This window comes from Bacteroidales bacterium (assembly GCA_021648725.1).
Classification (GTDB): Bacteria; Bacteroidota; Bacteroidia; order Bacteroidales; family JAADGE01; genus JAADGE01.
The window spans coordinates 1-57,671 of the sequence record JAKISF010000022.1; the positions used below are offsets into that span (position 1 = coordinate 1).

Below are 57,671 nucleotides of genomic sequence, written 5' to 3' on the forward strand. Positions count from 1 at the left end.
TGATCGTAAATTTCTTTTGTTATATCACTTTTTCTGTTGTTTTTGGCAATCAGCTGATATGCCATTGTTTCCTTTCTTTTTGTTCCGACAAATTGCGTACTGCTGAAATTCTTTAACTTTGTCCTTGTAACTAGCACTTTCCCGTCTCTTCCGAGAGATAAGTCAAGTGTATCTTTTACGTTTCTGGTGTTAATAAATGACTGCCCGAGATATGTTCCCGAATAATATACATTTGCAGGACCGTCAATTAAGTTTAATTCTTCCCAGCCCGTTATTTGTGCTAACAAAAATACATCTTTATCCAGTTTTGTTACAGCAAAGTGCCGGTAGTTTGCCGGTAGTTTATGTTCACTTATATCTACTAAATATGGCTTGTCATCAGATGGAATCGTATATGTCTTTTTTATATCAAATTCTGCACTTAATTCCGGAACAGAAGTTTCGGAAAATTCGCCCGAAATAATAACAGTTTGAATTTCGTCATCAAAACCACCTCCGAATTCTTTTCTTTTTTCTTCTAACACCGGTATATTATTTTGAATAATTGAGTTTTGTACATACCCTTCGCCTTTACTTATTACCCTGTTGTAGTTATTATATGTTTGGTATCTTAAGTACCACGGATTAAGTGTCGGTTTTGTAACACTTCGATTCGGGTCGGCGGTAGAAAGTTTTATTTTGAGATTTTCCCAGTTTATGTCAGTATTATTATAAACTTTTGCTCTGTATTCTAAGCTTACCGGTTTGTCTGTATCAACGGCTTTTATATCATATGAAGGGGACCAGCCTGCACCGGTTACTAAATATTTTAATTCTATGTTTGTAGTAACAGAAGCATCAACTGAAACTAAAATTGCTATTTCCGAACGAGAATATGTTGAATTTACATTTAATTCGTTCAGCTGATTTTGAATTCGTTGGTGAGCTTTATTTAGTTTTGTCTTCTTTCTGTTTAGTTTTGTAATTTTTGTGTTTATTTCTGTAATTCGAGCTCTGTAAAAATCAGATGCTTGTTTTAATTCTGTAATGCTTACACCTTTATCTTTTCCTCCGATTGATGTGTTTGCCAATAACATACTTTTCTCAACTGTAAAAGCCCCGGTTTTATCCGCAATATCTTGAATTTGGTAATTTACAAGCCTAAGAGAATCTTTTAATCTTTTAATTTGCGGTAATTTTTCTTCTTTTGCCAAATAGTCAATTTTGCTTGTTATTCCGAGAAGGTCAACATTTTCATTTGTTGTTACTCTTATACTTTTTTGATTAATTTTTGAAGAAATCCCCGTAAATATTAATTTCGTTTTTCCTTTTTGCAAGAATATGCTTTTTTTCCTGATTATTTCGGCTCCGGATAAATAAATTGTGGCAGAGCTTATTGTTGTCTTGATTTTTTTCTCTGTAATATTTTGGGCTTTTGTTCCCGCAAGAATCAGAAGAATTAAACAGATAGTTGTGATAAGCTTTTTCATAGTATAAAAAATTTAAGAAATAAGTTAAAACACTAAGATACAACGAACATCTTAATTTCACAAAATATTCGTTGTATTTTATTTTATTCCGGTGTTCATAATTGATATATTTGTTTCCGTAAATTCAAAATATGATTGTTTCAACAAAAGGAATTATTTTGCACAGGCTTAAATTTTCTGATTCTAAGATTATTGCAAAAATATATACAGAAAAGTTCGGCTTACAATCATATCTGATTTTTGGTTCAGACTCTAAAAAAGGGAAACAGGTAAAATCTTTGCTTCAACCTTTCTTTTTAGTTGATATTCAAGTTTATCATAACGAAAAAAAAACTTTGCAAAAAATAAAGGAGATTTCTAATAGTTTTCCTTTTATTTCAATTCCTTTCGAAATACAAAAAAGTACAGTCTCATTGTTTATTTCCGAACTAATAATGAGGGTTTTAAAGGAAAATGAACCGGATAATGATTTATTTAATTTTTTTATAACCGCAATTAAGGCTTTTGATTCTCAAGCCGGAGGGTTTCAAAATTTTCATGTTTTTTTTCTTGCCGAATTTTGTAAATACTTAGGAATTAAACCCGAAAACAATTACTCAACTGAAAAATCAACATTTGATTTAGATGCAGGGCGATTTATTACCGGCAGACCTAACCACAAATATTATGTTAATCAAAAGTTGAGCCGATTGTTAGGTGAAGTTCTGAAAATAAGACCGGGGAAAGCGGAAACACTAATAATTTCAAATGAAGAGCGAAAACATCTTTTAGATCTTCTTATTGACTATTATAAAATACACTTAGGGGAGCCCACGCAAATGAAAACACTTTCAGTGCTAAAGCAAATATTTTAATCTTTTATAGATCCTTGTGTATGCGAACATTTTTTACCGATTCCGAAATGTTTATGATATAATCTCCGAGTTTTTCAGAGGTTGAAAATAATTCGTTGTAAATTACTCCGGCTTTATATTTATATTTTTTACTCTTTACGTTTAAAATATGCTCCTCTCTTAATCGGTTTCTGTATTTGTTAATTAAATTTTCAATTTCTTTTGCTTTATCAATATTTGTATTTGAGAATTCAGAATTTAAAGTGTTGTTCATTTCATAATAAGCACTGTCCACAAGATCAAACATTTTATTGATATTTTCAGTAATATCATCAGGAAATACAATTTTTCCGTCTTTTTTTCTGCGAATTGCTTTTGCTAAATTATAGCACGAATCTCCGACACTTTCAATGTCATCAATAACTTCAAACATTGCCTTTATTCTTCTTGACCCTGAAACACTTAGTTCGGATTCCGAGACCTTTGCTAAATATTCTGCAATTTCAACTTCCATTCTGTCACTGATTTCTTCATATTTTAAAATTTTAGCATAAAGCTTTTCAAACTTTTTCTCTTTTACTGTTGAAAACAATTCTTTAACATAGCCGAACATTTTGGTCACACGTTCAGCATATACAAAAATTTCTTCTCTTGCTTGTAATATGGAAAGTTCCGGAGTTGCTAACATTCCTGTGTTAATGTGTTTCAGTCTGAACTCTTCGTCATCTTCTTTATCCTTAACCATTTTTGTTACAAGCTTAACAATAAGCGGAATAAACCAAACCATAATTAAAACATTCAGTATATTAAATACTGTGTGAAAAATTGAAAGAGCAATGGGTATTGATGCTTTTTCTGCAAGAGGAGAGCCGGCTCCGTCAAACACCATAAACAAATCAATAAATTTAATAAACGGATAAAAAACAATTAAAATCCAAATAACACCGAATGAATTAAAAATCAGATGGGCTCTTGCTGCACGCTTTGCAGATGTATTTGCAACTATTGCAGCCATATTTGCCGTGATAGTTGTCCCTATATTTTCACCGAGAACCATTGCCGCAGCCATTTCAAAAGTAATTGTTCCGTTGGCTGCCAAAACAAGCGTTAATGCCATTGTCGCACTTGAAGATTGAATAACAACCGTTAACAAGGTTCCTATTAATAAAAAGAATAATAATGAAATGAAACCTAAGCCTGCCCCACTACCCAAAAAACCTAAACTTTCAACACTAATATCCGGTACATTTTCTTTCAAGAAACCAAGCCCGATAAAAAGTAAAGCAAAACCGATTATTAATTCTCCGATGTTTTTCCGTTTTGTTCTTTTTGAGAACAATAAAGGAAAGCCCACTCCTATTATCGGGATTGCTATTTTAGCCATACTAACTTTAAATCCGAGAATAGAAATAAGCCATGCTGTGATTGTTGTGCCGATATTAGCACCCATAATTACACCGATGGATTCTGTTAAAGAAATTAACCCGGCATTAACAAAACTGACAACCATAACTGTTGTTGCAGAGGATGATTGAATAATTGCGGTTATCAGAACGCCGGTAAATATGCCTTTTACCCTGTTTGATGTCATTGCGGCAAGAATATTTCTCAATTTTTCTCCTGCAGCTTTTTGGAGAGATTCGCTCATTAACTTCATTCCGAAAAGAAATATTCCGAGAGAACCGAGAAGTGTTAATGTTTCAACAATTCCGAATTTCATTGTTTTTTATTTTTTTATAATTCGGCTCAAAAATATAATATTCAACTTAATAATTCTATTTTAAATATAATATCTTTAAAACCATTGTTTTCTTATAATGTTTACAATTTGACTGAGGGTTGTTAGGCTTGGAGAAGTCATGCCTGACACCCGGGAGACTTAGATTTGCAAAAATAAAGACTTATTGAATAACTCTTTTCGAAATTTCAAAAGACTGTTTTATCCTGTCAGCAATACCGACACCGCCGACAACGCTTCCGCCGACAAGCAAACCGGGAAATTTTTTTTCAATATTATGAATTGCTTCGATTCGTTTTCCCGAACTTTCTCCATATTGAGCAATAGCTTGCTCGTAATAAGACAATTTAAAGAGGTCGGGGTTAAAAGTCTCTAAACCCAACATTTCCTGAATATCTTTTGCAATAACTTCTTTTAACTCTGTTTCTTTTAACAGAGCAAGATCTTCTCTTCTTGTTCCTCCGACAAATACTGTTAAAAGAGCTCCGAGTTCCGGGGCTCTGCCGGAAAATAGTGTAGATAAATAAAGGACTCCTAAAATGTTTTTCTTTTCTTTCATAGGAACCAAGCCTCCGAAAGCCTTTAAGTTTCCCCCTGTCCAGTTCTTAAACCCGATGGACGCTCCTACGACTTTTGCATACTTTAAGTTTAATATATTCTCTAAATCATTATCAGAGATAAAAGGGAGTATTGTTTTTATGTTTGGTGCATTTACCGTACTTATAACATCTGTGAAGATTTCATTTTTTAAAAAAAATCTGCCGTCTCTGTAATCAAATTTAACATCTGTGCACTTTGTTTTAATATTTTCTTTACCTATATTTTTGACAAGGGCATTTATCAGTTCTTTTAGCCCCCCTTTAAATGAAAATATTTGTTTGCTGATTTTTTTCTCATCCTCAGTTTTTGTTTCCTTCTTTTTTTTAATTGCCCCTTTTATGAAACTTCCGTATGTTTGTTCCAAGTTGTATAACTTTGGCAAAGCATATTTTGTAACTAAATATTCCGGGTCTCCGGCATAAATTCCGGAAATAAAGGGGTCAATTGCATACGTTAAAAAACTTTTACCTAAACGTCTTTTTACTAAGCTTGCCAAACTTTCATTTTGATTAGTCCCCTTTTTTCTAAACGGCTCTGCTAAAACACGAATTTTGTCATTAAAGGTAAACAAGGGCGTTTTTATTGCAGAAATCATACCCCCCGGAATTGCGTGCCACTTGTTTCCTTTCCAAATTAACCTCTTTTTTGATGTTTGGTCAGCAATTTCCAACTCGCAATCTTTTTTTAGTTCTTCAAATAAATTCACAACTTCAATATTTGAAATAACTCCGCTGTTTGGACCTCTTTCAAATAAAAATCCATTTTCCTCATCTGTTCTGATAACACCTCCGATATGATTTGTTCTCTCAAAAATCGTAAAATCCAAACCTTTCTTTTTAAGGTAATGTGCGGTTACCAATCCTGTGATTCCGGCCCCTATTACAGCAATTTTTTTATCCATTTCTTATTCTTATCAATATTAATCTGTATGTAAAATCTTTAAACTCCTAAGTTTTAGTTTTGCGAAATTAAGAAATTATTGTACTATTCATTATAGGTATGTTCAAAAACAGAAACTTTCCGTCAGCCATCCGGGATGTGGAAATCTTGTACAGAGTTAATTCGGTTATTTGTCTATAACAGAGGAGAGGTCAATGGTAAAGGAATGTAGTCTGTTTGCATAGCCATACCGGACAATCATATTATAATAATCACAAATCTTTTTTACAATTTCTAATCCCAGCCCGCTGCTTGTTAAGCTGTCAGGTCTTTTCACAAAACGTTTAAATATTTCCTCCGGGGGTATTTCCAGTGGTTTCCCGGAATTGTAAACACCTATTAAGTTATTTTTCAACAAAACCTTTATCTCTCCGCCCTTTTCTCCATGTAATACTGCATTTTTCAGTAAGTTTGAAACTAACACATCAAGTAATAATGGATTCATATTTACATTTATATCGGACATCTCTGCACTTAATTTAAAATTGCCGGTTTTAAAAAGTATATCAAAATTGTTTATATATTTTTCTGTAATGTTCTTAACATTGATTAATGAGCTTAGCTCAAATTGATTGTTCTCAATTTTAGATATGATTAACAGCGATTGATTTAATTTTGACAACCGCTCAGAAGTGTCTAATATGGAGTGTGTTAACATGATGTCGCTTTCGGAAATATTATCCGATTGCAACAATAACTCGGCTTTGCTTTTAATAATTGCCAACGGGGTTTGTATTTCATGAGAGGTATTTTCTGTCAGCTCTTTTAGGTTGGTAAAATCTTTTTGTATTCTTCCGACCATTTGCTTAAGAACTGAATTTAATTTATTAAACTCATCAATTTCAGACTCTTCAAGTAATAATTTTTTTCTGCTGTTAATATTATATTGATGTGCTCTTTTTAGATTTTCAAAGAAATTTGACCATACATTTACAAATATGAATCGATTAAGAGTATATATTGCAAACAAAAAGCTCAGAACCAAAAAAATAGAGGCGATTGTAATACGCTCAATTAATTTATTTGATGAAAGCAAGGACTTATATATTGTTACTTTGTGTGTTTCGTTTTGTGAAGAATGGTAGAACCGAAGAAATTTATACGGAGTATACTTTTTTTGAATGTCATTATATAAGACAGTATCACTAACAACCGGCTCAATATTCTTGTGTTTATTGACTTCTTGGATTGAAATTTCTTTGCTAAAACGTATTGTTTCACTATTTATGCCATTATCATTTACTTCATTAATTATCTTATGCATTTGAAAAAACAAATCATTTGTAACATGATTATTAATCATATGCTTTAAGACATAGAAAAATACAATATTTCCTGTCAAGAAAATAAAAATGCTGACGGTAATGATTAAAAGACTGGTTTTTGATAATAATCTCATTCTACAAGAAATTTATATCCGACACCATACACTGTTTTAATATAGTCTTTACATTTTGCATCAAGTAACTTCTTTCTTAGATTTTTAACGTGAAGATAAACAAAGTCTAAAGAATTCATTACATCTACATACTCGCCTATTAAATGTTCTGCTATTGATGATTTTGATAAAACTTGGTTTTTATTTGTCATTAAATAGTATAACAAATCAAATTCGCTCTTCGTCAGACTAACCTTATTATTTAAAACTTTTACTTCTCTAAACGGAAGATTAAGAGATATTTCATTAATAATGAGTTCGTTTTCGCCATCTACCTTAAGACGTCTCATTAAGGAGTGTATTCTTGCATTTAGTTCTGATAGGTGGAATGGTTTAACCAAATAATCATCTGCTCCTAAATTTAATCCGTTAATTTTGTCTTCCAATGAATCTTTTGCAGATATTACAACAATTCCTGCCTTACATTTGTCGGATTTAACTTGGCTGATAATATCTAACCCGCTACCATCCGGCAAACCAATGTCAACAATAATACAATCATATTCATATAAACTACATAAATCTATTGCTTTGTGATAATTATTTGCAATATCACAATTAAATTTCTTGTTTTTTATAAGATAATCAGCAATTGATTGTGCCAACTCTCTTTCATCCTCTACTAATAACACTTTCATAAAAAGAACATATAAACTATTTAATTTATTCAAACATAATTAAACTTGATTACCTAAACAATTAATACTGCAATGGAAACACCTATAAAAGTACCTATGATATAGCCTAAAATTCCGACTAAAATAGCAGGAGTAATCAATTTCTTTTGTCCCATAGATGCAGCCATCGGTGCAGCAACTGACGGCCCCATAATATTTGCAGCGGAAGAAATCACGACCTCATATACATCAAGTTTGAATAATTTCGCCAGTGCCGTCATAAATACAAAATGGAATAGTAAAATAACTGTATAAAATAATAATACTGACGGACCTATATGAAATATTTCCTTTAAATTAGTTGATGCTCCAATTACAGCCAAAAACATATACATAATCCACAAACCAATTGAAAAAGAGGTGTTTGACAAGGCTTTAAAGCTTCTTGGAAAAATATTGGACACGGCAACAGAAAAGATTGTAATCAACAAAATACTTAGATTAAGCTCTGTATTTATAAGCCCCTCAATAAGTGGCGCCACCAAGCCCCCGAGTCCGGCAATTAGTGAAGCAATGAAAACCGAAACTGCAATTCGTTCTATGCTTATAGGGTAATTATCCTTTTTGTCCTCCTTAACAGCAACTTTGTTTTCTTTCTTTTTCTTCATAAAAAATCGTGACAAAAAAGCTAAAGAAGGTACTAAAAAAAGAAACAATGTAAACAAATTTGAAATTAAATTATCCACAGCAATGGTTGCGGTAAATAATGGATTCGTACTGAAATTTAAAATTTCGGCTGATGCAATAAAATTAACACTGCCCCCAATTAAAGTAGCAGCAATAACGCCTGCGGTATCTCCGGATTCTGGCCCGAGGTCAATCAAACTAAAAGCTAAGATACTCCCTAAAACAACTCCTATTGCTCCTAATATGTAGGCAATTAATAACTTCCCGCTTTCCTTGATGATTTTTACAATATTTGAGCTAAAAAGCAAAAGAGGGATAGCAATCGGTATAAAATAGTCAAACACCATGTCATAAACATCAACTTTCACAATAGGGTTTGATGCAACAGGAACAAAACCAATCATTGAAAGAATCGACATAGAAATCATCGTTACCAATATTCCCGAAAGTTTCCCAAACCATTTCTTATGTTCAGAGTATATTCCGAAAGCTGCCGCTCCGGCTACAATAAAAAACAAAACTAAATGATTTGAAGGTAATATTATTGATTCCATCCTTTCCTTTTAAGATTTTGAATTGCCAAAAGTAATAGGAATTAGTATTAATACCAAATCGTTGGTTTTTAAAGCATATTTAACGGTAAGTAGTCTGCTCTGCAACAATAATGTTTGTGTTTAGAAACATTAACGATTAATATATCAACGCACATGACAGCCCCTGGCAACACACACAACAAGCTTATTGTCTGCTCATTACGCGGATAGAAAATCTGAACAGTCGGTTTTTCAAATATGTAAAAGTCCGAAAATCTCTTATTTATAATTAGAATGATTATAAATAAAAGATTTCCTACAAGATTGAACTCTATTTTTGTACCATAATTAAATTAAAGATATGATAGGTTTAATCGGAATAAATTACAAATCATCTACTTTGGATATCAGAGAAAAATTTTCACTGGACGAGAGTGCAATAAAAAATTTCGGTTTATACATTAAAAACAAACAGGGTCTTTCCGGTTTAATAGTTCTTTCAACATGCAACCGTTCAGAATACTATTTCCGCATGCAAGATTGTTGCGATTCCGGTGCTTTTAGCTTTATGTTAAAATCCCTGAAAGAATTTTGTAATGTTACTGAAAATGTTCGTGATTATTTTTATTTCAAATCCGGCGAAAACGCTTATAAGCACCTTTTTCATGTTATATCAGGAGCAAATTCAATGATAATAGGAGAAGACCAAATTGTAGGACAAGTAAAACAAGCACTTAAAATAAGTATTGATAATAATCTGTCCGACACAGAACTAACACGCCTTTTTACAAAATCTTTTGAAGTAAGTAAAAAAATCAGAACTCAAACAAAAATCAACAAAGGTGCATTTTCTGTGTCATATGCAGGTGTTGAAAAATGCATATCGGTTTTCAATAACATTGTTGATTGCAACGTTTTGCTGATAGGAGCGGGCGAAACAGGTGCATTAACTTTAAAATCGTTATTAAAGAAAGGGTGTAAAAACATTGTTATTACTAACCGCACAGAAGAAAGGGCTGTTCGCCTAGCAAATAAATACAAAGTTAAGTCAGTACCTTTTTCATCTCTTGTTTCTGAATTAGAAAACAGCGACATTATAATAGTATCTACAGCATCACAAAAAGCTTTAATTACTAAAGAAATTGCAGAAAACACAATTGCAAAAACAAAAAAGAAAAAACAATTATACATCGACCTCTCTGTTCCTAGAAATGTTGAACACTCCGTTTCATCAACAGAAAATATTATTGTTTTTGATGTCGATGATTTACAAGAAGTTGTTAATGCAAACCAAGAAAAAAGAATAAAATTGATTAGCGAAATCGACAATTTGGTTAATACTTATGTTGATGAATATTGTGATTGGTTATCAACCCGCAACCTAAGTTCCGTAATCTCAAAAATTAAAACCAATTTCAGCTTAATAAACCAAAAAGAATTATCCGGATTTAAAAAGAATAATAAATCTGCCGAAACAAACTTGCTTGATAATTACGGGTCTTTCATTGCAGAAAAATACTCCAGACACTTCATTAAGAACCTAAGAGAAGTTACCCAAAACGGCAGAAAAACGGAATACATTAAAGTGTTGAGTGAGCTCTTTGAAATAAACTAAACTTTCTGTTATTTTATAAAATACTGATCTTATATTATTAAATTTATGGGGAAACAAAAAATCAGAATCGGTACTCGCGGAAGTCAACTTGCCCTTTATCAGGCAGAAGAAGTAAAAAAGACAATCGAAGAAAAATTTGCCGATAAGAAAGTTGAGATAACAATCATCCACTCTAAAGGAGATAAAATTTTGGATGTTGCTTTATCCAAAATAGGAGATAAAGGTCTGTTTACAAAAGAACTGGAAGAGGCATTGTTTAGAAATGAAATTGATATTGCTGTTCACAGTTTAAAAGATCTGCCCACAACCTTACCAGAAGGATTAAAAATCGGAGGTGTTTTAAAACGAGGAGAAGTTAGAGATGCGATTGTAAGTGTTAAAAATATAAAGTTGAACGATATTACTGAAGACATGACTATCGCAACTTCAAGTTTGCGCAGAGTTGCACAGTTGCTGAGAATAAACCCCAAATTTAAAATTATTGACATAAGAGGAAATGTAAATACTCGCCTAAGAAAAATGGAGGAGGGTTACTGTGATGTTATGTTAATGGCAGCAACTGGTTTACAACGCTTAAACTTAGACAGGTACATTTCGGAAGTCGTTGATTATAACACGATTATTCCTCCCGTTTCTCAGGGTGCAATAGCAATAGAAACTCGAATTGAAGACAAAGGTGTTGATGAAGTAATCAATGCAGTAAATCATAAATTAACATATGAAATTACTAATGCAGAAAGAATATTTTTACGAAAACTTGAAGGCGGATGCCAAATTCCGATTGCATGTTGTTCTGAAATAAAAGAAGAGACCCTTGCTATGACCGGCTATATGTCATATATAGACGGAACCGATGTTATAGAACATAAAATTGAAGGCAAATTATCAGATGCAGACAAAACAGCAAACCAATTAGCAGATTATTTCATTACAAAGGGGTCTGCATCATTACTCGAAAGAATTCGAAAACAAAACAAGAAATAGAATGTCAGCCTTAAACGGAAAAATTATAATATCTACATGTACAGAAGATAAGGCGCAAAAGCTTAGCAAGCTGCTAAACCCAAAAGGAGCAAGTGTATATAATTTCCCGATGATTGAAATAAAAGAAGCTGAGAACAATTTTTTACAGATAAAAGAAACTCTCAACAATATCGAATCATATAATTGGGTAATCTTTACAAGCAGTAATGGTGTCAAATACTTTTTTTATTGGTTGAAGAAATTTAATATCCCTTTAATTTTTAATAATACTCGATTTGCAGTTATCGGAAAATCCACCGCAAATTCTTTAAAATCATTCGGGATTAATCCGAATTATATCTCTCACAGCAAAAACTCAAAAGAATTTGCAAAGGAATTAGTTGAAATTACAAACAGCAGCACTAAACAAATTTTAATTCCGACAGGGAACTTAGCCTCAGATAACCTTAAAAACATTTTGTGCAAAACCCGTAAGTGCCATTATTTAACAGTATATAACACACACGAAACCAAGCAACAGTGGGATACCCTAATATCTGTTATTGAGAAAGACAGCTATGATATAATTCTCTTTTTTAGCCCGTCCGCAGTAAGAGGAATGATAAATAAATTACCGAACAATATTAACATAAGTAATTTAAAATGTGTTGCCATGGGCAGCACAACAGAAAGGTCATTGTCACAAAAAAAAATTAAGTCGCTCTTCATACCGTCCATACCCAATATTGAAACAATGGTAAGAGAACTGGAAGAGTATTATGAAATAAGTCAATTAAAAAATATTAATATAAATAAAACTAAATAAATTATGAACTTCCCGATAACACGATTAAGAAGATTACGACAAAATGAAACATTAAGAAATATGGTTGAAGAAACCATATTAAGACCGTCAGATTTAGTTATGCCTTTATTTGTTTGCCCCGGTTCCGGAATAAAAAACCCGATTAAATCAATGCCCGGCAATTTTCAGCTTTCTGTAGATATGATGGTTGAAAACTGTAAAGAACTATACGGAAGAGGCGTAAAATCAATTTTGCTTTTTGGAATCCCGGAAGAAAAAGATGAGTGCGGGCTTGTTGCAACAAACGATGATGCTATTGTTCAACGAGCTATAATTGCAATAAAAAAAGAACTCCCCGAGATGTTCATAATTGCAGATATTTGCAACTGCGAATATACAACACATGGTCATTGCGGAACTATTGTAGATGGAGATGTACACAATGATTTAACCTTAGAAACGCTCTCTAAACAGGCGGTTTCATTTGCAAGAGTAGGAGCAAATATGGTAGCACCAAGCGATATGATGGATGGCAGAGTTGGTCATATGAGAGCAGAACTCGATAAAAACGGGTTTTATAAAATGCCGATTATGTCTTATTCCGCAAAATATGCCTCTGCTTTTTACGGACCGTTTAGAGATGCGGCGGATAGTGCTCCTCAATTTGGAAATCGAGCCACATATCAAATGAGTCCGTCAAATTCCGATGAGGCTCTCAGAGAAATAGAACAAGACATTGTAGAGGGAGCTGATATTGTAATGGTTAAGCCTGCATTAAGCTACTTAGATGTTATTCGCAGAACTAAAGACACATTTAATATGCCTATCGCAGCATACAACGTAAGCGGTGAGTTTTCTATGGTAAAAGCTGCTGCTGCAAATGGGTGGATAGACGAAGAGAGAATAGTTAAGGAGATTCTGACATCAATAAAAAGAGCCGGTGCCGATATCATACTATCTTACCACACACAAGAAATTATTGATAAATTATAAAATAAAATAAAATGCAATTTAGTAAATCGATAAAGGAATTTAAAAATGCAAATAATTATATTCCGGGAGGCGTGAACTCTCCGGTAAGAGCATTTAAAAGCGTAAATGCCGACCCTGTATATATCAGTCACGGAAAGGGTTCAAAAATTTATGATATAGACGGAAATGAATATATTGACTATGTGTCATCGTGGGGCCCGTTAATACTAGGGCATGCTTTCCCGAAAGTTGTTAATGCAATAAAAGAAGCTGCAGAAAAAGGAACTAGTTACGGAGCACCGACAATTATTGAGAGTAAAGTTGCTGAGTTGATAACACAAATGGTTCCGTCCGTTGATATTGTAAGGATGGTTAATTCCGGGACTGAGGCAACTATGAGTGCATTACGTTTAGCTCGAGGTTACACAAAAAGAGAAAAAATAATAAAATTTGAAGGAAACTACCACGGTCATGCTGACAGCTTTCTTATAAAAGCCGGCTCCGGAGCTATTACACTTGGTTTGCCGGACAGCCCCGGTGTTACAAAGGGAACGGCAAAAGACACATTATTAGCAAAATACAATGACTTAGCATCTGTAGAAAACTTATTTAAACAAAATGACAAAGAAATTGCCGCAGTTATTGTAGAGCCTGTTGCCGGTAATATGGGCGTAGTTCCTCCAAGCAAATCTTTCTTAAAGGGGTTAAGAGACATAACAGAAAAGCACGGGGCATTATTAATCTTTGACGAAGTTATTACAGGATTCAGATTAGCAAAAGGCGGAGCACAGGAATATTATAATGTAATGCCGGACCTTACAACACTCGGAAAAATTATCGGAGGAGGGTTGCCGGTAGGTGCATACGGCGGGAAAAAAGAAATCATGAAAAACTTAGCTCCGGAAGGGTCTGTTTACCAAGCAGGAACATTATCAGGAAATCCGTTAGCAATGCATGCCGGTTATGCAATGCTTAATGAACTTAATACAATCCCGAACATTTACCCTGAATTAGAACGTAAAGCAAAAATATTAGCTTCCGGAATCGAAAACAATTTAAAAGAAACAGGAGTTAACGGTTTGGTAAATCGTGTCGGCTCAATGATGACATTATTCTTTACAAATGAAGATAAAGTAAATTCGTTTGATTCTGCTGTGAAATCAAATACAAAACAATATTCACATTATTTTCGTTTGGCATTAGAAACCGGAATTTATTTAGCGCCTTCACAGTTTGAGTGTGCTTTTGTTTCATACGCTCAAACAGATGAAGAGATCAACAGAACAATTGAGGCAAACCTTAATGCTTTAAAACAACTATAAACATTAAAAAATGAATTCAATATTTACAGATACAATAAACGGAAAACCTCACAACAGGCCCCCGGTATGGTTCATGCGTCAAGCCGGCAGGGTTTTACCGTCATACTTGTCCCTAAAAGAAAAGTACTCTTTTCGAGAAATGATGCATGACCCGAATTTGGCAGCAGAAGTTACTTTACTCCCTGTTCATGATTTAGGAGTAGATGCTGCCATCCTGTTTTCGGATATACTTGTAATTCCCGATGCAATGGGTATGGGTTTGGAATTTACGGATGCCGGACCGATTTTTGAAAATCCGCTGAAAGATGTAAGTTCGCCTTTCTCAAAATTAAACCCTGACCCCGAAAAACTGAATTATATATATGATGCAATTGATGCAATCATCAATAAACGTCCCAAAAACATTCCTTTAATCGGATTTTGCGGCGGTCCGCTTACGGTTCTTGTATATATGATTCAAGGGTTAAGTACTAATCATTCTTTTCCTGATGCAATAAACTTCTTTTATAAAAATAAAAAAGAAACAAAAAAAATTATTGCTGCCGTAACAGAGCTGTCTGTTGAATACTTAAACAAACAAGCCGATCACAAAATTGATGTTTTTCAATTATTTGAAACTCATGCCGGCTTAGTTCCGGTAGATTTATATGAAGAATTGTTCATGCCTTCGGTTAAAAAAATAGCAAATGCTGCAAAAAAGAAGAATTTACCGTTTATTTTCTTTCCGAAAGGTTTAAGCACCGGTTTAAATTTGTTGACACCGGAGCACTGTGATTTTGTGGGTATTGACTGGCAAATAGGAATAAATGAAGCTCGAAAGCTGGTACATCCCGAAATTGGAATTCAAGGAAATTTAGATCCGAGATTACTTTATGCCGAACAAGAAGTTATTGAAGAAACGCTTAAGAGGTATATTGATTTCGGCAGTGAAAATAAAGACTGGATTTTTAACTTAGGACACGGGTTTATACCCGGCATTCCTTATGAAAATGCTAAATTTCTAACTAACTGGGTCAAAAACACCAACTGGAAAAGAAACTAAAATGATAAAAGATTTATTAATAAAATATAATCAGCCGGGGCCAAGATATACCAGTTATCCTCCGGCTAATTTTTTCACACAAGAATTCACAGAAAACGATTACAAAAGGGCGTTAAAAAATTCTAATGGCGAAAAACCGGAAAGCATTTCTTTATACTTTCATGTTCCGTTTTGCTCGAAAATGTGTCATTTTTGTGGTTGTAACACAGAATTGCTGGACAATAAAAGCGTGTTAGAAAAGTATTTTGACGCTTTGGTGAAAGAAATTGATACAATCGGTCAAACACTGTCAAAAAGCAGAAGCGTTACTCAGATTCATTGGGGCGGCGGCACACCAAATTCTGTGGCATTTCGCTTTATTGAAAAAGTAATGAAAAAAACAAATGTCCATTTTTCTGTTTCAGAAAATGCTGAGATTGCTATGGAGTGCAGCCCTTCAAACTTAAGCAAAGATTATATAAACAAATTAAGAGGTATTGGGTTTAACAGAATAAGTCTTGGGGTTCAGGATTTTAACGAAGATGTTCTTAATGCTGTAAATAGGGCATTACCAAAGTATCCGATTGAAGAAATTGTATCCGATATAAGAGGTGCCGGTTTTGAGGGAATTAATATTGATTTGATATATGGTTTGCCGCTTCAAACAAAGGAAAGTTTTTTAAACACAATTAAGCAAACTGTTAAAATTAAACCGGACAGAATTGTTACTTTTTCGTATGCCCATGTTCCTTGGGTTAAATCTGCACAAAAAAAACTTGAAGTATTTGGCTTGCCTAAACCGGAAGAAAAACTGGATATGCTTTTAACCGGCTATAAAGAACTGCTTGACTCCGGTTATGAAGCTATTGGGATGGACCATTTTGCATTACCCGGCGATGAACTGGCTGTCGCAAAGAGACAAAAACTTCTTCATCGGAATTTTCAAGGATATTGCACAAAAGAAACAACAGGTCAGGTGTATGCTTTCGGTTCTACCGGGATAAGCCAAATGCAGGGTGCTTATTCACAAAACACAAAAAGCACATTGCAATATATCAAACTTGTCAGTGAAAGCGGTTTTGCTGTGGAACGAGGATATACATTGTCAAAAGAGGAAAAAATTATCAAGGAAATGATTAATGAGATTATGTGCAACGGAGTTCTTGATTTTAATGAATTTGCAAAAGAACAGAATACGTCTGCCGACACGATTAAAAAAATATGCAACTTTGATGAAAAGAAACTTTCTAAGTTTATTAGTGACGGGTTAATGAGCTATTCAAATAATAAATTAATAGTTACTGAGACAGGAATGATGGTTGTGAGAAATATAGCAATGTCTTTTGACCCGAATTTAACTAAAAATTTGAATATGTACTCAAAAACTATTTAATTTGATAATTATTCTGAAATCTTGATTACTTACAAATTTCAAATCATAATTGCATTCAAATTAAATATCCAATATAATGGAAGAAATTTATCCGTATTTTATTAAGTTTCATGTAGTTTTCAGTATTATATTTCTATTAGTTGCTGTCGGAATTTCAGGACATTCTCTTTTTGGATGGTTATATAAAAAACAATATGGATCTTTTGAAAAGAAACTTAGATATACATTTTTGATTTTCTTATATTTTGATTTGATTTTAGGAATAATATTATATTTTTTTCTTCAAAAACCTAATGAAATCATTACGGCAGAACAAGCAATGAAATACTCATCTTTAAGGTTTTGGGCTATACAACACTTTTCAAATATGGTTTTTGTAGTAATATTAAGTCAAATCGGAAGCATTTTTATTAAAAAAACTGCAAAACCTAATAAAAAGTTTAAATATTCCTTTCTTTATTTTGGAGTAGCAACATTAATAATTCTTGTATCTGTAGGGCTCTTTGCTTTACGTAAATAACACTCCCGAAAATGTCAAATTTAAAACCTACACGAGCAGTTTTACTTATTAACATAGGTTCGCCAAACTCTTATAAAACCAAAGATGTCAGGCGGTATTTGAGAGAATTTCTAAATGATAAGAGGGTAATAAATATTCATCCCTTACTTCGTTTCATTCTTGTAAACGGAATAATTGTTCCGTTCAGAGCTAAAAAGTCAGCCGGAAAATATAAAGAAATATGGTCAAACAATGGCTCTCCGCTTATATTTAACAGCATTGAACTGTCTGTAAAACTTCAGGCAGCATTTAAAGATAATGCAGATATATATATGGCTATGAGATACGGCAACCCGGGAATAAAAAAAGTGTTGGCAGAAATTAAAAGAAAGCAGTATTCTGAATTAATAGTTTTTCCCATGTATCCTCAATATGCCTCCTCTACTTCCGGCTCTTCAATTGAAAAGGTATTCGACAAAGTTAAGTTCTGGGAGAATATTCCAAATATAAAGATCATTCATGAGTTTTGGAGAAACCCCATATATATAAATACTTTAGCAGACAAAATTAAAAACTCTGATTTAGATCATTTTGACCATCTAATAATTAGTTTTCACGGGCTTCCTTTAAGTCATGTATATAAAACCCATGAAAACAAAACTTGCAATGATTTGAATTGTCTTAATGAGATGAATAACAATAACAAATATTGCTATCAGTCTGCTTGTTACAGAACCGCTGAGCTATTGGCAAAAAAGATTAACATCTCAAAATCAGATTATTCCGTAGGTTTTCAAAGCAGGCTGTCTAAAAACTGGCTAACTCCTTTTACTGAAGAATTGTTGATTGACCTTGCAAAGAAAAATAAAAAAAAGATATTAGTCGTTTGTCCTTCTTTTGTTGCAGACTGTTTAGAAACGCTTCACGAAATTCAGATTGAATACTCCGAGCTATTTAAAGCAAGCGGAGGAGAAACCCTAAAGCTTGTTTCTTCTTTAAACAGTGATGATCCTTGGGTTGAAAACTTAAGAAATATAATTTTGCCTTTTTGATATGAATATAATTTTCCCGGGTTACTAAAACCCCTTTTTCACAAAATTAACTGCTTTTTTCTTTTAAACTACCCTCAAAGGTTAACGAAGTAGTTTAAAAGAAAAAAGCAATTTTGCCGGAGTAAGGTAGTTATAACCTTTTTAAATATTTTACTGAATATTTTTCGGTTCTAAAAAATTGTAATATAAGTATCCTTGTGCCTTTTTTGAGAAACTTTTATTTGTCCGCAGGTTTCGGTGTTATAATCAAGAACAATCGGCTTTTCACCGTCAATATTTATGGTAATTGTTCCTTCCGTCGGATATGTACACATTCCGGAAGTTGCAAGGAACTCAACTTTCATTCCTTCAATTTCATACGAAAAATGTTGTCCTTTTCTGTTAACACCGTCTGCTCCTCCTACAATTTCAATTTTGAACCCGTTAAGAATACTGAATACATAAGTAATATCTGCAGAATTATATATTACAGAAGTTCCGTCTGCATAAACAATTTTGAAATTTTCGGCAGCAATGCCTATATAAAATCCCAATAAGCCGGAAGACACCGTAAATGTCAATTTTCCCGAAACCGACTGTCCTTCAATAGAGTAGTTTATAAATTCAATTGTTAAAGATGCAGATGTTGTGTTTGCATCATAAACAGTTTCGTCTCCTGTTACTCTTATTGTTCCGTTTCGAGTAATTCCATAGTCATCAGTACAGTCAATCCATGTCAGTTCAAACCCGTTGTTTGTAATGACAGTATAATTAAACGAGCACGCATAGAACTGTTCTTTTATGGCTTTTCCTCCGCCGGTACCGCTGTTACCCAATGCAAATGCATCTGCCATAATATAACTTCCTCTTGCCGCATCTTCTGCCGATTGAGAATCTGCGTCATCTTTTTTACAAGAGTTTAATGTAAATAAAACTCCTGTAATTAAAAGGGTTGTTATTAAAAATAGTTTTTTCTTCATAGTGAATTAATTTTAATTTATAAACCGGTTAATAATAGTCTTTAATAATACACAAATATAATTGTTTACCCTGAAATTAAAACATTAAGCATTTTATTTAAAATTTCTGCTTTTTGAAGAATAATATACACAATAGCTGCCGTAAAAAAAACAATTATTGCAAGTCTGATATTTGCGGCTTTTTTTTGTTTTTTTGTGTCGCCATGGTTATAAGAGCGGTTAAACTTTCCTTTAATTTCCGGCTTGTACTCTCCTTTTTGTAAAAGTTCTTTTTGTTCTTTATACTTATTAACTTTTTTCTCCAGTTCTTCTTTTCGTTTATCATAGTACAGAGGCTTGTATTCAAACCTGCTGTGGTTCGGCAATTTTATAAATTTCGGAAGTCGTAAAGCCATTTTAGTGTAATAAGTTTTAAAAATTATTCAAGTAAGCCGATATCGTATTTGTTTCCGCAAAGTAAGAAGTTAACACCAAAACTTATATTTATTCTTTTTGTGTTTTTTATCCAGTTATCAGACATTTTGCTTTCGTTCATAACCCAAAAAGGGGCTGAAAAATTATCGGTTAAAAGATACATCTGAAACGGCCCGAGTTTATATGCTGCTCCCATTCCTATATTATTAGCCAACCCGTCCATTAAAGAATAGCTGAACGTGTATGACCAGCCCCTAAAAAAGTTTGCATTTGCAGACAGTGTATATGATGAATATAATTTACTGTTTAAAATTGCTCCTTTATAAAGCAGTCCAAAATCTAACCAATCCGTGGCAATAACATTTGCTCCGATATAAATTTTTGTATTAAGACCTGTTGTATATGCAAGTTGTTCAACCGTTGGGTTAAATACTGTCATTAATGTGTCAACCATGTCGGCCATAATTGCACTGTCTAAACCGGCGGTTCCGCTTTGAACATCATTTAAGCTGCCTATGTATTTCCCTATATCCAATCCTGAAAACACAAACTGTGCTCTTTGTGTAAGAATTGCAGGGTTCTTTTTCCATTTAATAAAGCCTAAATCAACAACAGACGCAGAAAATAAAAACCGTTCGTTTAAAGTGTATTCAATTCCTAAGTCAAATGCTAAACCTCCGTTTCCGGGAAAAATTAAGCCGGAAATATTATTTGTAATATCATAAGGCTCAACATTAACACCGGAAATTTGATTTGTTATTGAGTCATATTCAAAATTCCATGCAACCGGAGATGACGTTCTTATTTCAAAATCAGAGTCGAATGTCCAATCATACATATCTTCATCTAACGTTGAGGTAAACCAGTCAATTTTCATTTGTTTGGTTTTAAAATTTGCATAACCGGACAGAACCTTTATTCTTCCTCCTATGTTAAGGTTTCCGAAAAAGCTTTTTGAAAGACCTACAAATATTTCTCGGTGTGCCATAAAATTTTGTCCGAAATCAAAAGAAAGAGGAGTTCTGTCGGCTCTGTAATTACCTCTTCTCAGTTCTATCAATGCTTTTGGATATTCAAAACTTTCTGATATTTTATAGTTAATTCCGAATGTCACAAACATGTTGTTTTGTAGTGCCAACCCTAAATTAAGAATAGAAAAATCTGTTTCAAGACCTATATTGTTTTTGTTTGTCAGGGCTTTTTCTATTCCGTCTAAATCTATCATAAAGGAGTCCGGAGCTGACGGATGAATTTTAACCGCATCATTAATTGTAAATCCGGAATGTACTGTATTTAAAGAAAAATTCGGCAAAACCGGGATGTCAATAAAAAGCTTACAGTTTGCTTGTTTTGCCGGGTTTGTGTTCATGCTTTGCGGAAGATGCTTCATCCAGTACAATGTGTTGTCTTGTGCAAAATTTAAGCTTACGGTTGAAAAGAATAAGATGAAACTTATAATTATTTTATAAAATTTTTTCATTGTTTTGTTTTAAAGAAAATTCAATTCTCGACTATTGTTTATTTTGTTGACGCATCAAAATCTGCCTTTATTGCAATTTGAACCCCCATTTTATAGCCTCCTAATATTTTAACAAAAAGACCTGTGTTTGAGTTATATGAATTCAACTTTCCTGTGATAATCATTTTTGAAGCATGTGAGTTTTTTAAGAAGGAGACCCTTTCTTGGTCTAAAAATATTAAAATTTCACTTTCATTTGTAAAAGTAACAATTCCTTGTGCATCTGTTTCTGCGGGCAGAAGGTGCCATCCTTCTTCTGTTACGGCAGGGTGTGAAATATCAGTAAAAACTGAATCAACAATGTTTCCTATTCCTCCTTGGTCTGTTGTGTCGGCAAAATATATTTGAGAATAGCCGTCAATGGGAAATCCGTTATCCAGTCTGATTTTTAGCGTTGCCGATTTAATTTGTTCATAGGTATCTCCGTCCCAGGCAAAATTCATTGTGTCAGACATAATAATTGTGTCAAGTCGAGCATCAAGCGGTAAGTCAATATCTACACTTATATTCATCCTTTCATCTCCGGTTACGCCGAACGGAAGAACCTGAGGGTTATGACTTCCTGTTGATAAATAAAAAGATATAAATCTCGGAACCGGGGCAAAAACATCTGCTAATACAGGAATTGCTACGGTATCAATAATGATGACGGTATCTTTTCTCGTTCCTTGTACGGTCGGTGCCGGAATATTATACTCCGTATGGTCTGTGTGAGAAATTGCAAGTGTATCATAATTATAAAATGTAAGAGTATCCATTTTAAAATATGTTACAACCGGAATTTCATTTTCTATTATAAAGCTAAACTTCGGGTTATCAAAAAACAGCTTTCCGCTTAACATTCTGTCATATACTTTCATTTTAGAAGTGTCGGTAGTAAGTTGGTGTGTGTTAGCCGGCACACTATATCCTGCAGGTGCGGGATAAACAACCGTCGGGACGGGATACATCTCTCTCATTGTTAAGGAAACAAGGTTTTTATAATACATACGAATATGTATCAGGTCTGTATCATCAACTTCAAGCCACAAAGAAGAATCATTTGCCGGTACAAAGTTTATTAAAGTTAATTCTGTATTAACAAGCGGAACTGCAATACTTCCTTCAAAATGCAAAGAATCGTTTTTCATTTTGCTGAGTTCGTCTAAAGAGAAGTTTTTTCTGCAAGAGTGCAAACTGATTAGGCTAATAATCAGAACACTTACAAAAGAAATAATATAAAATTTATTTTTCATGATATTAAGGTTTAAAATGCCGGTTAAGCAGGTTATTATGCAAATTTAATACTTTTTATTTAATCTGGTATTTATAAAGATAATTATCCTTGTTCCCTACAATCAAAGAAAACTCATCGTCTTCATCAAATCTTGTTATACTGAACAGCCCGGAACCTATTAAGGGAAAGCCTTTACAAAGTCTTCCTCGACTGTTTATTAAATATATTTTGTTTTTTGATCCGGTTCCGATTCTTATATCTTTATCGTCAAATTTATATATCGTAATATCGTTAATTAAGTTTTCATCATAAGAATATGTAAAAATTCTTTTTTTATTAAGCCCGTTATAAACTTCTGTTTGGTTTTTATCAGTAAAAATATAATCCGGGATTTTATCTCCGTTTATGTCTTTATATGAATAAAAATGCTCTTTTGAATAAGAATTGATTGTTTCTTTTTTTATTTTTCCGTTTTCGAAAATTGAATATACCGTTCCGGAAGGGTTTGTAACCGAAAAATGTGCTTTTGAGAGAGAATTATCCTGCGAAAAATATATGTCACTTTTTTCAGATAAGGGAATATTTGCCTCCGGACTGACTCTTTTTTCTCCCTTTCTGTTTAATATATAAAGTTTAGAGTTGTCTCTGAAAACAATATAATCTTTATCTTTATTTCTGAAATGCTTAATTTTTCCGGCAACAACATTTTCCGTTTTCTTAAAATTCCACCCTTCAATTATTTTTCCTTCTTTATTATACAGACTAACTTTTTTGTTTTTAGTTGCAACAAAAATGCGATAATTCTTATCTTGGTCGTAGTCAAAAATAGAAATCCCGTTTGTTGCGGGTGATTTTAATACAACAGGATATCCGTCTAACCAGTTGCCTTTTCTGTCGATACAATAAATTTTATTTTTTGTGTTAAATATCAATTGAAGTTTGTTATTCTCATAAAAATCAATCTGGTATATGTTGCTGATAATTCTTCCGTCCAATTGTCTTGTCCAAATAATTTTTCCGTTTTTATCAATTAAGTAAATTTTGTCTGCAACGTCTTGGACTACAATTTCTTTTTCTAATGTGTTGTGATTCAGAACAATCTGCGGCTTTGTTGCGATTAGGGTGTCTAACCTTACCTCCCAAACAGTTTCGGAAATTTGTTGTTTTTTTGCGTTTAATGACAGTTTTATTGTTGTGTAAATAGGATAAGAGTCTGAAATAAACTGAATTGCCGGCCCTTGAACAGAAATAAATTCTGTAGCATCTTTATCAAAAAGTTTCTTTTTATTTTTATTTAATATTTCCATTACTGCATTTTTTGAATGAAATAAATCAATATAAAAGAAAATATTTGATTGATCGGGAAAACTTTTAATAAGAGAATAGTTTTGAGATTTCCGTTTAAATGTTTTGTCTTTTTCATACGAATCAATTAAAGACTTCAAAGCATCGATATTTTCGCCGAAAACCATAAAGTCATTTATGAAAGTTACGTATTCAGCATTAACATCTTTAAAAAAAACACCGAAATACATTTCCGGAAGGTTCTTTTCCGGGATTTTTTTTATCTTATATTCTTCTCCGTTGCTTGAATATGTGTAATGATATGTTTTTGTATCTGTTTTTTTTTCTTCTGAGTCCGTTTTTATTAATTTGTTGAAAAAAATTTCTGCTTTTGTTTTGTTATTATATTTTATAAAAATAAACCTGTTTTGTTTTGCTCCGGTTTTAGTATAGTCTTCATAAACAAATGAAATTTCATTTGAGGTAAGTTCATACAGAGTGTTTTCATCGTCTGTCAGGTTATATTTTTTATTAAACGAGGCAAGTTGTATTTGATGATTATTTAATTGCCTTATTCCTCCCAGATATTCTTCATATTTATATTTAAAATTAGAACCGCTTCCTATGTTTAATATTAAAAATGAAGATGTTTTTTCGGGTAATATTCCGATTGTTTTACTTTTCTTAGGGTTTACGTCTTTAAACAGGCTTAAATATTGCATTTCGGGCTTAAGGTTTGTATGTCCTGTTATTATTATTTCTTTTCGTTTAATTGTTAAATCAAAAGCGGACCAATCTGCAAACCTTTGAAGCAATAATATTTCGTCTTTAAAAGAGCTGTTTAAAGAATAGTTTATAAATTTAAAGAACATTTTATAATTAATGTATATTGTTGCATCATTTTGCCCGTTATTTTCTTGATATAAACTTTTAAAATTATTGTCGGAAAAATATGATGCTCCGCTGTTTATGTTTTTTATTGCTTGTTGTATTAAAATCTCCGAACGACTTAATAAAAAATAATCTTCATAAAAAGTATAAAAAACTTCAAACTTATTTGATTTGTATTTTTGATTATATATTTCTGCTCCCGCAAAACTTATTTTATTTAATTTAGAATCTCCGACAAGGCTCAATATCGCATCGTTAAGTTCTTTTTTTTCTGTGTTTTTTCCGGAAAATCCTGTTGAGAATAAAAAATCTACATCTTTTTGACCGGAGAGATGTGCTGAAAAAATTACTGTTTTTTTATTGAGAAAGTTTTTAAACGTATTGTTTTTCCTTATTAAAGAGTCTATAAACAAAAAATCACTTTTAAAGTTTTTTGTAAGTTCCAGGTTTGAAAGCAACCCTTCTATATCTTTATTTTTTGTTATTTTTTTAGTTAAATAGGAAAAATCTTCTGTTTCAATAATAAAGGCTGCTTTGTTCGGAATTGCATTTATTAAAGGAGAAAGTTGTCGTTTTTCTTTACCGAAATAAACAGAAACAAAAAGGACTGCTGCAACAGCAATTACGGAAACTACCAGAAGAGCTTTATTGTTAAACATTTTATTGTTTCAATTATGTGTTTGTTAAGATATTAACGGGATTATATAAAGCAATATTTTGGTTTTATGAAAGTATAAAACTATTAGCTTTTGCATATAATTAAACTTATAATTTATTACAAAAATAGCTTTTTTTCATAATTTACACACATCTTTATTATTTAGTTTCCGTATCGTTTTCTTATTGTGTCTAAAATTTCATTAATTTCATTTTCATCCAAAGATGTCAGCAGTTTTAATCTTAGCTGTTTAAAATCTCTTAAGCCTTTAAAATATATGGCAAAATGTCTTCTCATTTCAAAAAAGCCTGTTCTGTTTCCTTTTATTTCTATTGATTTATGAAAATGATTTCGTGCAATTTCTACTTTTTCTTCGATTGTAGGTTCGGGTAAAGTTTCTCCGGTTTCTAAATAATGTCTTATTTCTTTAAAAATCCAAGGTTTGCCTATTGTTGCCCTTCCTATCATTATACCGTCAACACCATAATTGTTAATTGCTTTTTGGGCATCTTCTCCCGAATTTATATCACCGTTTCCTATTATCGGAATTTTTATTCTGGGGTTATCTTTTACTTTTTTAATTAATGTCCAATCAGAAGCTCCTTTATAAAGTTGTGCTCTTGTTCTGCCGTGAATTGTTAATGCCTTTATTCCAGTATCTTGCAGTTCCTCGGCAATTTGATCTATAATAAGGCTCTCGCTGTCCCAGCCCAAGCGAGTTTTTACCGTAACCGGCAGTTTTACGGCATTAACAATTGCTTTTGTCATTTCAATCATTTTCGGAATATCTTGTAACATTCCGGCACCGGCACCTCTTGTTGCAATTTTTTTTACGGGACATCCGTAATTAATGTCAATTAAGTCGGGGTTTGCTTCTTCGGCAATTTTTGCAGCCTCAATCATTGCATCAATTCTGTGTCCGTATATTTGTATGCCTACAGGTCTTTCTTTCTCTTCAATCTGAAGTTTCTTTAAAGACTTGTCAATATTTCTTATTAATGCTTCGGAAGCAACGAATTCTGTATATAGAATGTCGGCACCGAATTCTTTGCAAACTTGCCTGAATGAACGATCGGTAATATCTTCCATAGGAGCAAGCAACAAAGGGAAATTGTTTATTTCAATATTGCCGATTTTCATTTGACAGTTGAATTACAAACCGCAGACAGTGCAATAATCTATGTCGGGGTATTGCGGAGTTTTTATGTAAGTTTTTTAAATAAATTTTTAAAGCTTACTTTTTCATCAATAACAGATGCAAGTTTGCTTGTTTCTATTCTTTCTTGCTTCATTGTGTCTCTATATCTTAGGGTTACGGTGTTATCTTCAAGTGTTTGGTGATCAACGGTAATGCAAAACGGTGTTCCTATGGCATCGTGTCTTCTGTATCTTTTTCCTATTGAATCTTTTTCTTCATATTGACAATTGAAATCATATTTTAATTCGTTTAATATTTCTCTTGCTTTTTTGGGCAAACCGTCTTTTTTTACTAAGGGTAAAATTGCTGCTTTAACAGGGGCCAATGCCGCCGGAATTTTTAATACTGTTCTGATTTCAATCTTTCCGTCTTCTTTTTCAATTTTTTCTTCTGTAAAAGAAGTTGCCAAAACCGATAAGAACATTCTGTCAACACCTATTGATGTTTCTATAACAAACGGAACATAGGCTTTATTTAACTCCGAATCAAAGTATTGCAGTTTTTTTCCGGAAAACTTTTGGTGTTGAGATAAATCAAAATCTGTTCTGGAATGAATTCCTTCTAATTCTTTAAAGCCGAAGGGAAAATTAAATTCAATATCTGTTGCTGCTTTTGCATAATGGGCTAAATTTTCGTGGTTGTGAAATCTGTAATTTTCTTCTCCCAAATTTAATGCTTTATGCCATTTTATTCGCTCTTCTCTCCAATAATCAAACCATTTGTCTTCTTCTCCCGGACGAATAAAAAATTGCATTTCCATTTGTTCAAATTCTCTCATGCGGAAAATAAATTGACGAGCAACTATTTCGTTTCTGAATGCCTTGCCTATTTGTGCAATTCCGAAAGGAAGCCTCATTCTTCCTGTTTTTTGAACATTCAAGTAATTTACAAAGATACCTTGTGCGGTTTCGGGTCTGAGATAAATAATATCGGCATCTTCACTGACAGAACCGAGTTTTGTGTCAAACATTAAATTAAACTGCCTTACATCAGTCCAGTTTTTACTTCCAGAAACCGGACAAGTAATTCCGTTATCAACAATGATTTGTTTAACATCGTTAAGATCACTGTTTTCCATTGCCTTTTTAAAGCGGCCTAATATTTCATCAATCTTTTTTTGGCGGTCCAGGATTCTGCCGTTTGTTGAACGAAATTCTTCTTCATTAAAAGCATCTCCGAAGCGTTTTTTTGCTTTATCAACATCTTTATTGATTTTAATATTGATTTTTTCGACAAAATCTTCAATTAAAACATCAGCCCTGTATCTTTTTTTAGAATCTTTATTATCGATTAAGGGATCATTAAACGCACCGACATGTCCTGATGCTTTCCAAACCATAGGGTGCATAAAAATTGCGGTATCAATTCCTACAATATTTTCATGTAACTTTACCATTGAATCTAACCAATATTGCTTGATGTTATTTTTCAGTTCTGAACCATTTTGTCCATAGTCATAAACGGCACTTAAGCCGTCGTATATTTCGCTTGACCGGAAAACAAAACCATATTCTTTTGCGTGTGCAATAACTTTCTTAAATTTATCTGTGTCTGCCATTATAAAAATTTTGCGACAAATTTAAACATTATAAGTTGAAAGTAAAATGCCGGAAGTTAAAAACTGAGATTAATCCGGGAATTATAATATTGAAGGCAAATAAAACAAGGTTTTTTGTTAAAAAGCATTTATTTCATGCAAAGGGTGTAAAGTTTTAATGATTGTTAAAGGATAGGTTATAAACTTTGAATATTGTAAAAAAAATATTATTTTTAGGTTTTCATTTAAATTCAAGAAGTTATGAAGTGTCTATATTTTATTTTTGCCGTTACACTTATCTTTTCATGCTCAAGTGTTCAAAAAGTCGGAATAAAAGGAGAAAAGTATAAAATTTCAAAAGAGTTAAATCAATTTTTACTTGATTTTGAATCAGCTGCAAGAAATCATAAAAAAGGAGCGATGTTAAATCTTTTGGACAAAGATTACAAAAAAGAGCAGCATGACGAAATGTTAGAAGGCAGAACAAACCAGTTTCTTAATGAGTTTTTTGCCGGATACCTTATAAGTGAAAGCAAATTTAAATCTCCGGGATTTGAAAGTATTATTTCTTTAAATTTTGTAAGCATTAAACAAATCGACGAAAATTCTTTTGACGTTTCTTATATTATTAAAAGTAAGGATTTTGAGTTGGTACGAGAATGGGAAATAATAATTAGAAATGTTAACGGAAAACAAGTTTACGGGTTAGTCGGTGCATTCGGGTAACTTTTTGTTTCTTGATATCTTTCTTTTTTATTAATTAAGATTAATATGTTATGATATTTACCAAAAAAAGTATAGAGAAAAATTTGAAAACCGTTACGGAAGAAAACGAATTAATTACCGGATTTTTAGCAATAAAAAGCAATGTTTATAAACGCGGAGTTTTAGCAATAAGCTCATTCGGACGGTTTATTGTAACAAATGCTCCGCTTATCGGGAAGTTAAAAATTAAAGATTCTTTTGTTTCGGAGGATGTTGAAAGTATTGACTTTGTTTCGGAAATAAAAATGGGCGGACCCCATGTTCATATTTTAATGAAAATAAAAGGAACAGACACACGATTTACTGCTTTTTTCCATCCGGTAAACAATGATGTTGCCGTAAACGAAATTATTCAAACAATATATAAAGCAAACCCTTCAGCGATACCTGATTATTTGAAAGATAAAGAAATTATTGACTTTTTAACAACAAAAGACGGGATTTATAAGTTAACAACAAACGAAATTATTGTTCAAAAATATTCAAATAATAAAATTGAAGATAAGGAAGTAATAAATGTAAAAGATATTACTTATTTTGATGTTTATCCGCAAAAAATGGGCAGCAAAGGGATTTTATACCTCGAAGTTAACAATGAGCCAAGGGTTGTAAAGTATGAAAAACCAACAGAAGAAAATAGTGTGAAGACAATGCTTTCAGGAGGAACATCGGCAATGTTCGGTCTCGGAAAGTTAGCAAAAATGTTTTCTGACTCTGAAATAAGGGTTAACGGTCCTTCATATATGGGTAATGATGAAGAAGAGCTTGTTACGGAATTCGCAACAAAAAAATCAAAAGGAATAGAAGAGTTGGGAAATAAAATATTCAGGCTTACCGACAAAAATATTTTTTTGCTGAAAAAAGAAAAAGGAGGAAAACTGAAACCGACAGAGAAAATTGCAATCAATAATATTAAAACGTATCAAAAAATGTCAGAAATTGGTAATAATGTAACCGTTTACGGACTTTCAATTGTTACAAAAGAAAATGTAACTTATAAATTTTGGAGTTTGGATTTTATTGATAAGGTTATGGATGAGCTTAAAAGACTTTTTAACTAATAAACTAATAACTATTCGATATAAAAAATGTGTAACCTGACAGAGTTACGCATTTTTTATTTCTTTTGTAAAGACAATTCTTAAAATAAACAAATAACTTAACAGTTTATTTCTTCATGAAATATTTTATTATTCTTTTTTCTGTTTTTTTTGTGTTTTCTTGTTCAACAAGTAAGAAAGCAAGTATTTACGGAGGGGATTATAAAGTTTCAAAAGAGTTAAACAGTTTTTTAAGTCGTTTTGAGCTTGCGACGAATGAACATAATGAAACATTATTATTGTCTCTTCTTGATAAAAAATATAAGAAAGAACATTTTAACAATCTACAAAAAGAAGACAGAGAACATTTTTTTCGGGAGTTTTTTTGCGGAAAGGATATTAAAACCCGACAATATGTTTGCCCGGCTTTTAATGAAGTTATTTCAATAAGCTTTATCAGTATTTTTCAAACCGATAATGGCAACTATAAGGTAACGTACGCAATTACAACAACATACGAAGAGTTAGAGTTTATTAGAGAGATTACAGTTAAAACAGTTAACGATGTTGTTGTTTTCGGAATAACCGGAGCTTTGTATTAGTTTTTGTTTGTTATTAGACAGCTCCGGACAGGCTCAGCCACCGCCATTTAGCCTTCGAATAAATGGTTTATTTATCTAATGTTTCATAAACGGAATTTTTACTGGCAAATTCAGGAATAATTTTTTTCATAAGTGCGACAATTTCAAAATTATCGTGATTTTTAAGTACAGATATAAGTTGGTTTATTTTCGGCATTACACCATCCATAGAATATTGACGAGTTTTTGCAATCATAATCTTTTCGTGAACCGTCGGAAGTGTATTCTCCTTGTCGGCAAGAAGCTCTTCATAAAGTTTTTCTCCGGGGCGAAGTCCTGTAAATTTAAGGTTTATGTCTGTTCCGAGCTTTAAGCCGGAAAGTTTTATCATTTTTTTTGCTAAATCGGCAATTTTAACAGATTTTCCCATGTCAAAAATAAATATTTCGCCGCCATGCCCGATTGCTCCGGCTTGTAACACTAATTGACAGGCTTCGGGAATTGTCATAAAATATCTTGTTATTTCCGGGTCTGTAACGGTAACCGGGCCGCCTTCTTCTATTTGCTGTTTAAACCGAGGAATAACAGAACCGTTTGACCCGAGAACATTCCCGAATCTTGTTGTAATAAATGAAGTTTTACACGTTTGCTGCAAAGTTTGAATATATATTTCTGCAATTCGTTTTGATGCTCCCATTACATTTGTCGGGTTTACAGCTTTATCTGTTGAAATCATTACAAATTTTTCAACATTAAATTCAACAGATTTATCTGCAATAATTTTTGTACCGCCGACATTTGTTCTTATTGCTTCCGAGGGATTGTTTTCCATCATCGGAACGTGTTTATATGCTGCTGCATGGTATACTATATCCGGCTTGTATGTGTCAAATAGTTTTATTATTCTTATTTCGTTCGTAACATCTCCTATTACAATGTCAAATTCAGTATAATTATGCCTTTCTCTTAATTCAAGATCTAAGTTGTATAGTGGAGATTCTGCTTGATCTAATGCAATAATTCTTTTCGGACTGAATTTAGTCAGTTGAATTACAATTTCTCTTCCTATTGAGCCTGCAGCTCCCGTAACTAAAACAGTTTTATTAAGAACATCTTTTTTTATTTTTTCTTCCTCGAGTTTAATGGGTGCTCTTTCAAGTAAATCTTCAATGTTAATTTTTCTGATTTGGTTATAACTTAACTCTCCGTTTATCCAGTTTTTAACATCGGGCAGCGTTAATACGTTTACATCATATTCAAAACATAAATCGATAACCTCTTGTTTTTTTGGTGCAGAAATTTTGTTATCGGCAATTATAAGTTCGGTTATTTCATACTTTTGAAAAATTCGTTCTAATTCTTTTGATTTGTAAAACTTTATACCGTCTAATTGCTTTTTTTGTCCGGAATCGTAGGGGTCAATAAAAGCTTCAACTTTATACTTAATGTCTTTATCGCGTGTTAATACTCTTTTTGTTGTTATTGCATTTTCATTAATTCCGAGAATAACGATTTTTTTTTCTTCTTTAAAAAAGTTATTTGCCTCTGAGTAAACTGTTTTTACAAAAAGACGGAAGCTTGTCATTAAAAAAATACTGACAAAATAATCAATTAAAATTACAGAGAACGGAATTATATATTTTTCGGAAATAAAGAAAAATAAAAAATAGTTTGCAGCAATATAAAAGACATTTGAATATGTAATTACCAGTATTATTCTAATTGTGTCTTTTGTTCCGGTATAACGTATAATTCCTGCATAGGAACGTGTAAGCAAGAACAGAGAAAACCGAACGGTTAAAACAAAAAATATTACACGGTGTAAAGTATCGAAATAGCTGTTTGTTAAATCAAAATTAAATCGCAACAAAAATGCAAATACAACAGACATAACGGATATTGCCAAATCAATGGTTAAAATAATCCATCTTGGCGTGTGCTTGCTTAATGTTAAAATTTTGAGCATTCTGTTTATTTAGTTTCTTATGATTTCAATTTCTCCTTTTGTACCTACTTTTATAATACTTGACGGGGCTTTAGAAACTTTTTTGTTTTGATTATACTTTACAATGTAATCAACACTGTTTTTTATTTCTTCCGATATTTCTTCAAAATCAGCCGGAAAGTTTCCGCCTGAAATGTTTGCCGAAGTTGAAACAATCGGTTTTTTAAATTTTTGAATAAGTTTATCCGTAAATTCTTCTTTCGTAATTCTTATACCGATGCTGCCGTCTCGGGCAATTAAATTTTTTGCTAAATTTTTTGCTCCGGAATAAATTACTGTTGTCGGTTTTTCTGACAGTTCTGCAATATCCAATGCAATTTCCGGAACTTCTTCGACATATTGCCGAATAAAGTTAATGTTATTTAATAAGATCAGCATACTTTTTTTATCTGCTCTTTTTTTTATTTCAAAAACTTTTTGTACAGCCTCTTCATTTGTTGCATCGCACCCTAATCCCCAAATTGTATCAGTAGGATATAGGATAACACCACCGCATTTTAACACTTCAAAAGCCTTATTTACATCTTCTTGCATTTTATTTTAAATATACATTTATCAAATTTGATGCAACTTTTTCATCGTTAAATCTTTGAACATAATCATAACCTTCGGCAATCATCTTTTCTCTTAACCGGGAATCGTCCATAATGTTTTGAATTGCTTCGCTCAATTTTTCAACATCGTCAGGTTCAATGTAAATACTTGAATGTCCGCCGGTTTCACTAAAAACACCGCCTTTTGTTGTAATTACCGGAATTTTTGAATATAATGCCTCAATAATAGGAATTCCGAACCCTTCAAACAATGACGGATAAATAAAAATATCGGCTTGTTGATATATTGCGGGCAAATCTTCAAATAAGACGTTGTTATAAATAAAAAGTTTGTCTTCTAAATTATTTTCGGCGGCATAGGTTAATATTTCATTTTGGTAGTCTGTTTCTCCTCCGACAATTATCAACGGAATATCAATTTTTCCGTATTTAAGTGCTTTTAAAATTTGCAAACTGTTTTTTCGTTTTTCAATAGTTCCGACATTTAAAATATAGTTTTCGGGCAGATTGTATTTTTGAGTAACTTCTATTTTCTTTTTTGTTTCAACTTCTTTTTGAAATACAGAATTACAGCCTTGGTATACGACTTCGATTTTATTTTCATCAATACCCAAGAAATTTACAATGTCGGACTTTGTTTGCTCGCTTATTGCAATAATTGTATCTGCAATTTCACAAGAATATTTTGCTTTTTGGTAATAAATTTTTCTGTCAACAGAATTATATAATTCAGGAAATCGGATAAAAATTAAATCATGGACAGTAACAATTAGCTTTGCATTTGATTTTTTGTGGGCTTTATACGGAAGCTCTCCGCTTAATCCGTGAAAAATATTAAGCTTGTGTTCTGCAATTTTTTTTGCTATTCGAAAAGTTCTCCAATAAGATTTAAAAGTACGACTTAAAAAGAGTTTTGGTTCATAGGTTTTTACTTTATCGGGAATATCAAACTTTATGGCATTTTCCAAAGAAGGAGTATAAAGCAAATATTCGTGCGACGGATAAAATTTTGTAAGAAGCTCAATTGTGCTTCTGCTGTAGTTCCCCAACCCGCTCGTGTTAAAAAAAGCTCTTTTTGCGTCAAAACCGATTTTCATAAAACTTTTTTAGTTTGTAAAACAGAGCCTGTTTGTTTAGGCTTTTGCATTATACAGTTACATTAAATTCTCTGAGAGCATTGTTCAGAGATGTTTTTAAATCTGTTGATGCTTTTCTTTTACCGATAATTAATGCTGCCGGAACTTGATATTCGCCTGCCGGAAATTTTTTTGTGTAAGACCCGGGTATTACAACAGAGCGTTCGGGAATAACCCCCCGATATTCAACAGGCTCATAACTTGTAACATCAATAATTTTTGTTGATTTGGTTATTGCAACATTTGCACCCAGAACAGCTTCTTTTTTTATTCTTACACCTTCAACAACAATACAGCGAGATCCTATAAAACAACCGTCTTCAATAATAACGGGAGATGCTTGAACCGGCTCTAAAACACCGCCGATGCCGACACCTCCGCTTAAATGTACGTTTTTCCCGATTTGAGCACAAGAGCCTACGGTTGCCCATGTGTCAACCATTGTTCCTTCATCAACATAGGCTCCTATGTTTACATAAGACGGCATTAAAATTACACCTTTTGAAATATATGAACCATACCGTGCGACAGCATGGGGAACAACTCTTATTCCCAGTTCTTTATATCCTTTTTTTAAGGGTATTTTATCATGAAATTCTAAATCTCCGGCTTGCATTGTTCCCATTTCTTGAATCGGGAAATATAATATTACGGCTTTTTTAACCGAGTCGTTAACTTCCCAATATCCGTTAACTCGTTCAGCCACTCGAAGTCTGCCTTTATCAACTTCTTCAATTATTTTTCTGATGGCTTCCCGGGTTTTGTTTTCTTTTAACAAACTTCTGTTTTCCCATGCCGAATCAATAGTTTTGAATAATTCTTTATTCATTTTTAAATATTATTTCGTAAAAATAAAAATAAATTCTGACCAAAGTCACTTTTTATTTTTTTATATGCAATGTTAATTTGTTTTATCGGAAAAAATAACCTTTACAAGTTTGTTTTTTATATATTCGGCTTTATAAGTTAAATTTCCGTATTGATTATATTTTATAACAAAACCGTGAACTTCGCCTTCTTTGTAGTCGGTTTCTTGTTGAAGTTTTCCGTTAGGATACCAAGATTTTATTTTTCCGTTTCTTCTGCCGTTTTTATATGACTCGTCTCTTATTTTCATTCCGTTTCCTGCAAAAACAAACCATTTTCCGTCTTTTTTCCCGTCTGTATAAAATCCGGTTATGTTTACGCTTCCGTCAGGATTGTATGTTTCGTATTTTCCGTGGTATGTTCCGTTTTTGAATGATTCCGTTTTTTCTTTTAGACCCTTTTCGTTCCAATATTCGCAAATTCCGGTTTTTATATTTTTTGAATAGTTAACAGAGTACTTAAGTTTTCCGTTTTCAAACCATCCTTTCCAATTTCCGTCCATTTTGCCTTCCGTAAAATTTCCTTTCATTTCAGGCTTTCCGTTTTCAAAATATGATGTCCACACTCCTTCTTCTTTGCCGTTTTCAAAATTACCCTCATAATATAACTGTTGGTTTTCATAAAGAACTTTCCAAAGACCTGTTTTTTTATCGTTTTTATACTCTCCGGTTTTCCAAATTTTTCCGTTAGGATACCAATATGTCCAAACTCCGTTCATTTTTCCGTTTATATAATTTCCTTCATTCCCTTTTATTGTAATTGTATCATTATGGATGATGTTTGTTTGCCAATAAGTCCAGAAACCGTGCATTGTGTCATTTTTGAAGTTTCCGGAGATATCCGGATTTCCGTCTTTATTATACCATTTTGCTTTTCCGTTTTTCAGTCCGTCATTAAAATTAATTTCTGCTTTAAGTTTTTCATTTTCAAAATATGATTTATGCAAACCGTCTTTTTTTCCGTTTATATATTTTCCGGTTCTTTTGATATTTCCTTCCGGGTACCAAAATGTCCAAACACTGTCTTTTAACCCGTTTTTAAGTTTTCCCTGCATTAACTTTTGCCCTGAATAGTAATAAGAAATATTTAGGCCGTTTTCATAATTCAAGATGCTTTCAATATTACCGTTTTTATACCAAGACAGCCATTTTCCTGTTTTTTTTCCATTTTCATATCGTCCTTTTGAAAAGATTTTTTTATTGTCAAAACATTCTGTCCAAACAGAGTCTTTTAAACCTAAGACATACTTTCCTTCCGATTTTAAGTTTCCGTTTTCATAAAAAGATTTAAAATAGCCGTTTCCGCTATTAATTATGGTATCGCCTTTTGCTGTGCAGTAATTTAAAAGTATTAATGTGTCATTTATGAATTTTTCCTGGGACTTGATTTTTCCGTTGATATAATAATAGTTCCAGGTGCTGTCTCTTTTTCCGAGTGTATATTTGCCGGATAGTTTTAGTGTGCCGTCTCGGTACCATTCCTTATAATGCCCGGACTGAATTCCTTTAAAAAGAAAACCTTCGTTTTGTTTCTTTCCGTTACTAAAAAAATAAGTAACTCTTCCGCTTACTTCTCCTTTATGAAATTCTGATTCTTGAACGAGTATTCCTTCTTCATTCCAGTATTTCCAAACACCTTCTTCTTTTTCATCTTTAAAAACACCTTCGCTTTGTTTCTTTTCATTTTTCTCATCCCAATAAAATGTTTTAATATTTTGTCCGAAAAAATAAATCGAAAGGAATAAAAAAGTTAAAAAAAGTGTTATTTTTCTGTAATTCATTTCTTTATTTTTTTTTGTTTTTATATTAGCACCCAAATTTAAAGTGATTTTTTGAATTTCTGTTATTTTTTCTTTTAGTTTGTAAAAAGTTTCTTCTCTCGCAATGATAAAAAACATTAAAAAGAAATATTGGTTGCGGTTTTTAATAGGCGGCATTATCTCGTTTGTATTGATATATGTTTTTTATCATATATTAAGAAAGAATGACGTTATTGATGATTTGTATGTTGATATATTAAATTATTATGCAAAGATATTATTAATTTGCTCTAAGTTTATTACGGAATTGTTTGGCTTTGAGGTTGTAACTTTTGGAAAAACTGTAAAAATAATTGATGACTTTAAAGCTTCCGGAGTATATTTAGACCGTGGTTGTATGGGGAGAAATGTAATGCTCGGCTATGCTGCATTAATTGCTGTTTTTCCCGGAAAGTTTTTACACAAACTTTGGTATATTCCGATGGGTCTTATTGTAATTACATTTGTTAATATATTAAGAATTTCGGGGTTAGCAATTACGGCATACTGTTGTCCTCAATACAGTGATGTTAACCATTATGTTATTTTTAAAGTTGTGGCGTGGGTTGTTATTTTTATTTTGTGGATTATTTGGTTTAATAATTTCAGCCCTTTTGCTAAAAAGAAAAAACTAAAAGCATAATGATATTTTATATCCGTTATATTTCCGGATGTTTATCACACACCCGTCCTCAAAGATTAAATATTGCCCCTTTATTCCGGCAAGGTTTCCTTTGTATTGTTTATCCTTTTCTAAATTAATGCTTTTTATTTTTTCGGGGTAAATGTTAACAGGGTATTTTATTTTTAAAATGCTGTTATCTTTAACGATGTAGTTTGTCAGGTCGCTCCGTAAAAGATTTATTGCTTTTTCTTTTTCTGCAACCAAGTCAATAGTGTAATTAACTTGATTTTTAAGCATTTTTTGCCAACTTGTTCTATCAGATATGTGTTTTTTTAAATCAATTTCAAGCAAACCTGCTAAATATCGATTCGGAGTTTCTGCAAATTTAATTGCCTTAACGGCTCCTTGGTCTATCCATCTTGTCGGAATTTGTGTTGCTCTCGTAACCCCGACTTTAAGACCGCTTGATAATGCCAAATAAACAATATGTTTGCTTAAACAATTTTTTTTTGACCATTCGGAATCTCTGGATATTCCGAGATGTGCTTCGCATAACTCAGGTCTTAAAATGCAAGGAGCAGTTTGCGGAACAGAAGCAAAACAAGGATAACAATAGCCTTGTGCAAATGATTTTATTGTTTTATTTCCACATTCTATACAGTTTATCTCGTCAAGCCAACTTATTTCAAGTTCTTTTTCGATTAAAGTATTCATTTTAACCTTTTCGTCTGATAATATTAATGTATATTCAACCAAGCCTTCATTAATATTGGTTGACATTTTTATTAAATTCCCGATAATTTCCATAGTTTACAAAATTAAAATATTAAACCGGTAATAAAACAATTTACAACCAACATTCCGACAAAAAGATATATTGCTGTAAATTAGCACATTCTAACGGTATCCTGATTCTATTTTTGAAAAATAAATATTAAAATTATAAAAAACACTGCCTTGTTATGCAAGGTTCTAAATGTTTTACATATCTTTGCATAAGCAACAACTAAAAACAAACAACTATGGAGAAAATAATTAATATAAGCATTAATAATAAAGAGTATAGATTTATGGAGTCTGCATATATGGTTTTATCTGACTATAATCGTTTTTTAAAAAGAACAATTAAGGATAAAAACAGGTTATGTGACATAGAAATTCAGATTTCAGTATTATTAGATATGGAAACTGAGAACGAGAAAGTAAAAAAAATTGTAAGTACTGAAATAATGAATGAAGTAATATCTGTGTTAAAAGAAAATCAGAAAATTTATTATCCGGCAAGAAGGATTAAACAAAAAAAACAAACTTATAAAAGAAAAACACGAAAGCACTCTGAGGTTAAAAGAGATATTAAAAACAATGTATTAGGAGGGGTTTGTGCGGGTATTGCCGACAGATTTAACATTGATACAGTTTTTGTAAGGCTCGTATTTGTTGCATTAGGGTTGGTAACCGGACTTTTTGTTGCTCTATACATTATTTTGTGGGTTGTTTTACCTGCAAATGAGTATAACTATGAGAGAAGTGTTTAGTTTATATAATAAGTTAAGTAATAGAGAAATGAAAATTCAAAATGCAAAAGCACAAATGAGAAAGGGGGTCTTGGAATATTGTATTTTATCAATACTTTCAGGAGGAGATGCTTATGCATCAGACATTATAAAAGAACTTAAAAATGCAGAATTAATTGTTGTCGAAGGAACACTATATCCTTTATTAACAAGACAAAAAAATGCCGGGCTTTTAAGTTACAGGTGGGAGGAATCAACTCAAGGGCCTCCGAGAAAATATTATCGCTTAACAGAAACCGGAGAGCAATTTTTAAGAGAGTTAGATAATTCATGGAATACGCTTACAGCATCAGTAAACAATATAAGAAATTTGTCAAAATCAAATAACATTAAATAATGAAGAAAACAATAAGGATTCATATAAGCGGATATATTTTTAATATTGATGAAGATGCCTATCAAGTTTTGGAAAATTGGTTAGACAGTGTTTCCAAACAATATGAAAATGAAAATGACGGGGACGAGATATTTAAAGATATTGAAATGCGAGTTGCAGAACTTTTTTATGATAAAATCGGTTCGGAAGGTGTGATTTCAATAACAGAGGTTAGCAATATTATTAAAATTATGGGACAACCCGAAGAATTTGAAGATAACGAGCAAACAACAAAAACAGAAAACACATCTTTCAAAAAAACAGAGAAGAAAAAAACAAAGCAAAAACGATTGTATAGAAGTGAAGAAGACCATGTTATAGCCGGTGTGTGCAGCGGGCTCGGAGGTTATTTCGGGATTGATCCCGTTCTTGTTAGACTTGCATTTATTATTGCAATAATAATCGGCGGATTCGGGACAATTTTGTATATTATTCTTTGGATAATTATTCCTAAAGCTGAAACAGTTTCGCAAAAACTTGAAATGAAAGGAGAGCCCGTAAACATTTCAAATATAGAAAAAGCAATCAGAGAAGAGTTTGAATTTGTTAAAGAAAAGTTTAACAGAAAGAAACGAAAAAAGCACTGATCAGAAAATTTATTAATATTCCCACTTTTTTAGTCTTTCAAAAAGGCAACAGATTTAATTGTATCCGGAGCAATGTTTTTAACTGTCTTATAAAATTTTGTGTTGTTTTTCTCTTTTGTCCCGATTATATTATAGCTTTTGTCAAATCCTGCAAAGAACAATAACAAAACACTCAAAAGATAGAGGTATTTAATAACACTCGCAATTATACCCAAAGAAATATTTAAAATTCCTTTTGGCTTACTTCCGGCTCCCTTTTCAATTCTGTCGGCAACAAAATTAGATAACCAAACAGTTGCTGAAAAAAGAAATGCAAAGATATATAAGTGAAGGGAAGGGAGGTTTTCGTTAGACCTTATCCTTTCTCTTATATAATCAGCAATTCCCTCAGACATATATCCGAATATTGCTATCCCCGAAACTATAATTAATAACGAAATTGCATGAACAACAGGCCCTCTTTTGTATCCCTTAAAAATTGCAAAGATTAGCACTAAAACGATAAAAACATCAAGAAAACTAATGGTAGCATCTATTTCCATAACAAAAAAATATTTTGAAAAACAAAGTTAGTAATAATAAAATGAAACGACTCTTAATTTAATAAAACCCGAGTCAAGTTACGATTCAGTCTTCTGTAAAAGCAACATTATTGCCCTTATAATCAAAGTTTTTCAGGAGTGTCGGGTTTGTCCCGTTTTTCCATTTGTTTGTTATAGAATCCGGAAACTTTGTTGCCCATATCGTTAAAAAAACTTTTTGTTTTGTTTGCAAATTCGGTAAATTTCTCGTCTAATTCATCAACAAAACTATCTTTATTGTACTTTTTTTTGAACGCATTTGATTCTTCTTCAAACTTATCGTCAGCAACTGTTTTAAGCTTTTCAAGAGCAATATCAAAATCCTCTTTTTTTTGTTTTAATTTTTCAAGCTCTTCATCAATCTCTTCCTTTTTCTTTTCTGCATATAGTTCTGCTTTTTCGATTTTTGTTGCAAGTTCTTTTGAAATAATACCTGCATCTTTTAAAAAAAATTCTTTTTTTTCCATTGTTTATATTTTAGTAAATTATACAAAGTACGTAAAGTTAAGGATTTTTTGTTAATTTTTATCCTGTTGAACCAATTTAATACACCTGTTTAGTTTATATAAACATTTAAAAACTATTATTGCATATTCATTACTAAAAGAAAAAACCAGCCTGTTTTAGGCTGATTCTAAATATTTCTGTTTTATCAATACACTCTAATTAAAGCCGGTTAACTTAGTCAAGTCCTTTCTTGGGTTTATTGTCATTACCGGTATTTTCTTTTCATTTGCAATTAATTTTTGTTCAGATGCCCCTAACATATAATCGTGAAAACTGATATTCTTTGTTGTCGTAATCATAATCAAGTCAGCTTTTATTTCATCTGCATATAACAATGCTTCGTCAGACAAGTTCTTGCCTTCTAATTTTACAATATCATAGTCAACTCCTTTCTCTGTCAGGAATTTTTTTGCAATCATCATATTCGCGATAATTTTCTTTTTGAAAATTTGATCATTTGAATCAATGTAGCATAAATAAAACTTTGACTTAAAGAAGCGATGTATAAATTCAGCCCAAACTAACTTTTCTTTTTCAGAAAATTTGAAATCAACAGGAAAAACAATCTTGTTTAGGTTGTCACTTTGCGGACTGTCCTGAACAACAATAAACGGAGCAGATGATCCTATAATAACTTTTAATGCCCAACTTCCTGTAAATTTTTGCATTCCTTTAATGCCGTGTGTTCCCATAATCGCAAAAAAAGCATTTTCCTCATCAATTATTTTATTAATGTCGGTAAAAATACTGCCTTCCCTTACAACAAACTTAGGCCTGATGCCATATTTTTTTCCTTGTTCAAGAACCGTTGATTCAAGCTTTTCTGTTGCTTTTTCAATTTCAGACTTCTTTTTAACAATATGAAGAAGCAAAATGTCACACTTTACAATTTTTGCCATTTTTTCAGCATGTTGCAATGCAAATTCTGCTAAATCCGAAAAATCCCAAGGAATAATTATTGGTCTGTTATTATTCATAATTTCAATATAATTATTATTAGCATTCAAATTTATAAATAATTTATTTGAATATCAAGAAAATTCGCATATTAAAAAATAAAAGCAACCATATTAAAAAATAATATTGACAGAATATTTAATTTTATTATTTTTACACTCACGTTTTTAAAATCGATTTTTTATGGCAACCGAAAATGAAAAAAAAATTCAAGCAGAAATTCAAGTCTTAAAAGAAAGAGTTGAAGCATTAGACCAACTGAATAAAGAATTGGCAGAACAAAATGAAGAGCTAAGAGAGGAAAATGATAAACATGCTGAAATGTTGGCCTTTTTACCGACAGATGCAAAAAGACAAATGAACAGAAAAACAAAAACTTCTTCTTTAAGGTATAAAATGGTAACGGTTCTTTATTCTGATGTTAAGGGCTTTACAGAGCTGTCAAAGGAGCAAGATGCTGAAGCCCTTATTGATGAGTTAGACAATTTCTTTTTTGCTTTCGATGAGGTAGTTGAAAAGCATAATATACAAAAAGTTAAATCCATTGGTGATACTTTTATGTGTGCGGGAGGAATTCCGAAGAAAAACAGAACAAACCCTGTTGAAGTAATTATGGCTGCCCTGGAAATGCAGGCATATCTAAAAAAACTTCAGGAAGAATCAAAAAAGAATGATCGAAAAATTTGGAGTTTAACTTTCGGGGTTCATACCGGACCTGTTACGGCTACTGTTTCAGGAAAAAAGAAAATTTCATACGACATAAAAGGTGATACGGCAAACATAGCAAGTCGAATTGAATCTGCAAGCAACCCGACAGAAATTAGTGTGTCGGGAATGACTTATGAATTTATTAAAGAGTTTTTTGCATGTGAATTTCGTTCAAAAATGCCGGTAAAATACAAAGGAGATGTTCCGGTTTATATTATAAAAGGATACAGGCCCGATCTTTCGATTGACGGAAAAGGAAAAATTCCGAATAGGGCTTTCCGAACAAAGTTTCAGATTATTAAATTCGAAGACTTAAACGACTATGTTCTTGACAGGTTAGAAAGGGAGTTACCTAAACACCTTTATTATCACAGTTATAAGCACACAATTGATGTTACAATAGGAGTTGAGATTATCGGTTATGGCGAAGGCGTCGGAGAAGAAGATATGTTATTACTTAAAACAGCTGCATTATTTCATGATTTCGGTCAGGTTGAAGGAGCAATTGACCACGAAGAAAAAGGGTGTAAAATTGTCGAAGAAATTCTTCCGAAATTCGGTTATGATAAAGAGCAAATTGAAATTATTAAAGGAATAATAATGGCAACCAAATTACCGCCACAACCCAAAACATTGTTAGAACAAATTATTGCAGATGCGGATTTGGATTATTTAGGCAGAAGGGACATGGTTCCGGTTTCGGACACCCTGTACCAAGAGCTTAAAGTTCAGGGTATTATCGGCTCTTTTAATGACTGGAATAAATTACAAGTAAAGTTTTTAAGTGTACACCAATATTTCACAAAAACCGCTCGAAATATGCGAACCGTAAATAAGGAGGTGCAAATAGAACGAATAAAAGAGCTCATTACTGAAGATTAAGTTAAAGGGTTTTGATGTGACATCAAAACCCTTCTTGTTTTATAACATAAATTATAAAATAATAATTATATAAATTTGAACATTAATTTCTAAATAATTTAACATGAAAAACATAAACTGGAGAGAACTTCCGTTCGGATACATTAAAACGGATTATAATGTTAGATGTTACTACAGAAACGGAGAGTGGGGACAAATTGAAGTGTCTTCTTCCGAACATATCCCGATTCATATTGCCGCAACTTCGTTGCATTACGGACAAGAAGCTTTTGAAGGAATGAAAGCTTTTACAGGGAAAGACGGAAAAATAAGACTGTTCAGATGGGAAGAAAATGCAAAAAGACTGCAAGACTCTGCAAGAGGTGTGCTAATGGCAGAACCGCCGGTTGAATTATTTAAAAAAATGATTAACAGAGTAATAAGAAAAAACAAAAAATTTATTCCGCCATACGGAACCGGAGCATCTTTATATATCCGACCTTTATTAATAGGTACAGGACCACAAGTCGGAGTTCGTCCGGCAGAAGAATATTTATTAGTTATTTTTGTGACACCTGTCGGACCGTATTTTAAAGCAGGCTTCAGCCCTGTTTCAATGTTAATTACCAGAGAATATGACAGAGCTGCACCCTTAGGAACAGGACAATATAAAGTCGGGGGAAACTATGCTGCAAGTCTGACATCTATGAAGAAAGCTCATGACGGCGGGTATGCAAGTGTATTGTACCTTGATGCAAAAGAAAAAAAATACATTGATGAGTGCGGTCCGGCAAATTTTTTCGGCATAAAAAACAATACATATATTACTCCTAAATCAGATTCTATTTTACCGTCAATAACGAACAGAAGTTTAATGAAGTTAGCAGAACATCTGGGATTAAAAGTCGAAAGAAGACCTGTTGAGTTATCAGAATTAGAAACTTTTGAAGAAGCCGGAGCTTGCGGAACAGCTGCTGTTATCAGCCCGATAAAAAAAATAACGGATGATGAAAACGGGAAGGTGTATTTTTTCGGCGACAAGCCGGGAGAAGTTTCTACAAAGCTGTATAACAAGCTGACAGCAATTCAAACCGGAGACGAGGAAGATGTTTTCGGTTGGGTTGATATTATAGGATAAAAGCATTAACTTTAGTAGAGTGTAAGAACTGTTTACTGTTTTGACATTATCCAAAACAAGATGTGAATCTGATTCAAAAATCGGCTTCACATCTTCTTATTTTGGACAGTCGTCTCTTTAAAAAGGGACATCCATTTTTAACATTATTACCCTTAGAAATCAATAAACCTCAGCCCTACCATTACAGGATACATTTCGGGACCTTTTCCGCTGTTGAACAAAGGGGTCATACTGTATTCAACAAATACTCCGACATCTCCGTATCCGGCACCTGCAGAAAATCCGTATCTGAATGCTGATAATTGAAAATTATCGACTATTTTGTCTTTATATTTTCTTCCGTCAATAAAATATACTAATCGTTGTTTTGACCACCCTCTGATACTTCCGAAAATGCCTGCATTAAAGTATAGTTTTTTGCCTTTTACGGGAACTTGATATTCTAATATAAGCGGAACTTTGATGTAAGCAACGTTTAATTTGTTTTTTTTGACTTTAATATTGTCCGTATTGATAACCTCTGCCGCTATTATATTATTTTCTCCTTCATACAGGTAAATATCTTGTTCCAAGTTTAAACTGCTCCATTGAATTCCGGTTCCGGTTGCAATTCCGAAATGATACTTGCTTATGGGAATGTTTTTTTCAAAAACATTTAAACCGTAACTGAATGTTTTTTCAGGAACAATCTCCATGAATACAGCATCCTCTCTGCTTATAATGGTTTGCGAATTATTCAGAAAGTTGAGTAATGCTATTTCTAAGCCTGCCCAATGAGCATTAAATTTCTTTTTCTTAATATTGTTGCCGACAACTATTTTGCCATTTTCAGAATCAATTTCCGCCATTTCTGAGTCAATTTCGTCTAGTCCCTTTTTAATCTCCTCAATCCCTTTTTCAATTTCTTTTATTCCGTTTTCAAATGCAAATTTCTTTTTTGTGTTTATTTCAAGAATTGATTTTTGCTTTTCTAATTCGGATTTTTGTTTCCCTAATTCAAGTTTTTGTTTTTCAAGTTCGCCTTTTGCTTTTTCAAGTTCATCCGAATTATTTTTAAGATTTTCTTGTTCTGTTATTAATTTTTCACGGTCGCTTATAAGTTTTTGTTGTTGTCTTATCAATTCTTGCTGGTTTTTTATTATATCTTCTGCAAGTTGAATTTCGGTTATAAATGATTCTTTGCCCTTTTCTAAATTATAAATTGCATTTTCTTTTTGGGTTTTATTTTCAACTATAATAAGTTTCTTTTTCCCTATTTCGAATTCAGTTGTGTCTTTTTGAGCAAATCCCTGAATATTAATGCTTGCAAAAATTAACGATATTAAAACTGTTTTTATGTATGTTTTTTTCATTATTCCTTATTTTTAACGGTTTGTTTTATTTATTAAATGTTTTACTTATTTTAAAATTTGATGCGTAAAGATTCAGTTTTTCAATACTGCCGTCTTTTTTGTATTTATTATTCATCTCAAAATCACTTGATGATACTTTTTTCCAAATATTGACACCTGTTTCTGCATATCTCCAGAGAATTTCTTTTTTCTTTTTACCGTTTTCAGCAAAAGTTGTGTTTATTTGAGAGATTTCAATTTCCGGTTTTATTTTGTTCAAGATAAGAGCCTCATGTTTTATTTCGGGAATCTGAACAGTTATTTCATTGTACAAATTTTCCGTTGCATGAGGTTCGTTATCATTGAACGCAAGAAGATTGTTTGATTGATTTTGCTTGTTTGTTTGATTATGAGAATTTATTACTTCTTGCTCTTTTTCTTTAATTGTGTTATTTGTAATAATTTTTTCTGAATCATTTTCAAATGCTTTTTTGTTGTTTACAGCTATTGAAATTGATTGTTTCCCGAAACTATTTGAGTTGTTAGTATTTGAATAGAATTGATTTAACATTAATAACAATGTAATTACTGCAGCTGCCACATAAGAACTTACCTTAACATAAAACGAAACAGTTCTTTTTATTAGTTGCGTTTTATACGGGTAAATATTATTATTATCGGGCAACAGTTTTGTGTTTTTTATTAATTTGAACTCCTTGATTTTACAGGGGTTTTTATTTAACTCTTTGTGTAATTCAAGTTTTTCTGCTTTTGTATTATCATCCTCTGTGTCGGCAATTGCCAGATATTCAAATTGGGTTATTTCAAAAAACTGTGATTGTGTTTGCTTTATTAAATTTTCTTTTTGTGTATATTCGACAGTCTCAGCCTTTAATATAATATTTTCAAAACTTTCTAATTCGTCTTTCAAGTCCGGATTTCCAGTTAAAAATTTATTTAAATCCTTGATTTGAGATTCAGATAAGTTTCCTTCGATAAAATCTAAGAAAAATGCTTCGTAATTATGTTTATTAATTGTTTTCAAGTTGAATTAGATTTTTTATACTATATTTTCAATTTTTCCGATATAATTTTTTAAAAAAACTCTTGCCCTGTAAATATATACTTTAACCTGTGCCTCTGATAACTCGGTAATTTCTGCAATTTCTTTGTATGAATATCCCTCATAATCTCTTAACAAAATAACCGATTTTTGTGTTTCTGACAATTGTTTAATTGCTTCGTGCAAAATTTCTTGAATATCAGAATAATTATCCTCATGAATTGACTCAAACACTTGCCTGTCATTTGTTAAACTCATTCTTTTTTCTTTTCTGATTACATCAATCATCGTTCTGTACGCTGTTGTAAATAAGTATGATTTTGCTTTTTCGTAAATGACTGCTTTTCTGTTTATCCACAACTTCTCAAAGCTGTCCTGAATAATATCTTGTGCTCGCTCTTCATTTTTTAAATTTTTAAGAATGAAACGATAGACATTATCAGAAAACCTATTTACAGTTTTATTGTATTCGTTTATTGTCATTTAATCTTGCGTTCGGTAATAAGACGAATAAGAGTTTAATTTGTTACATGAAAAGTTGGAAAAATAATTTTAAATTCTCAAAGATTTATATGTCCCTGCTAATCTGCAAAATACACAAGGTGCTTTTTTTTACTAAAAATCATTTTAGCGTTTTTAAAATAGCTTTTGTATATTTGTTTATTCATTTCATTTAGTAAAATAAATCAATAATGGTAATAGAAGGCATTTTTTACGTTATTTTTTGGATTATTTTCTTTATATTAATCGGGTTAAGTATTCATTTGGTTAATGTTTCGAAAGATGAAGGATTAAGTATTGTATTCGGAGTTTTGGTTTTTCTTTTGTTTTTATTAGCGATGAAGCCTGAATTAAAGCCGGTTAAACCGTTAAAAGATATAATTCTGGCAACTGTTCAATTTGATTGGTTAACTTTTATTGCCGGCGGCATTGTTTTGGGCAGCATCGGTTTTTTGGGAATGAAGTTTTTAAAGAAACATAAAGTTATTGCAAAACTTGCATCTTCTTTTTTGATTTTTATTGCCCTTACATTCGGAGTTTCACTAATTTGGATGACATCAATTGCTCCGATACTTTCTAATGCTTTGCTCGGCTTAATGTTTACGGGCTTATTTTCGTATTTATTTTTAAAGTAATTTATTTTTTAACTGCTAATACATATTGACCGAATTTAAAGTTTTTTACTGTTAATATACCTTCAAATTCATTAATTTCAGTTGATTTTGTATCAATTTCTTCAAATTTTGTATAAACATTCGGACGATAAAGAAAAACAGCCTCATCAAAAAACTCATCAAAATTATTTTCTGTCATACTTGCAAAAAAGCTACCCTCTGCTGAATATTTATCGGTAGCAGCACCCCTGATTTCCCAATATTGAACATCGGATAATTTATAACCTTCAATGTTTTTATACTCCGGTTTAATAAAGTTTACAATGCTTTGCACAACAGCTTTTTCTTTTAACTTGCTGAAAATTATTGAAAAATCTGTATAGGGAAAGTTATATGTTTCCGGTTTTGTAAAGATCTTATAATTATCAACCGTAGCATCCGAAATTTGTTCTTCTGCATCAATTAATACTGCAACGGGCTTAGAAGAAAGGAAAAAATTTAATGTTTCACTCGGACCGGACATAACTGCTCTTTTTTTGTGAAACCCTAAATTTTCATCAACAAACGTCAGATTAATTTTGTTTTGTTCTCCGTAAAAATCACGAGCAACCAATCTTTGGGCTATTATTACTTCTGCCTTGTATTCTGTTTTTATTTTTTCAACATTAAATGAATTTATTGAAAAATGCGGAAATCCTTTTTCAAATACCCAGGTGTCAAAAAACGGAATCAAATCTACTCCTGAATGCTTTGACATGAAATCTCTGAATTCGTATGTGTCGGCAGCTCTGTACGAAAATGCTTTCATGTAAGCCGTAAGAGAATTAAAAAATAAACTGTCGCCCATATAATCTCTTAATGTATGAGCAACATCGGCTCCTTTATCATAAACTGTTGTTCCGTATGTATAATCATGAGGTACACCATAAACAGCTCTGTATCCGTTATCACGAATATGTGCCTGAGTCAGTACTTTTATATGATTTTCTCGAACATACTCTTTATACGCTTCTTTTCCGTAAACATCTTCTTTAAATAATGCTTCCGAAAAGGATGCCCAGCCTTCATTCAGCCACATATCACCGGAGGTTCTGCAGGTAACTAAATTCCCGAACCAATGATGCGAAAGTTCATGTGCCATTAATGTTTCTCGAAACAAAGTACTGTCAAAAGCATATTCAGGATAAGCAATATTGCAAACATGTTCCATTGCTCCGGAAGTAAAAGGAACCTCCACATAACCTACCCTGTCCCAAACATACTCTCCGTATCCTTTTTCAAAAGAAGCCAGTGCTTTCTTTAAGTTTTGAAAAGAATAAACAGCGTTTTCGTAATCTTCGGGATAAACATAGAGACTAATCGGAATATCTCGCTTTATACCTTTATAAATATCTTCAACAATATCATATTTTGCAACGGCAACCGACACCAAATATGTTGGAACTTCTTGTTTTAAACTCCAAGAAAACGTAACTGTTTTATCTTCATTTTTTGTTTCACTTTCAAGAACTCCGGAGCAAACTGCTTTGTATCCTTCAGGAACTTTTATATTATAATTATAAGTTGCTTTATCGGTAAAGCTGTCGATACACGGAAACCAAACCCTGCCGAAACTGTGTGGCTCGGCTGCCATACCGACACCAATATTATATGCAGTGCTGTCGGAAAAGAAAAAGCCGCCCCAAGACGCATCTTGCACCGGATGACCGTGATAATAAATATTAAGTTGTGTGCAACATTCTCCGTCTGAAACTTCAGGTTTGTACGGAATAATGATGTATTTTCCGTCGTATTTATAATCCGTAACTTTTTCATTAAACAAGAAAACGGAGTCAATTTCCATTTTCAGTAAGTCTAATTGAATTTCCGTAATATCTTTTTTAACAGGACTTAATTTAACAACCGTATTTCCGGAAATCTCTCTGTTTATAAAATTTGTAATATCCAAGTTTATTGAATAATGTAAAACATCAATATTGTTTCTGAAATCTTTGTTTTGGGCAAAAATTATATTTGAAAAACATATGATTATTATAATTGCCGTAAAATGCTTTTTCATTTTCTCAAAAGTTAAATCCATGCAATAATTTAAAATTGCCGTATAAACATTTAATTAATTTTATCCTCGCATCAAATCCTCTATTTCCTTAACCGTTTTCGGAATCGGTTTTCCGAGAACTCTGCAAGAATCTTTTGTTATTAAAATATCATCTTCAATTCTGATACCACCGAAATCTCTGTATTCTTCTACCTTATCGTAATTAATAAAGTCGGTATGTTTTTTTTCTTTTTTCCAAATATCGATTAATGCCGGAATAAAATATACACCCGGTTCAACGGTCATAACAAATCCTTCTTCAAGTTTTCGTCCCATTCTTAAAAATGCTAAGCCGAATTGCTCACTTCTTTTATATTCATCGTTATAACCCACAAAGTTTTCACCGAGACCTTCCATATCGTGAACATCAAGCCCCATCATATGTCCTAAGCCGTGAGGATAAAATAATGCATGTGCTCCGTTTGCAACAGCAACATCAACATTTCCTTTCATTAAACCTACTGCTTTTAATCGCTCGGCAATTATTTTTGCAGACAGCAGGTGCATATCTTTGTATGCAACTCCAGGTTTGCTGTTTTTAATAACTTCAACATTTGCGTCTAAAACAGCTTCATATATATCTTTTTGTTTTACAGAAAACTTTCCGCCTACAGGCGAAGTTCGGGTAATATCGCTGCAATAATGCATGGCAGATTCAGCTCCGGCATCTGCAACCAATAATTGACCGGCTTTTAGTGTGTTGTTATGGTGGTGATTATGAAGAATTTGCCCGTTTACGGATAATATAACAGGAAAAGAAACAGGACCTCCGTGTGCCAAAGCAATACCTTCCATTTTTCCGAAAATTTCTTGTTCTGTCATTCCGGGCATTGCCATTTTCATTGCTGTTGTGTGCATTTTATATGCAACATCAACGGAATGTTCAATATCTTCAATCTCATATTTATCTTTTACGGAACGAAGTTTAACAACTGCTTTTATCAGTTCCTCCGAAGTGTTTTTATTTAAATCATCGGCAGGAATTCCCAATAATTTTTGAAGTTGTAATTTTGTTTTTGCACGATAAACCGGTAAGAAGTGTATTTTTCTGCCTTGTTTCAAGGCTTTTTCAATAAACTCATCGGCTTTTTGCAAAGGTGCAGTATTTTTTACACCATTTTTTAAAGAGAAATCTTTCATTGTCGGAAGCTCTCCCATCCAAATAATATCATCAATATCAACATCGTTACCGAACATATATTCTTCTCCTGAATTTGTGTCGATTATGCCGATAATATTCGGTTGGTTAATTCCGAAGAAATACAAAAACGAACTATCTTGTCTGAAAGTATAAATATTTGCAGGGTAATTAAACGGAACGTCTGAATTGCCGGGAATAAGGATTAAACCGTCATTAACTAAATTTTTTAACTTTTTTCTTCTTGAAATATATAATTCTTTTGAAAACATAATTTTATAGGTTTAAATTAAACTGAAATTTTGTTCAAAAATAATAAATAAAAATCTCTTTTTTATTAAAACGTTTAAAAACTTAACTTTGCATAAATTTTCAAAGAAATGGAATCAACAAGACAAAAAAAAGTTGCAGGACTTATACAAAAAGAAATGAGCCTTATTTTTCAAAAAACTGCATCTGATTATATGAATAAACTTATTTCTGTTACAATTGTAAGAGTTTCGCCGGACTTAGGTTCTGCTAAAATTTACCTTAGTATTTTTCCTGCTGATAGTAAAGATGCTGTTTTTGCTGAGATTAAAAACAATACAAGAAAGTTAAGAGGAGAGTTGGGTAATATAATCAGAAATCAAGTTCGCAGAATACCTGAACTTCATTTTGAAATAGATGATTCATTAAATTATGCTGAAAAAATTGACGAACTTTTAAAAAAATAATGAACTTCCCCTTTTTTATAGCAAAACGCTATTTGTTTTCAAAAAAAAACAGAAATGCAATAAATATTATTTCGGGTATTTCTGTTTTAGTTGTTGCTGTTTCTACGGCAGCATTAATTATTGTTTTATCTTCGATAAACGGTTTCGGGAAGTTAATTGATGAGCAAATTTCAACATTTGCTCCCGACTTGCTTCTGTTGCCGGCAAAAGGTAAGGTATTTAACACCGACAACAGCAGTTTTGATAAAATAAAAAAGATTGACGGGATAAAATATTTTGCTGAAATAAATGAAGACAACATTCTTTTAAAACATAATGACAGACAACTAATTTGCAGAATTAAGGGTGTTCCGGAAGATTACGGAAAAGTTTTCGGAATTGACACAACTGTTTATTACGGTGTTTATAAAACACACGGCAATAAGCAAAACTTTGCTGTAATAGGAGCCGGTATTGCTTATGAAATGGGGATTTCTGTTGAATCCGGAGAAACTGTATCTTTATGGATTCCTAACAGAAAGAAAATACGGATACATAATCCGGAACAATCTTTTAATGTTGTTAATGTTTTACCTGCCGGGGTTATATCATTAGATGCTGAGTTTGATGCAAAATATTTAATAAGTTCTTCTCGGGTTGTAAGACAATTAACGAAAAGAGACAGTTCCGAGTATAGTTCAGTTGAAATTTTAGTTGATAATGAAAGCCTTATTCAAGAGATTAAACGCCGGATTGAAAATATACTCGGAGAAAAGGCTATTGTAAAAGACAAACAAGAACAGTTTGATGTTTACAGGGTTATGAAGTCTGAAAGGCTGGCGGCATTTATTATAATGTTGTTTATTGTTTTGATTGCTTCTTTCAGCATTATAGGATCGGTAACAATGCTTATTATTGAAAAAAAAGAAGATATTTTCACTTTACAAAGCATGGGAACAAAGCTAAAAAGTATTAAGAGGATATTTTTTACAGAAGGGATTTTAATAAGTTTTACGGGTGCATTTCTCGGAATTATTTTCGGGGGCTTAATAAGTTTGGGGCAAGAATATTTCGGGTTTGTAACTTTTCCGTCTGACGGCAACTATATTGTTGAAGCCTACCCTATTGATGTTAATACTGCAGACTTGTTATTAACTTTTATTTCGGTTATGTTTGTGGGGACATTAATTTCTTTATATCCGGCAATGAAACTTAAGTCACATATTAACGGAAAAAATTAAGCCTCAATTTTTGTAAATTCGAGGCTTAATTTTAATACTTTTATTCACTTATATGTTCAGCAAGAAACATATAAAACTGCAGTAAGCCTTTTTGATATTCCGGTAAGCCGGCATACCAAAGTTGTTGGTCTTGTCCTGTCAAATGACCTGACATGCTTTGGTTAAACTCAAAACGTTCCTCAATTGTTCTGAATGCTTTTAATACAAATTCGTTTGCAACTTCATTTTGTTTGTTATCATATAAAATTCTTAGTGCTTCTTGATAAACGGCACCTAAACGACCGACATCATCTTGCATCCCGTGTCTGTCTTCCAAATGTTTGTCTTCTAAAGAAGCATAGTAATTCAACTCATCCTGAAAATTATTTGTCGCAATTTTTATAATTTCAACTGCTTTTTGGTTTTTATTAATTTTGAAGTATAGTTCTGCAAAAAGTAAGTCATAATAATTATAAGGAGAAATTTCATTACTGAAAATCCCTACACATTTATCAAGAGCCTTTTCTGCTTTCTCAAACTTATTCTCAGCAATCAATTGTTCCGCTAATGATTTGAAGCTACTTTTAAAATTCATTACAAAGCGTCTGTTATTCTCATCTAAATATAGTTTCTCCGGGTGTGTGTCTAATCCGCCCCATTTAAATTTGTTCATAATGTTATCATAAAGAACATCGCTGTTTACACTTCCCTCAGAACCGAACGTTTTTGTTTTTACTTTTATCGGAACTATTTTATATGCTAAACCGTCCAGTTGAAAATAATCTTCAAGGTTTAAGTAATGACTGTTTCCTACCGTTGTTGCAAAGTAAATAGGTCGCTCCCAATTGTTTGTTGCAAGCATATCTAAAACCATCATTTGGTTTTTTGTAATATGTTGTTTTCTGATATCCCAATTTATTGCATCTAAAATTTTTGAAGAATCACTTTCTTCTACAATTCCGTTTTCAATAACTGTTTTTTTATTAACGGGGATATTAAACTTGGTAGTCGGCAAATAATTTACCATTTGTTGATTTTGCAGAGGAGCTTTATACCTATTATCTTCTTGTGCGATATGATTTATTACGGTTTGTAAAGGAATCGATAAGTTTGAATTTTTAAGTTTATTTAAAAATGTTTCAATTTTATTGAAAAATACAGTCAAATCATCTGTTTCAAGGTTTAAACTGTTCTTTTTCAAAAACTCTTCGTTATTTATTTTATTTGCAAACCCATATAGCTGAACAGGATCAATTGAGTTGTACCCTTTTGATAATGAGGCATATTCTTTCGGAAATATTATTCCGAAGTTTGAATTTGAAAGATAGCTAAAGAATTCATCATAAATAACTTGATATTGTTCTTCAAACATTTTTTTATTTGCTTGGTAACGCTCTTGTAAATACATACCGGGGTTATCCATTTTGTAAATTACATCTCTTTTTCCTCTGTCATATTGCTCTTTTGTAAGTGTGAATTTAATGGGGGGAGAGTTGTAGGCTTTTTTTGTCATTTGTCCTATATACCACTCTGTATTAAAATAACTTAAGTTAATAACACGAACATCAGTTCTGTAGCCTTCGACTTCTTGAACATACCATAGAGGAAAAGTGTCATTGTCTCCGTTTGTAAAAATAATTGCATTTTCGTCACAGGAATCAAGATAGTTTTTTGCATAATCTGTTGCCGTAAACCTGTTTGATCTGTCATGATCATCCCAGTTTTGTTGAGCCATTAAAACAGAAACACCTACACCAAAAACGGTTGCAATTATTGCCCCTGTTTTTGCGGGTATATATTTTTTCAGAAACTTGTAAATAAAAGCAACTCCAAATCCTACATACATAGCAAAAACATAAAATGATCCGGCATAAGCATAATCTCGTTCTCTCGGCTGGAACGGGGGTTGGTTTAAATAAAGAACAATTGCAATTCCCGTAAAGAAAAAGAACATCATAACAACCCAAAAATATTGAACTCCTTTTTTACCTTGACCGTACATAAAAATCATTCCTAAAATTCCGAGCAACAACGGTAAAAAGAAATATGTGTTTCTGGCTTTGTTGTTCTTCATAACTTCGGTAATGTTATCTTGATCGCCCAGCCTCATTTCATCAATGAATTTAATTCCGCTAATCCAATTACCGTCTTTAACGTTTCCGTGTCCTTGAATATCGTTTTGTTTTCCGGCAAAATTCCACATAAAGTAACGGAAGTACATAAAGTTAAGTTGGTAACTGAAGAAGTAACCTAAGTTTTCTCCGAAAGTCGGCAAACGTTTTTTTCTGTAATGGTCGTACTGAATTTCTCCGTAACGGTTTCTTATCGGCTCATTTGTTTCCGGGTTTACTTGTGCATAATAGAAATCTCCTTCTGTTTTGTTCAGCCAATTAATATACCCGCTGATATGATCAGGGCTTTCTTGGTCACTGTATAGTCTTGGAAAAAACGCTTTGTCTTCACTTTTGAAATTTCGTTTTATCTTTTGATCAACGATTTTATAAACATCATTACCGTCTTTATCGTTTTTCGGAAAATAAATATCTTTTACTTTCGGATAAGGATTGTTGTCATCTAATTCCGAGTTAAAGAATTGTCCGTACATTAAAGGTCGATCTCCGTATTGTTCACGATTTAGGTAGCCTAACAGTTCAAATACATTGTCCGGTTTGTTTTGATTCATGGGCGTATCTGCCTTTGAGCGAATTAATATCAGTGCAAAAGAAGAGTAACCGATTAATATTACGGCAAACATTGTAAATATTGTATTCCAAAGTATTTTTCCTTTTTTAAAAGTATAATATATTCCGAAAATAACAGCTCCGAAAAGCAGAATAAAGTAGAAAATTAATCCTGAGAAAAAAGGTAGGCCGAATTCATTTACAAATAATAATTCAAATTTAGAGCCGATAACAAATAATCCTTGTACAATTCCGTACATAATAATAAGAAGCATTGCTAAAGAAAGTAATGCAGCATAAATAATTCCTTTTTTAGTTACTTCGTATTTTTTGAAATAATAGATAAAAACAATTGCCGGAATTGCTAACAGATTCAGCAAGTGAATCCCTATTGATAAGCCCATTAAATAAGCAATTAATATTAACCAGCGATTTGCATATTTTTGGTCGGCTTCACTTTCCCATTTTAATATAGCCCAAAAAACAATTGCCGTAAAAAATGAGGAGGTTGCATAAACCTCTCCTTCAACTGCCGAAAACCAGAATGAATCTGAAAAAGTATAAACTAATGCTCCTACAATACCGCTTCCTATTATTGTAATTAATTGAGCCTGTGTAAATTCTTTTGTTTTAACTATAATTCTTTTTGCAATGTGTGTAATACTCCAATAGAGAAATAAAATTGTAAAAGCACTTGCTAAAGCAGATAATATATTTACCATTTTAGCCACAAGCTCAACATTCCCGAATGCAAAAAGAGTAAAAAACCTCCCTAATATCATAAAAAACGGTGCTCCGGGCGGATGCCCCACTTCTAATTTATATGCAGAAGTGATAAACTCTCCGCAATCCCAAAAACTGGCAGTAGGTTCAATCGTCAGCAGATATGTAATTGCTGCAATTGCAAAAACACTCCAACCTGTAATATTGTTTATAAAATTATATTTTTTCATGTTGAGTTATTATTCTGTGCGTTAAAAAAACACAGCGAAATTAAGATTTTAATTTTGAATTTCGAAATTTAGCTTAAATTTCCCCAGAGCAAACTCATACTTTTTTAATTGAAAATACTTTCAAAAATTGTCTTTTTTCTTATTAATTATTTGCATATTAGCCTGTTAGCCAAATGGTTAAAAGGCATGAAAAAAGACAATAAACTAGTGAGCATTTTTGGCAGTACAGACGACCCCGGAAGCCATGTAAACCAACTTCACAAACTAAATGGCATCCTCCGAATTGGCATAGGCTCAGTTATTTGCGGAGCTGAAACATAGAAGCAAATGGTAGAGTTTGCGAATTCAAAAGTGGGTTTTTTAAAAGAATTCCTAGAATTACCTAATGGAATTCCGTCAGAAGACACAATCAACAGATTTTTTTCTTCAATTGACAGTTCTCAATTTGAAAGTTGTTTTATAGATTGGGTTAATTCAATATCAAATATATCAAAGGGGCAAGTTATTGCAATTGACGGAAAAACATTAAGAGGAGCTAAGTCAGC

At 32.3% G+C, this 57,671-nt stretch carries 50 protein-coding genes and 1 pseudogene (1 of these 51 running past the window's edge); 23 read left to right on the plus strand and 28 right to left on the minus strand.

The genetic code is table 11. From position 1 onward, the window contains the following. Nucleotides 1-1,469, minus strand: a 1,469-nt coding sequence (locus L3J35_09055) for a DUF4139 domain-containing protein (protein MCF6366337.1), incomplete at its 3' end; no start/stop codon positions are given. Nucleotides 1,470-1,600: 131 nt separating this feature from the next. Here L3J35_09055 and recO point away from each other — a divergent pair. Continuing rightward, a complete protein-coding gene (gene recO, locus L3J35_09060; protein ID MCF6366338.1) occupies nucleotides 1,601-2,323 on the plus strand; it encodes a DNA repair protein RecO in 723 nt (240 codons plus the stop codon). 4 nt (nucleotides 2,324-2,327) lie between these two features. Here recO and L3J35_09065 read toward each other — a convergent pair whose 3' ends face one another. The 5 genes from L3J35_09065 to L3J35_09085 form a co-directional block, all read right to left on the minus strand. Next, complete coding sequence (locus L3J35_09065) at nucleotides 2,328-4,022, minus strand: Na/Pi cotransporter family protein (GenBank protein ID MCF6366339.1); 1,695 nt, start codon at nucleotides 4,020-4,022, stop codon at nucleotides 2,328-2,330. Nucleotides 4,023-4,203: 181 nt separating this feature from the next. Beyond that, nucleotides 4,204-5,541 (minus strand): protoporphyrinogen oxidase, encoded by a 1,338-nt coding sequence (gene hemG, locus L3J35_09070; protein ID MCF6366340.1) that lies wholly within the window; start codon nucleotides 5,539-5,541, stop codon nucleotides 4,204-4,206. A 165-nt stretch (nucleotides 5,542-5,706) separates the two neighbouring features. Next, nucleotides 5,707-6,978, minus strand: a complete 1,272-nt coding sequence (locus tag L3J35_09075) for a HAMP domain-containing histidine kinase (protein MCF6366341.1) — start codon at nucleotides 6,976-6,978, stop codon at nucleotides 5,707-5,709. Then, the gene (locus L3J35_09080; GenBank protein MCF6366342.1) at nucleotides 6,975-7,655 is read right to left on the minus strand and encodes a response regulator transcription factor; all 681 of its coding nucleotides are present in this window, start codon (nucleotides 7,653-7,655) and stop codon (nucleotides 6,975-6,977) included. Before L3J35_09080 ends, L3J35_09075 begins: the two co-directional genes overlap by 4 nt. Before the next feature lie 53 nt (nucleotides 7,656-7,708). Next, nucleotides 7,709-8,875 carry a DUF819 family protein gene (locus L3J35_09085; GenBank protein MCF6366343.1) on the minus strand — a complete coding sequence of 389 codons (1,167 nt, stop codon included), beginning with the start codon at nucleotides 8,873-8,875 and terminating at the stop codon, nucleotides 7,709-7,711. A gap of 340 nt (nucleotides 8,876-9,215) precedes the next feature. On the opposite strand from L3J35_09085, the gene hemA reads away from it, so the two are divergent. The 9 genes from hemA (at nucleotide 9,216) to hemH (ending at nucleotide 18,496) form a co-directional block, all read left to right on the plus strand. Continuing rightward, entirely contained in the window at nucleotides 9,216-10,469 is a 1,254-nt protein-coding gene (gene hemA / locus L3J35_09090; GenBank protein MCF6366344.1) for a glutamyl-tRNA reductase, read from the plus strand. Nucleotides 10,470-10,514: 45 nt separating this feature from the next. Beyond that, entirely contained in the window at nucleotides 10,515-11,453 is a 939-nt protein-coding gene (gene hemC / locus L3J35_09095; protein MCF6366345.1) for a hydroxymethylbilane synthase, read from the plus strand. 1 nt (nucleotide 11,454) lies between these two features. Next, nucleotides 11,455-12,258, plus strand: a complete 804-nt coding sequence (locus L3J35_09100; protein ID MCF6366346.1) for a uroporphyrinogen-III synthase — start codon at nucleotides 11,455-11,457, stop codon at nucleotides 12,256-12,258. A 3-nt stretch (nucleotides 12,259-12,261) separates the two neighbouring features. Then, nucleotides 12,262-13,230: a porphobilinogen synthase gene (gene hemB, locus L3J35_09105; protein MCF6366347.1), complete on the plus strand. Its 969-nt coding sequence runs from the start codon at nucleotides 12,262-12,264 to the stop codon at nucleotides 13,228-13,230. A gap of 11 nt (nucleotides 13,231-13,241) precedes the next feature. After that, nucleotides 13,242-14,531: a glutamate-1-semialdehyde 2,1-aminomutase gene (gene hemL, locus L3J35_09110; GenBank protein MCF6366348.1), complete on the plus strand. Its 1,290-nt coding sequence runs from the start codon at nucleotides 13,242-13,244 to the stop codon at nucleotides 14,529-14,531. Between the two features lie 10 nt (nucleotides 14,532-14,541). Beyond that, entirely contained in the window at nucleotides 14,542-15,573 is a 1,032-nt protein-coding gene (gene hemE, locus L3J35_09115; protein MCF6366349.1) for a uroporphyrinogen decarboxylase, read from the plus strand. 1 nt (nucleotide 15,574) lies between these two features. Beyond that, a complete protein-coding gene (hemN, locus tag L3J35_09120; protein MCF6366350.1) occupies nucleotides 15,575-16,945 on the plus strand; it encodes an oxygen-independent coproporphyrinogen III oxidase in 1,371 nt (456 codons plus the stop codon). A gap of 76 nt (nucleotides 16,946-17,021) precedes the next feature. Then, nucleotides 17,022-17,465 carry a hypothetical protein gene (locus tag L3J35_09125; protein MCF6366351.1) on the plus strand — a complete coding sequence of 148 codons (444 nt, stop codon included), beginning with the start codon at nucleotides 17,022-17,024 and terminating at the stop codon, nucleotides 17,463-17,465. Nucleotides 17,466-17,476: 11 nt separating this feature from the next. Next, nucleotides 17,477-18,496 carry a ferrochelatase gene (hemH, locus tag L3J35_09130; protein ID MCF6366352.1) on the plus strand — a complete coding sequence of 340 codons (1,020 nt, stop codon included), beginning with the start codon at nucleotides 17,477-17,479 and terminating at the stop codon, nucleotides 18,494-18,496. Between the two features lie 170 nt (nucleotides 18,497-18,666). Here the strand turns inward: hemH and L3J35_09135 are convergent, their stop codons facing one another. The 7 genes from L3J35_09135 to L3J35_09165 form a co-directional block, all read right to left on the minus strand. Further along, nucleotides 18,667-19,455: a hypothetical protein gene (locus tag L3J35_09135; GenBank protein MCF6366353.1), complete on the minus strand. Its 789-nt coding sequence runs from the start codon at nucleotides 19,453-19,455 to the stop codon at nucleotides 18,667-18,669. Between the two features lie 65 nt (nucleotides 19,456-19,520). After that, nucleotides 19,521-19,850, minus strand: a complete 330-nt coding sequence (locus L3J35_09140) for a hypothetical protein (GenBank protein ID MCF6366354.1) — start codon at nucleotides 19,848-19,850, stop codon at nucleotides 19,521-19,523. A 23-nt stretch (nucleotides 19,851-19,873) separates the two neighbouring features. Next, complete coding sequence (locus tag L3J35_09145; GenBank protein MCF6366355.1) at nucleotides 19,874-21,349, minus strand: DUF5723 family protein; 1,476 nt, start codon at nucleotides 21,347-21,349, stop codon at nucleotides 19,874-19,876. A gap of 38 nt (nucleotides 21,350-21,387) precedes the next feature. Then, on the minus strand, nucleotides 21,388-22,623 hold the full coding sequence (locus L3J35_09150) for a hypothetical protein (protein MCF6366356.1): 1,236 nt from the start codon (nucleotides 22,621-22,623) through the stop codon (nucleotides 21,388-21,390). Between the two features lie 55 nt (nucleotides 22,624-22,678). Continuing rightward, nucleotides 22,679-25,438 carry a hypothetical protein gene (locus L3J35_09155; GenBank protein MCF6366357.1) on the minus strand — a complete coding sequence of 920 codons (2,760 nt, stop codon included), beginning with the start codon at nucleotides 25,436-25,438 and terminating at the stop codon, nucleotides 22,679-22,681. A 161-nt stretch (nucleotides 25,439-25,599) separates the two neighbouring features. Beyond that, nucleotides 25,600-26,577 carry a tRNA dihydrouridine synthase DusB gene (gene dusB / locus L3J35_09160; GenBank protein MCF6366358.1) on the minus strand — a complete coding sequence of 326 codons (978 nt, stop codon included), beginning with the start codon at nucleotides 26,575-26,577 and terminating at the stop codon, nucleotides 25,600-25,602. 62 nt (nucleotides 26,578-26,639) lie between these two features. Continuing rightward, the gene (locus L3J35_09165) at nucleotides 26,640-28,193 is read right to left on the minus strand and encodes a glycine--tRNA ligase (GenBank protein MCF6366359.1); all 1,554 of its coding nucleotides are present in this window, start codon (nucleotides 28,191-28,193) and stop codon (nucleotides 26,640-26,642) included. A 240-nt stretch (nucleotides 28,194-28,433) separates the two neighbouring features. Here L3J35_09165 and L3J35_09170 point away from each other — a divergent pair, with 240 nt between their 5' ends. From L3J35_09170 to L3J35_09180, 3 genes are all read left to right on the plus strand, one after another. Next, nucleotides 28,434-28,898 (plus strand): hypothetical protein, encoded by a 465-nt coding sequence (locus L3J35_09170; protein ID MCF6366360.1) that lies wholly within the window; start codon nucleotides 28,434-28,436, stop codon nucleotides 28,896-28,898. A 50-nt stretch (nucleotides 28,899-28,948) separates the two neighbouring features. Continuing rightward, the gene (locus tag L3J35_09175; protein ID MCF6366361.1) at nucleotides 28,949-29,998 is read left to right on the plus strand and encodes a hypothetical protein; all 1,050 of its coding nucleotides are present in this window, start codon (nucleotides 28,949-28,951) and stop codon (nucleotides 29,996-29,998) included. Between the two features lie 116 nt (nucleotides 29,999-30,114). Next, complete coding sequence (locus tag L3J35_09180) at nucleotides 30,115-30,579, plus strand: hypothetical protein (protein ID MCF6366362.1); 465 nt, start codon at nucleotides 30,115-30,117, stop codon at nucleotides 30,577-30,579. A gap of 67 nt (nucleotides 30,580-30,646) precedes the next feature. On the opposite strand, the gene L3J35_09185 is transcribed toward L3J35_09180, so the two are convergent. The 5 genes from L3J35_09185 to L3J35_09205 all read right to left on the minus strand — a co-directional run bounded on the left by L3J35_09185 (nucleotide 30,647) and on the right by L3J35_09205 (nucleotide 37,017). After that, nucleotides 30,647-32,524 carry a polysaccharide biosynthesis protein gene (locus L3J35_09185; GenBank protein MCF6366363.1) on the minus strand — a complete coding sequence of 626 codons (1,878 nt, stop codon included), beginning with the start codon at nucleotides 32,522-32,524 and terminating at the stop codon, nucleotides 30,647-30,649. Nucleotides 32,525-32,533: 9 nt separating this feature from the next. Continuing rightward, nucleotides 32,534-33,097 carry a threonylcarbamoyl-AMP synthase gene (locus tag L3J35_09190; GenBank protein MCF6366364.1) on the minus strand — a complete coding sequence of 188 codons (564 nt, stop codon included), beginning with the start codon at nucleotides 33,095-33,097 and terminating at the stop codon, nucleotides 32,534-32,536. 1 nt (nucleotide 33,098) lies between these two features. Beyond that, nucleotides 33,099-34,214 carry a glycosyltransferase family 4 protein gene (locus tag L3J35_09195; GenBank protein MCF6366365.1) on the minus strand — a complete coding sequence of 372 codons (1,116 nt, stop codon included), beginning with the start codon at nucleotides 34,212-34,214 and terminating at the stop codon, nucleotides 33,099-33,101. A gap of 49 nt (nucleotides 34,215-34,263) precedes the next feature. Next, nucleotides 34,264-35,082, minus strand: coding sequence for a 2,3,4,5-tetrahydropyridine-2,6-dicarboxylate N-succinyltransferase (locus L3J35_09200; protein ID MCF6366366.1), 819 nt, complete (start codon nucleotides 35,080-35,082; stop codon nucleotides 34,264-34,266). Nucleotides 35,083-35,154: 72 nt separating this feature from the next. Beyond that, nucleotides 35,155-37,017, minus strand: a complete 1,863-nt coding sequence (locus L3J35_09205; GenBank protein MCF6366367.1) for a hypothetical protein — start codon at nucleotides 37,015-37,017, stop codon at nucleotides 35,155-35,157. On the opposite strand from L3J35_09205, the gene L3J35_09210 reads away from it, so the two are divergent. Beyond that, nucleotides 37,004-37,561, plus strand: a complete 558-nt coding sequence (locus L3J35_09210; protein MCF6366368.1) for an archaeosortase/exosortase family protein — start codon at nucleotides 37,004-37,006, stop codon at nucleotides 37,559-37,561. The two genes, L3J35_09205 and L3J35_09210, sit on opposite strands and share 14 nt — an antisense overlap. Here L3J35_09210 and L3J35_09215 read toward each other — a convergent pair. After that, complete coding sequence (locus L3J35_09215; GenBank protein ID MCF6366369.1) at nucleotides 37,550-38,350, minus strand: DUF2797 domain-containing protein; 801 nt, start codon at nucleotides 38,348-38,350, stop codon at nucleotides 37,550-37,552. The genes L3J35_09210 and L3J35_09215 overlap by 12 nt on opposite strands. A 215-nt stretch (nucleotides 38,351-38,565) precedes the next feature. Here L3J35_09215 and L3J35_09220 point away from each other — a divergent pair, with 215 nt between their 5' ends. Genes L3J35_09220 through L3J35_09230 form a run of 3 tightly spaced genes read left to right on the plus strand, consistent with a single transcriptional unit; the run spans nucleotide 38,566 to nucleotide 40,080 of the window. Continuing rightward, entirely contained in the window at nucleotides 38,566-39,078 is a 513-nt protein-coding gene (locus tag L3J35_09220) for a PspC domain-containing protein (GenBank protein ID MCF6366370.1), read from the plus strand. Between the two features lie 28 nt (nucleotides 39,079-39,106). After that, nucleotides 39,107-39,454 carry a PadR family transcriptional regulator gene (locus L3J35_09225; GenBank protein ID MCF6366371.1) on the plus strand — a complete coding sequence of 116 codons (348 nt, stop codon included), beginning with the start codon at nucleotides 39,107-39,109 and terminating at the stop codon, nucleotides 39,452-39,454. After that, the gene (locus L3J35_09230) at nucleotides 39,454-40,080 is read left to right on the plus strand and encodes a PspC domain-containing protein (GenBank protein MCF6366372.1); all 627 of its coding nucleotides are present in this window, start codon (nucleotides 39,454-39,456) and stop codon (nucleotides 40,078-40,080) included. Before L3J35_09225 ends, L3J35_09230 begins: the two co-directional genes overlap by 1 nt. A gap of 29 nt (nucleotides 40,081-40,109) precedes the next feature. Here the strand turns inward: L3J35_09230 and L3J35_09235 are convergent, their stop codons facing one another. The 3 genes from L3J35_09235 to L3J35_09245 all read right to left on the minus strand — a co-directional run bounded on the left by L3J35_09235 (nucleotide 40,110) and on the right by L3J35_09245 (nucleotide 42,145). Continuing rightward, entirely contained in the window at nucleotides 40,110-40,622 is a 513-nt protein-coding gene (locus L3J35_09235) for a CvpA family protein (GenBank protein ID MCF6366373.1), read from the minus strand. Nucleotides 40,623-40,744: 122 nt separating this feature from the next. Next, entirely contained in the window at nucleotides 40,745-41,128 is a 384-nt protein-coding gene (locus tag L3J35_09240; protein MCF6366374.1) for a hypothetical protein, read from the minus strand. A 195-nt stretch (nucleotides 41,129-41,323) separates the two neighbouring features. Then, nucleotides 41,324-42,145, minus strand: coding sequence for a universal stress protein (locus L3J35_09245; protein ID MCF6366375.1), 822 nt, complete (start codon nucleotides 42,143-42,145; stop codon nucleotides 41,324-41,326). 163 nt (nucleotides 42,146-42,308) lie between these two features. Here L3J35_09245 and L3J35_09250 point away from each other — a divergent pair, with 163 nt between their 5' ends. Both L3J35_09250 and L3J35_09255 read left to right on the plus strand, forming a co-directional pair. Beyond that, nucleotides 42,309-43,715, plus strand: a complete 1,407-nt coding sequence (locus tag L3J35_09250; GenBank protein MCF6366376.1) for an HD domain-containing protein — start codon at nucleotides 42,309-42,311, stop codon at nucleotides 43,713-43,715. 103 nt (nucleotides 43,716-43,818) lie between these two features. Continuing rightward, nucleotides 43,819-44,832: a branched-chain amino acid aminotransferase gene (locus L3J35_09255; protein ID MCF6366377.1), complete on the plus strand. Its 1,014-nt coding sequence runs from the start codon at nucleotides 43,819-43,821 to the stop codon at nucleotides 44,830-44,832. A 152-nt stretch (nucleotides 44,833-44,984) separates the two neighbouring features. Here L3J35_09255 and L3J35_09260 read toward each other — a convergent pair whose 3' ends face one another. Genes L3J35_09260 through L3J35_09270 form a run of 3 tightly spaced genes read right to left on the minus strand, consistent with a single transcriptional unit; the run spans nucleotide 44,985 to nucleotide 47,709 of the window. Beyond that, the gene (locus L3J35_09260) at nucleotides 44,985-46,184 is read right to left on the minus strand and encodes an outer membrane beta-barrel protein (GenBank protein MCF6366378.1); all 1,200 of its coding nucleotides are present in this window, start codon (nucleotides 46,182-46,184) and stop codon (nucleotides 44,985-44,987) included. Between the two features lie 25 nt (nucleotides 46,185-46,209). Beyond that, nucleotides 46,210-47,208 (minus strand): hypothetical protein, encoded by a 999-nt coding sequence (locus tag L3J35_09265; protein ID MCF6366379.1) that lies wholly within the window; start codon nucleotides 47,206-47,208, stop codon nucleotides 46,210-46,212. 15 nt (nucleotides 47,209-47,223) lie between these two features. Then, nucleotides 47,224-47,709, minus strand: a complete 486-nt coding sequence (locus tag L3J35_09270; protein MCF6366380.1) for an RNA polymerase sigma factor — start codon at nucleotides 47,707-47,709, stop codon at nucleotides 47,224-47,226. Nucleotides 47,710-47,918: 209 nt separating this feature from the next. Between L3J35_09270 and L3J35_09275 the strand changes: the two genes are divergently transcribed. Then, complete coding sequence (locus tag L3J35_09275) at nucleotides 47,919-48,362, plus strand: hypothetical protein (GenBank protein MCF6366381.1); 444 nt, start codon at nucleotides 47,919-47,921, stop codon at nucleotides 48,360-48,362. 1 nt (nucleotide 48,363) lies between these two features. Here the strand turns inward: L3J35_09275 and L3J35_09280 are convergent, their stop codons facing one another. Beyond that, on the minus strand, nucleotides 48,364-50,421 hold the full coding sequence (locus tag L3J35_09280; GenBank protein ID MCF6366382.1) for a M1 family metallopeptidase: 2,058 nt from the start codon (nucleotides 50,419-50,421) through the stop codon (nucleotides 48,364-48,366). A 39-nt stretch (nucleotides 50,422-50,460) separates the two neighbouring features. Beyond that, entirely contained in the window at nucleotides 50,461-51,849 is a 1,389-nt protein-coding gene (locus L3J35_09285; protein ID MCF6366383.1) for an aminopeptidase P family protein, read from the minus strand. A gap of 108 nt (nucleotides 51,850-51,957) precedes the next feature. Between L3J35_09285 and rbfA the strand changes: the two genes are divergently transcribed. Further along, a complete protein-coding gene (gene rbfA / locus L3J35_09290; GenBank protein MCF6366384.1) occupies nucleotides 51,958-52,293 on the plus strand; it encodes a 30S ribosome-binding factor RbfA in 336 nt (111 codons plus the stop codon). Beyond that, nucleotides 52,293-53,513: an ABC transporter permease gene (locus tag L3J35_09295; GenBank protein ID MCF6366385.1), complete on the plus strand. Its 1,221-nt coding sequence runs from the start codon at nucleotides 52,293-52,295 to the stop codon at nucleotides 53,511-53,513. Before rbfA ends, L3J35_09295 begins: the two co-directional genes overlap by 1 nt. A gap of 40 nt (nucleotides 53,514-53,553) precedes the next feature. On the opposite strand, the gene L3J35_09300 is transcribed toward L3J35_09295, so the two are convergent. Then, the gene (locus tag L3J35_09300; GenBank protein MCF6366386.1) at nucleotides 53,554-57,126 is read right to left on the minus strand and encodes a DUF2723 domain-containing protein; all 3,573 of its coding nucleotides are present in this window, start codon (nucleotides 57,124-57,126) and stop codon (nucleotides 53,554-53,556) included. Nucleotides 57,127-57,312: 186 nt separating this feature from the next. On the opposite strand from L3J35_09300, the pseudogene L3J35_09305 reads away from it, so the two are divergent. Further along, nucleotides 57,313-57,671: pseudogene (locus tag L3J35_09305) on the plus strand (ISAs1 family transposase); it runs 154 nt beyond the window's last position.

What these genes read in the sequence shown, in the direction of transcription:
- L3J35_09125 (MCF6366351.1), top strand. Translation starts at nt 17,022, where the DNA reads ATGGAAGAAATTTATCCGTATTTTATTAAGTTTCATGTAGTTTTCAGT.
- L3J35_09250 (MCF6366376.1), top strand. Translation starts at nt 42,309, where the DNA reads ATGGCAACCGAAAATGAAAAAAAAATTCAAGCAGAAATTCAAGTCTTA.
- L3J35_09200 (MCF6366366.1), bottom strand. Translation starts at nt 35,082, where the DNA reads ATGAATAAAGAATTATTCAAAACTATTGATTCGGCATGGGAAAACAGA.
- L3J35_09215 (MCF6366369.1), bottom strand. Translation starts at nt 38,350, where the DNA reads ATGGAAATTATCGGGAATTTAATAAAAATGTCAACCAATATTAATGAA.
- L3J35_09225 (MCF6366371.1), top strand. Translation starts at nt 39,107, where the DNA reads ATGAAAATTCAAAATGCAAAAGCACAAATGAGAAAGGGGGTCTTGGAA.
- L3J35_09210 (MCF6366368.1), top strand. Translation starts at nt 37,004, where the DNA reads ATGATAAAAAACATTAAAAAGAAATATTGGTTGCGGTTTTTAATAGGC.
- L3J35_09135 (MCF6366353.1), bottom strand. Translation starts at nt 19,455, where the DNA reads ATGAAGAAAAAACTATTTTTAATAACAACCCTTTTAATTACAGGAGTT.
- recO (MCF6366338.1), top strand. Translation starts at nt 1,601, where the DNA reads ATGATTGTTTCAACAAAAGGAATTATTTTGCACAGGCTTAAATTTTCT.
- L3J35_09190 (MCF6366364.1), bottom strand. Translation starts at nt 33,097, where the DNA reads ATGCAAGAAGATGTAAATAAGGCTTTTGAAGTGTTAAAATGCGGTGGT.
- L3J35_09165 (MCF6366359.1), bottom strand. Translation starts at nt 28,193, where the DNA reads ATGGCAGACACAGATAAATTTAAGAAAGTTATTGCACACGCAAAAGAA.
- L3J35_09175 (MCF6366361.1), top strand. Translation starts at nt 28,949, where the DNA reads ATGATATTTACCAAAAAAAGTATAGAGAAAAATTTGAAAACCGTTACG.
- hemG (MCF6366340.1), bottom strand. Translation starts at nt 5,541, where the DNA reads ATGGATAAAAAAATTGCTGTAATAGGGGCCGGAATCACAGGATTGGTA.
- L3J35_09140 (MCF6366354.1), bottom strand. Translation starts at nt 19,850, where the DNA reads ATGGCTTTACGACTTCCGAAATTTATAAAATTGCCGAACCACAGCAGG.
- L3J35_09295 (MCF6366385.1), top strand. Translation starts at nt 52,293, where the DNA reads ATGAACTTCCCCTTTTTTATAGCAAAACGCTATTTGTTTTCAAAAAAA.
- L3J35_09205 (MCF6366367.1), bottom strand. Translation starts at nt 37,017, where the DNA reads ATGTTTTTTATCATTGCGAGAGAAGAAACTTTTTACAAACTAAAAGAA.
- L3J35_09255 (MCF6366377.1), top strand. Translation starts at nt 43,819, where the DNA reads ATGAAAAACATAAACTGGAGAGAACTTCCGTTCGGATACATTAAAACG.
- hemA (MCF6366344.1), top strand. Translation starts at nt 9,216, where the DNA reads ATGATAGGTTTAATCGGAATAAATTACAAATCATCTACTTTGGATATC.
- L3J35_09180 (MCF6366362.1), top strand. Translation starts at nt 30,115, where the DNA reads ATGAAATATTTTATTATTCTTTTTTCTGTTTTTTTTGTGTTTTCTTGT.
- L3J35_09240 (MCF6366374.1), bottom strand. Translation starts at nt 41,128, where the DNA reads ATGGAAAAAAAAGAATTTTTTTTAAAAGATGCAGGTATTATTTCAAAA.
- L3J35_09155 (MCF6366357.1), bottom strand. Translation starts at nt 25,438, where the DNA reads ATGTTTAACAATAAAGCTCTTCTGGTAGTTTCCGTAATTGCTGTTGCA.
- L3J35_09270 (MCF6366380.1), bottom strand. Translation starts at nt 47,709, where the DNA reads ATGACAATAAACGAATACAATAAAACTGTAAATAGGTTTTCTGATAAT.
- rbfA (MCF6366384.1), top strand. Translation starts at nt 51,958, where the DNA reads ATGGAATCAACAAGACAAAAAAAAGTTGCAGGACTTATACAAAAAGAA.
- hemN (MCF6366350.1), top strand. Translation starts at nt 15,575, where the DNA reads ATGATAAAAGATTTATTAATAAAATATAATCAGCCGGGGCCAAGATAT.
- hemB (MCF6366347.1), top strand. Translation starts at nt 12,262, where the DNA reads ATGAACTTCCCGATAACACGATTAAGAAGATTACGACAAAATGAAACA.
- L3J35_09285 (MCF6366383.1), bottom strand. Translation starts at nt 51,849, where the DNA reads ATGTTTTCAAAAGAATTATATATTTCAAGAAGAAAAAAGTTAAAAAAT.
- L3J35_09260 (MCF6366378.1), bottom strand. Translation starts at nt 46,184, where the DNA reads ATGAAAAAAACATACATAAAAACAGTTTTAATATCGTTAATTTTTGCA.
- L3J35_09220 (MCF6366370.1), top strand. Translation starts at nt 38,566, where the DNA reads ATGGAGAAAATAATTAATATAAGCATTAATAATAAAGAGTATAGATTT.
- L3J35_09075 (MCF6366341.1), bottom strand. Translation starts at nt 6,978, where the DNA reads ATGAGATTATTATCAAAAACCAGTCTTTTAATCATTACCGTCAGCATT.
- dusB (MCF6366358.1), bottom strand. Translation starts at nt 26,577, where the DNA reads ATGAAAATCGGCAATATTGAAATAAACAATTTCCCTTTGTTGCTTGCT.
- L3J35_09145 (MCF6366355.1), bottom strand. Translation starts at nt 21,349, where the DNA reads ATGAAAAAATTTTATAAAATAATTATAAGTTTCATCTTATTCTTTTCA.
- L3J35_09170 (MCF6366360.1), top strand. Translation starts at nt 28,434, where the DNA reads ATGAAGTGTCTATATTTTATTTTTGCCGTTACACTTATCTTTTCATGC.
- L3J35_09235 (MCF6366373.1), bottom strand. Translation starts at nt 40,622, where the DNA reads ATGGAAATAGATGCTACCATTAGTTTTCTTGATGTTTTTATCGTTTTA.
- L3J35_09065 (MCF6366339.1), bottom strand. Translation starts at nt 4,022, where the DNA reads ATGAAATTCGGAATTGTTGAAACATTAACACTTCTCGGTTCTCTCGGA.
- L3J35_09185 (MCF6366363.1), bottom strand. Translation starts at nt 32,524, where the DNA reads ATGCTCAAAATTTTAACATTAAGCAAGCACACGCCAAGATGGATTATT.
- L3J35_09150 (MCF6366356.1), bottom strand. Translation starts at nt 22,623, where the DNA reads ATGAAAAATAAATTTTATATTATTTCTTTTGTAAGTGTTCTGATTATT.
- L3J35_09100 (MCF6366346.1), top strand. Translation starts at nt 11,455, where the DNA reads ATGTCAGCCTTAAACGGAAAAATTATAATATCTACATGTACAGAAGAT.
- L3J35_09300 (MCF6366386.1), bottom strand. Translation starts at nt 57,126, where the DNA reads ATGAAAAAATATAATTTTATAAACAATATTACAGGTTGGAGTGTTTTT.
- L3J35_09280 (MCF6366382.1), bottom strand. Translation starts at nt 50,421, where the DNA reads ATGGATTTAACTTTTGAGAAAATGAAAAAGCATTTTACGGCAATTATA.
- L3J35_09080 (MCF6366342.1), bottom strand. Translation starts at nt 7,655, where the DNA reads ATGAAAGTGTTATTAGTAGAGGATGAAAGAGAGTTGGCACAATCAATT.
- L3J35_09195 (MCF6366365.1), bottom strand. Translation starts at nt 34,214, where the DNA reads ATGAAAATCGGTTTTGACGCAAAAAGAGCTTTTTTTAACACGAGCGGG.
- hemE (MCF6366349.1), top strand. Translation starts at nt 14,542, where the DNA reads ATGAATTCAATATTTACAGATACAATAAACGGAAAACCTCACAACAGG.
- hemL (MCF6366348.1), top strand. Translation starts at nt 13,242, where the DNA reads ATGCAATTTAGTAAATCGATAAAGGAATTTAAAAATGCAAATAATTAT.
- L3J35_09275 (MCF6366381.1), top strand. Translation starts at nt 47,919, where the DNA reads ATGGTAATAGAAGGCATTTTTTACGTTATTTTTTGGATTATTTTCTTT.
- L3J35_09085 (MCF6366343.1), bottom strand. Translation starts at nt 8,875, where the DNA reads ATGGAATCAATAATATTACCTTCAAATCATTTAGTTTTGTTTTTTATT.
- hemC (MCF6366345.1), top strand. Translation starts at nt 10,515, where the DNA reads ATGGGGAAACAAAAAATCAGAATCGGTACTCGCGGAAGTCAACTTGCC.
- L3J35_09245 (MCF6366375.1), bottom strand. Translation starts at nt 42,145, where the DNA reads ATGAATAATAACAGACCAATAATTATTCCTTGGGATTTTTCGGATTTA.
- hemH (MCF6366352.1), top strand. Translation starts at nt 17,477, where the DNA reads ATGTCAAATTTAAAACCTACACGAGCAGTTTTACTTATTAACATAGGT.
- L3J35_09230 (MCF6366372.1), top strand. Translation starts at nt 39,454, where the DNA reads ATGAAGAAAACAATAAGGATTCATATAAGCGGATATATTTTTAATATT.